The sequence below is a fragment of the Actinocatenispora rupis genome (genome assembly GCF_016861975.1).
GTDB lineage: Bacteria > Actinomycetota > Actinomycetes > Mycobacteriales > Micromonosporaceae > Actinocatenispora > Actinocatenispora rupis.
Genome location: NZ_BOMB01000024.1, coordinates 114,109 through 171,779, shown reverse-complemented (window position 1 = coordinate 171,779; position 57,671 = coordinate 114,109). Strand labels below are relative to the sequence as shown.

45 protein-coding genes and 1 pseudogene (2 of these 46 only partly in view) are annotated in these 57,671 nt (G+C 72.4%); 27 read left to right on the top strand and 19 right to left on the bottom strand.

The window, feature by feature from the left end; genetic code table 11:
• The 3 genes from Aru02nite_RS22015 to Aru02nite_RS22005 form a co-directional block, all read right to left on the bottom strand.
• Nucleotides 1-6,355, bottom strand: partial view of a DUF6528 family protein gene (locus tag Aru02nite_RS22015; RefSeq protein ID WP_203660675.1) — the 5' portion only. It extends 112,361 nt beyond the left edge of the window; the window shows 6,355 of its 118,716 coding nt (coding positions 1-6,355); it begins with the start codon at nt 6,353-6,355; the stop codon falls past the left edge of the window.
• 93 nt (nt 6,356-6,448) lie between these two features.
• Nucleotides 6,449-6,814, bottom strand: a complete 366-nt coding sequence (locus Aru02nite_RS22010; RefSeq protein WP_203660668.1) for a hypothetical protein — start codon at nt 6,812-6,814, stop codon at nt 6,449-6,451.
• A complete protein-coding gene (locus Aru02nite_RS22005) occupies nt 6,807-7,217 on the bottom strand; it encodes a YbaB/EbfC family nucleoid-associated protein (protein ID WP_203660666.1) in 411 nt (136 codons plus the stop codon). Before Aru02nite_RS22005 ends, Aru02nite_RS22010 begins: the two co-directional genes overlap by 8 nt.
• Nucleotides 7,218-7,482: 265 nt before the next feature.
• Here Aru02nite_RS22005 and Aru02nite_RS22000 point away from each other — a divergent pair, with 265 nt between their 5' ends.
• From Aru02nite_RS22000 to Aru02nite_RS21990, 3 genes are all read left to right on the top strand, one after another.
• Entirely contained in the window at nt 7,483-8,688 is a 1,206-nt protein-coding gene (locus Aru02nite_RS22000) for a S8 family serine peptidase (RefSeq protein WP_203660664.1), read from the top strand.
• A gap of 206 nt (nt 8,689-8,894) precedes the next feature.
• On the top strand, nt 8,895-10,052 hold the full coding sequence (locus Aru02nite_RS21995) for a type VII secretion protein EccE (protein WP_203660663.1): 1,158 nt from the start codon (nt 8,895-8,897) through the stop codon (nt 10,050-10,052).
• Nucleotides 10,049-11,077: a hypothetical protein gene (locus Aru02nite_RS21990; protein ID WP_203660662.1), complete on the top strand. Its 1,029-nt coding sequence runs from the start codon at nt 10,049-10,051 to the stop codon at nt 11,075-11,077. The genes Aru02nite_RS21995 and Aru02nite_RS21990 overlap by 4 nt, the downstream gene beginning before the upstream one ends.
• A 367-nt stretch (nt 11,078-11,444) precedes the next feature.
• On the opposite strand, the gene Aru02nite_RS21985 is transcribed toward Aru02nite_RS21990, so the two are convergent.
• From Aru02nite_RS21985 to eccCa, 3 genes are all read right to left on the bottom strand, one after another.
• Nucleotides 11,445-13,427: a hypothetical protein gene (locus tag Aru02nite_RS21985; RefSeq protein WP_203660661.1), complete on the bottom strand. Its 1,983-nt coding sequence runs from the start codon at nt 13,425-13,427 to the stop codon at nt 11,445-11,447.
• Between the two features lie 28 nt (nt 13,428-13,455).
• Nucleotides 13,456-14,517, bottom strand: coding sequence for a hypothetical protein (locus Aru02nite_RS21980; RefSeq protein ID WP_203660660.1), 1,062 nt, complete (start codon nt 14,515-14,517; stop codon nt 13,456-13,458).
• Nucleotides 14,518-14,621: 104 nt separating this feature from the next.
• Nucleotides 14,622-18,590, bottom strand: coding sequence for a type VII secretion protein EccCa (gene eccCa / locus Aru02nite_RS21975; RefSeq protein WP_203660659.1), 3,969 nt, complete (start codon nt 18,588-18,590; stop codon nt 14,622-14,624).
• Between the two features lie 260 nt (nt 18,591-18,850).
• On the opposite strand from eccCa, the gene eccD reads away from it, so the two are divergent.
• The 4 genes from eccD (at nt 18,851) to Aru02nite_RS21955 (ending at nt 22,556) form a co-directional block, all read left to right on the top strand.
• Nucleotides 18,851-20,251 carry a type VII secretion integral membrane protein EccD gene (gene eccD / locus Aru02nite_RS21970; protein ID WP_203660658.1) on the top strand — a complete coding sequence of 467 codons (1,401 nt, stop codon included), beginning with the start codon at nt 18,851-18,853 and terminating at the stop codon, nt 20,249-20,251.
• Nucleotides 20,251-21,657: a type VII secretion protein EccB gene (eccB, locus tag Aru02nite_RS21965; protein ID WP_203660656.1), complete on the top strand. Its 1,407-nt coding sequence runs from the start codon at nt 20,251-20,253 to the stop codon at nt 21,655-21,657. Before eccD ends, eccB begins: the two co-directional genes overlap by 1 nt.
• Nucleotides 21,658-21,838: 181 nt before the next feature.
• Nucleotides 21,839-22,201: a WXG100 family type VII secretion target gene (locus Aru02nite_RS21960; RefSeq protein ID WP_275408685.1), complete on the top strand. Its 363-nt coding sequence runs from the start codon at nt 21,839-21,841 to the stop codon at nt 22,199-22,201.
• Between the two features lie 37 nt (nt 22,202-22,238).
• The gene (locus tag Aru02nite_RS21955; protein WP_203660652.1) at nt 22,239-22,556 is read left to right on the top strand and encodes a WXG100 family type VII secretion target; all 318 of its coding nucleotides are present in this window, start codon (nt 22,239-22,241) and stop codon (nt 22,554-22,556) included.
• A gap of 129 nt (nt 22,557-22,685) precedes the next feature.
• Here Aru02nite_RS21955 and Aru02nite_RS21950 read toward each other — a convergent pair whose 3' ends face one another.
• From Aru02nite_RS21950 to dusB, 3 genes are all read right to left on the bottom strand, one after another.
• Nucleotides 22,686-23,894 carry a hypothetical protein gene (locus tag Aru02nite_RS21950; RefSeq protein ID WP_203660650.1) on the bottom strand — a complete coding sequence of 403 codons (1,209 nt, stop codon included), beginning with the start codon at nt 23,892-23,894 and terminating at the stop codon, nt 22,686-22,688.
• Between the two features lie 73 nt (nt 23,895-23,967).
• On the bottom strand, nt 23,968-25,215 hold the full coding sequence (locus tag Aru02nite_RS21945) for a type VII secretion protein EccE (RefSeq protein ID WP_203660648.1): 1,248 nt from the start codon (nt 25,213-25,215) through the stop codon (nt 23,968-23,970).
• Nucleotides 25,216-25,391: 176 nt separating this feature from the next.
• Nucleotides 25,392-26,561 carry a tRNA dihydrouridine synthase DusB gene (gene dusB, locus Aru02nite_RS21940; protein ID WP_373324943.1) on the bottom strand — a complete coding sequence of 390 codons (1,170 nt, stop codon included), beginning with the start codon at nt 26,559-26,561 and terminating at the stop codon, nt 25,392-25,394.
• A 572-nt stretch (nt 26,562-27,133) separates the two neighbouring features.
• Between dusB and Aru02nite_RS21935 the strand changes: the two genes are divergently transcribed.
• Nucleotides 27,134-27,958 (top strand): hypothetical protein, encoded by an 825-nt coding sequence (locus Aru02nite_RS21935; RefSeq protein WP_203660646.1) that lies wholly within the window; start codon nt 27,134-27,136, stop codon nt 27,956-27,958.
• 133 nt (nt 27,959-28,091) lie between these two features.
• Here Aru02nite_RS21935 and Aru02nite_RS21930 read toward each other — a convergent pair whose 3' ends face one another.
• The 3 genes from Aru02nite_RS21930 to Aru02nite_RS21920 all read right to left on the bottom strand — a co-directional run bounded on the left by Aru02nite_RS21930 (nt 28,092) and on the right by Aru02nite_RS21920 (nt 31,051).
• Complete coding sequence (locus Aru02nite_RS21930; RefSeq protein WP_203660644.1) at nt 28,092-29,459, bottom strand: glycine--tRNA ligase; 1,368 nt, start codon at nt 29,457-29,459, stop codon at nt 28,092-28,094.
• 276 nt (nt 29,460-29,735) lie between these two features.
• The gene (locus tag Aru02nite_RS21925; RefSeq protein ID WP_203660643.1) at nt 29,736-30,242 is read right to left on the bottom strand and encodes an Rv0361 family membrane protein; all 507 of its coding nucleotides are present in this window, start codon (nt 30,240-30,242) and stop codon (nt 29,736-29,738) included.
• 455 nt (nt 30,243-30,697) lie between these two features.
• The gene (locus tag Aru02nite_RS21920) at nt 30,698-31,051 is read right to left on the bottom strand and encodes an antibiotic biosynthesis monooxygenase (protein WP_203660642.1); all 354 of its coding nucleotides are present in this window, start codon (nt 31,049-31,051) and stop codon (nt 30,698-30,700) included.
• Nucleotides 31,052-31,133: 82 nt separating this feature from the next.
• Between Aru02nite_RS21920 and Aru02nite_RS21915 the strand changes: the two genes are divergently transcribed.
• From Aru02nite_RS21915 to Aru02nite_RS21905, 3 genes are all read left to right on the top strand, one after another.
• Nucleotides 31,134-31,412 carry a DUF6703 family protein gene (locus Aru02nite_RS21915; protein ID WP_203660641.1) on the top strand — a complete coding sequence of 93 codons (279 nt, stop codon included), beginning with the start codon at nt 31,134-31,136 and terminating at the stop codon, nt 31,410-31,412.
• 376 nt (nt 31,413-31,788) lie between these two features.
• Nucleotides 31,789-32,925 carry an FAD-dependent monooxygenase gene (locus Aru02nite_RS21910; protein ID WP_203660640.1) on the top strand — a complete coding sequence of 379 codons (1,137 nt, stop codon included), beginning with the start codon at nt 31,789-31,791 and terminating at the stop codon, nt 32,923-32,925.
• 45 nt (nt 32,926-32,970) lie between these two features.
• Nucleotides 32,971-33,309 carry an ArsR/SmtB family transcription factor gene (locus Aru02nite_RS21905; protein WP_203660639.1) on the top strand — a complete coding sequence of 113 codons (339 nt, stop codon included), beginning with the start codon at nt 32,971-32,973 and terminating at the stop codon, nt 33,307-33,309.
• A gap of 291 nt (nt 33,310-33,600) precedes the next feature.
• Here the strand turns inward: Aru02nite_RS21905 and Aru02nite_RS21900 are convergent, their stop codons facing one another.
• Nucleotides 33,601-35,529 (bottom strand): acyl-CoA dehydrogenase family protein, encoded by a 1,929-nt coding sequence (locus tag Aru02nite_RS21900; RefSeq protein ID WP_203660638.1) that lies wholly within the window; start codon nt 35,527-35,529, stop codon nt 33,601-33,603.
• 169 nt (nt 35,530-35,698) lie between these two features.
• On the opposite strand from Aru02nite_RS21900, the gene Aru02nite_RS21895 reads away from it, so the two are divergent.
• The gene (locus Aru02nite_RS21895) at nt 35,699-36,274 is read left to right on the top strand and encodes a hypothetical protein (RefSeq protein WP_203660637.1); all 576 of its coding nucleotides are present in this window, start codon (nt 35,699-35,701) and stop codon (nt 36,272-36,274) included.
• A gap of 190 nt (nt 36,275-36,464) precedes the next feature.
• Entirely contained in the window at nt 36,465-36,905 is a 441-nt protein-coding gene (locus Aru02nite_RS21890; RefSeq protein ID WP_203660636.1) for a hypothetical protein, read from the top strand.
• Nucleotides 36,906-37,077: 172 nt separating this feature from the next.
• Here the strand turns inward: Aru02nite_RS21890 and Aru02nite_RS21885 are convergent, their stop codons facing one another.
• The 3 genes and pseudogenes from Aru02nite_RS21885 to Aru02nite_RS21875 form a co-directional block, all read right to left on the bottom strand.
• Nucleotides 37,078-37,389: an EthD family reductase gene (locus Aru02nite_RS21885; protein ID WP_203660635.1), complete on the bottom strand. Its 312-nt coding sequence runs from the start codon at nt 37,387-37,389 to the stop codon at nt 37,078-37,080.
• A complete protein-coding gene (locus Aru02nite_RS21880; protein ID WP_203660633.1) occupies nt 37,386-37,940 on the bottom strand; it encodes a dihydrofolate reductase family protein in 555 nt (184 codons plus the stop codon). Before Aru02nite_RS21880 ends, Aru02nite_RS21885 begins: the two co-directional genes overlap by 4 nt.
• A 74-nt stretch (nt 37,941-38,014) precedes the next feature.
• Nucleotides 38,015-38,953 (bottom strand): annotated as a pseudogene (locus Aru02nite_RS21875) (sigma-70 family RNA polymerase sigma factor); the annotation flags it as partial.
• A gap of 226 nt (nt 38,954-39,179) precedes the next feature.
• Between Aru02nite_RS21875 and Aru02nite_RS21870 the strand changes: the two are divergent.
• On the top strand, nt 39,180-39,758 hold the full coding sequence (locus tag Aru02nite_RS21870; protein ID WP_203660630.1) for a type IV toxin-antitoxin system AbiEi family antitoxin domain-containing protein: 579 nt from the start codon (nt 39,180-39,182) through the stop codon (nt 39,756-39,758).
• A complete protein-coding gene (locus tag Aru02nite_RS21865; RefSeq protein WP_203660628.1) occupies nt 39,755-40,660 on the top strand; it encodes a nucleotidyl transferase AbiEii/AbiGii toxin family protein in 906 nt (301 codons plus the stop codon). The genes Aru02nite_RS21870 and Aru02nite_RS21865 overlap by 4 nt, the downstream gene beginning before the upstream one ends.
• A 93-nt stretch (nt 40,661-40,753) precedes the next feature.
• On the opposite strand, the gene Aru02nite_RS21860 is transcribed toward Aru02nite_RS21865, so the two are convergent.
• Both Aru02nite_RS21860 and Aru02nite_RS21855 read right to left on the bottom strand, forming a co-directional pair.
• Nucleotides 40,754-42,199, bottom strand: a complete 1,446-nt coding sequence (locus tag Aru02nite_RS21860; RefSeq protein WP_203660626.1) for a tetratricopeptide repeat protein — start codon at nt 42,197-42,199, stop codon at nt 40,754-40,756.
• A 1,134-nt stretch (nt 42,200-43,333) separates the two neighbouring features.
• Complete coding sequence (locus tag Aru02nite_RS21855) at nt 43,334-44,521, bottom strand: hypothetical protein (RefSeq protein ID WP_203660624.1); 1,188 nt, start codon at nt 44,519-44,521, stop codon at nt 43,334-43,336.
• 112 nt (nt 44,522-44,633) lie between these two features.
• Between Aru02nite_RS21855 and Aru02nite_RS21850 the strand changes: the two genes are divergently transcribed.
• The 5 genes from Aru02nite_RS21850 (at nt 44,634) to Aru02nite_RS21830 (ending at nt 48,975) form a co-directional block, all read left to right on the top strand.
• Complete coding sequence (locus Aru02nite_RS21850) at nt 44,634-45,524, top strand: hypothetical protein (RefSeq protein WP_203660622.1); 891 nt, start codon at nt 44,634-44,636, stop codon at nt 45,522-45,524.
• Nucleotides 45,525-45,663: 139 nt separating this feature from the next.
• Nucleotides 45,664-46,206: an RDD family protein gene (locus Aru02nite_RS21845; protein ID WP_203660620.1), complete on the top strand. Its 543-nt coding sequence runs from the start codon at nt 45,664-45,666 to the stop codon at nt 46,204-46,206.
• 108 nt (nt 46,207-46,314) lie between these two features.
• Nucleotides 46,315-47,490 carry a cation:proton antiporter gene (locus Aru02nite_RS21840; RefSeq protein WP_203660618.1) on the top strand — a complete coding sequence of 392 codons (1,176 nt, stop codon included), beginning with the start codon at nt 46,315-46,317 and terminating at the stop codon, nt 47,488-47,490.
• Between the two features lie 10 nt (nt 47,491-47,500).
• Nucleotides 47,501-48,127, top strand: a complete 627-nt coding sequence (locus Aru02nite_RS21835) for a ribosomal protein L7/L12 (RefSeq protein WP_203660616.1) — start codon at nt 47,501-47,503, stop codon at nt 48,125-48,127.
• Between the two features lie 95 nt (nt 48,128-48,222).
• Nucleotides 48,223-48,975 (top strand): S1 family peptidase, encoded by a 753-nt coding sequence (locus Aru02nite_RS21830; protein WP_275408688.1) that lies wholly within the window; start codon nt 48,223-48,225, stop codon nt 48,973-48,975.
• Nucleotides 48,976-49,070: 95 nt separating this feature from the next.
• Here Aru02nite_RS21830 and Aru02nite_RS21825 read toward each other — a convergent pair whose 3' ends face one another.
• The gene (locus Aru02nite_RS21825; RefSeq protein WP_203660614.1) at nt 49,071-50,813 is read right to left on the bottom strand and encodes a pyruvate dehydrogenase; all 1,743 of its coding nucleotides are present in this window, start codon (nt 50,811-50,813) and stop codon (nt 49,071-49,073) included.
• Nucleotides 50,814-50,958: 145 nt separating this feature from the next.
• On the opposite strand from Aru02nite_RS21825, the gene tdh reads away from it, so the two are divergent.
• The 7 genes from tdh to Aru02nite_RS21790 all read left to right on the top strand — a co-directional run.
• A complete protein-coding gene (tdh, locus tag Aru02nite_RS21820; RefSeq protein ID WP_203660612.1) occupies nt 50,959-52,008 on the top strand; it encodes an L-threonine 3-dehydrogenase in 1,050 nt (349 codons plus the stop codon).
• Between the two features lie 9 nt (nt 52,009-52,017).
• Nucleotides 52,018-53,208 carry a glycine C-acetyltransferase gene (locus Aru02nite_RS21815; protein ID WP_203660610.1) on the top strand — a complete coding sequence of 397 codons (1,191 nt, stop codon included), beginning with the start codon at nt 52,018-52,020 and terminating at the stop codon, nt 53,206-53,208.
• A 74-nt stretch (nt 53,209-53,282) separates the two neighbouring features.
• The gene (locus Aru02nite_RS21810; protein WP_203660608.1) at nt 53,283-54,269 is read left to right on the top strand and encodes a FecCD family ABC transporter permease; all 987 of its coding nucleotides are present in this window, start codon (nt 53,283-53,285) and stop codon (nt 54,267-54,269) included.
• A gap of 110 nt (nt 54,270-54,379) precedes the next feature.
• The gene (locus Aru02nite_RS21805; protein ID WP_239076859.1) at nt 54,380-55,384 is read left to right on the top strand and encodes a FecCD family ABC transporter permease; all 1,005 of its coding nucleotides are present in this window, start codon (nt 54,380-54,382) and stop codon (nt 55,382-55,384) included.
• Entirely contained in the window at nt 55,381-56,163 is a 783-nt protein-coding gene (locus Aru02nite_RS21800; RefSeq protein WP_203660603.1) for an ABC transporter ATP-binding protein, read from the top strand. Before Aru02nite_RS21805 ends, Aru02nite_RS21800 begins: the two co-directional genes overlap by 4 nt.
• Nucleotides 56,164-56,198: 35 nt before the next feature.
• On the top strand, nt 56,199-57,182 hold the full coding sequence (locus Aru02nite_RS21795; protein WP_203660601.1) for an ABC transporter substrate-binding protein: 984 nt from the start codon (nt 56,199-56,201) through the stop codon (nt 57,180-57,182).
• Nucleotides 57,183-57,440: 258 nt separating this feature from the next.
• Nucleotides 57,441-57,671, top strand: partial view of a hypothetical protein gene (locus Aru02nite_RS21790; RefSeq protein ID WP_203660599.1) — the start only. Its footprint extends 468 nt past the window's final position; the window shows 231 of its 699 coding nt (coding positions 1-231); its start codon is at nt 57,441-57,443; the stop codon falls past the right edge of the window.

Genomic DNA, 57,671 nt, shown 5'->3' with positions numbered 1-57,671 from the left:
GTCGGCGCTCCTCGGCCAGCCGTTCGAGCCGCTGCAGTTCCCGCTGTTCGGCGCGCTGACGGTCCCGCTCGGCCTGCTGCTCGTCGGCCTCGCGCTGGCGTTCTGCCTCGGCCTGCTGCCGCTGCAGGTCCTTGTCGAATCCGTACAACGACCAGAGCTGCGCCTGTACCAGGGACAGGACGAGGTCGTGCAACTCGGTGGGGTCGGTCCGGTTGAGCCCCCTGTTGACGGTGATGTCGAAGACCGGGCGGGGCACCCCGTCCGCATCGGTGATGATGCTGATCGTCGGCACGACCAGGACACCGTCGGGCAGCAGTTCCGATCCGATGCGCACCCGGACCGCGTGCCCGTTCGGCATGACGACCACCGTCGTACCGTCTGCGCCCTGCTGGACGCCGCGGATCGCGGTGTTCGGGTCGGTGGGCAGCTCGCCGTTGTGCAGTTCGTCGACGACCTGCCGGACCGCCGTGGCGACCCGCTGCTGCTGCCGCTGTCCGTGCCCGAACCCGCGGACCCCGGGGCGCCGCCCGGTCGGCGAGTCGGGATGGCCGTGGTTGGTGTCGACGACCGGGTTCGGGTCGGTCTGCGCGTACGCCCCGACGACGGCGCGGTAGAGCCGGGTCGCAAGGCTGCTCGGCGGCGTGTTCTGGCTGAACGTGTTGTCGACGTTGACCTGGATCGGCGTCGGCGTCTGACCGGCCTCGGCCTGCGCGGTCGTACGCGGCGGGACGGTGTAGGTGGTCGTTCCGTTCGTCGCGTCCGGCGTGAACTGGAACGTGTGCTGCGTGCCCCCGGCGAACGTGATGCGCCACAGCCCCGGTTCAAGCTCCTCAGCGTCCTGGATCAGCGGGAACGCGTTCGGGTTGACGAGGCGGCCGAGCGCCTGCCGGATCAGCGGCGGCATCTCGCCCTGCGGCACGTGGTACCGGCGGGAGCCGTCCGCGTCGGTGGGCGTGTCCGTGCCGAGGTCGCTGATGTGCGAACCACCGGGGCGCCGGTGCGGTGGGCTCACGCCGGCGGCTCGGAACAGCTTGTTCGTGGCCTCCTGGTCGGGGGTGAGGGGCTTCGGCGCGCCCGACGGGATGCTCTCGACCGTGCCGGTGCGCTCCGGCAGGGCGGTCTGCTCGGCGGCCGCCCCATCGGCCGGCGCCCCCGCGGACCCGACCTCGTCAGTACCCCTGACGACCAGCTCTCCGCCCGTCCTCGGACCGCCGCCCAACAGGTCGTCGAGCGACACCCCGGTCGTCGGCTCCGGCTCCTTGAACGCCAGGCCCGGCCCGTCCGCGCCGCGCTGACGCGGAGGCGCGGGCCGCGGCCCGTCGGTGCCACGCGGACTGCTCGGCCGAGGGGTGGTGGTCCTCGCAGGCGGCGGATCCTTGATCTCCGGACCCGCGTCGAACGTCCTCGCTTCTGCGGTCTCCGGCGGTCGCGGCGGCTCAAGGGAGGTCGCCGCCTGGTCCAACGCGTCGAACACCGCGCCCTCGGCCGCCCCGACCGGCAGGCGCGGATCGACCTCCACCTCGATCGGCTTGGACAGCATGACGCCGTCCTGATCGGCGGCGCGCGCCGGGACGGTGGCCCGGGCGCCCACGCCGTCGGGCTGCTCCTTCCAGGTGACCGTCACCTCGGCGACCTGCTCGCCCCCTTGCGGATCCCGGAACAGGCCGACCGCCCGTCCCTCGCCGCGGGGCAGCAGCCCGGCCACGCCACGGGTGGTCTGGGGCGGCCGGGTGGCCAGTCCGTGCGACACGTTGCCGATGACGTCGTCGGTACTGCGGTCGGTCGGTTCCGCCGTCCGCGTGCTGTCGTCCTTCGCCTCGACCGTCTGTGCGTCGACGCGTGGCCCCGTGGAGTTCGGGAACGCCTCGTACCGCTGGTGCAGCCAGCGCTCGGCCTGCCGTACGGCGACCTCGTGTTCGGTGGCGGGCGCCAGGTGGCCGCCGACCTCGTCGAGCGCCGCCCCGGCCTCCTGCGTGGGGTGCGCGCTGCGCGGGTCGAGCGTGACCTTCGTCGGGCCGGACGGCACCGCCTTGCCGTCGACGTACTTCATCGGTGGGTGTTCGACGAGTGCGCCGGCGCCGTCGACCTCGCCCCAGGTCACCGACAGCTCGGCGGTCGTGCCGTTCTTGAACTGCACCGCGACGACGCCGTCGCCCTCCGACTGGACGGTCTCCGCCGACTCGCTCGCCGAGAACCTCCCGGCGTCGGCGAACGCCTGACCGGCCGAGCGCTTCGGAAGATGAGTGATCGGGCTTTCGCGGGGCTGGAACCCTTCGCTGCTGACCGGCACGCTGCTGGCCGGCTCGGTGGTGCCCTCCAGTTCACCGAACCGCGCGTGGTCCGCCCGTACGTCGCCGAGGTCGACCGGCTCGGGGCCCTTGGCGCGCGGAGCCGGCCGCGGCGCCTCGGGGGCGGGTCGCGGCTCCGGTGGCGTCGTGCGCAGCTCCGCCGGACCGGTACGGTCCACCGCGCCAAGGGCCTCGGTCCACGCATCGTGTGCCTGACCGAGGACGCGCTCCGGCGGCACCGTCGTACCAGGGCGGTTGAGCAGGGCGTTCGCGAACTGCGTGCCGTGCGCCGCGTCGAAGACCTGGCGGCCCGCCTGCTCCAGGGCGGTGTCGCCGCGGCTCTGACCGAACCTGTTCAGCGCGTCGGACAGTTGGCGACCGCGGTTGGCCAGCTCGGTCAGCGCAGCGGGCCGCTCCCCCGGCGGCGTGTCCGGGCCGAACGCGCGGTCGACCAGCTCCGGCAGCCCCTCGACCAGCTGTGCCGGGGAACCGAGCGCTGGCGGCGGCGACGCCTGCGGCATCGCCCGACCGATCTCGTTGAGTGCGCCGCGCAGGTGGTCGCCGATCGCGCCGTCGCCCTCCCGCGGGTCGACGGTCACGTCGATCGTGCCGGTGGGCTGCCCGTCGACCTGTTCGGGCAGGTGCACCACCGCGCCGACGTCCCCGGTCAGCGGCGCGGTACGGACCTGTACCTCCACCGTGCCCGTCGGGTAGTCGACGACGATGCGCCCGCCGTCGCGCGGCTCCACGGCCGTGTACGAGTCGCCGGGCGTCGTGTCGGTGGCCGGCCGCGGCTGCAGGTCGGGCAGTACGCCGTCGAGCGGCCGGGTCACGTCGGTACGGGCACGCACCGGGTCGCCCGACACCTGGACGACCTGGGCCGGCCGGCTCGGGTTGCTGACGGTGTGGACGTCGCGCGGGCCGACCTCCAACTGCCCCGGCCCCTGCTCGCCCTGCCACGCGACCGGCTCGCCGCGGGCCGGCTCGACAGTCGGTCCGTCCGGCGCGTACTGACCGATGCGGGAGTTGTCGGCGACCTCTCGGATCGTGTCAGGCAACGTCGCATCCGGCGCCTCGAACCCGAGCTGCCGCATCAGCTCGCCGCCGCCGTCGACGTCCTTGCTCTCGGACAGCCTCGACAGGTCGTTGTGCAGGTCCTCCGGCTTCTTCAGGACCGTGTTGCCGTCCGAGTCCCGGTAGGTGAGGAGGTCGTTGACCGCCTTCGTCAGCGCCGGATCGGCATCCGGATCGCGGGTGACCTCCGTGTACAGGTCGCGGGCGGAGTTCTGCAGGTCGCCGCGGGCGGCACCGGACGCGTCGGTCCGCATGCCGTCGGCCGGCAGCCGGTCCAGCATCCGCCCGACCGCGTCGGTCTCCGGCGGCTGCAGGCGCGCTGCCTGGTCGGCGGCCTCCTGCCGGGCCGCGGCCTGGTGGATGTCGCTGCTCCACCGCCCGATCTCCGAGTCGGTCGGTCCGGTACGCATACCGTCCGGTCCCGGCGTCTGCGTGTACTGGAAGACGCCGTTCGCGTCCGGCACCGTGTACTGCAGCCGGACCGCGGTGACCAGGCCGGAGTCGTACTGCTCCGGGTGCTGCAAGATGTGGTCGACGCGCGAGCGGTCCAACGGCGGCGCGGTGTCGAGCGCACGTGCAACCTGCGGCGCGTACCGGTCCGGGATCGCGTTGGGCCGGTCGAACGCCGAGTCGCCGCGCGGCAGCTCCGGCCGGGAGAAGTCCGGCGCGGGTGGTGTGGCGGGGCCGTCCGGCCCGGGCGCGCCTGGCGCTTGGGGCGTGCCGTCGGGCCCGGGTCCACCAGGCGCTCCGCCAGCGCCGGGCTGATGGCCCGGTGCCGCACCGCCGTCGCCGGGCAGGGCCGGCTGACTGGAATCCCCACCACCCGGTACGACGGGGCCACCACTCGGGGTCGACGGGCCGCCACCCTGAACGGCGGGAGCCGGATTGCCGAGTCCCGACGGTGCGGCGGCCGTGGCCGCGTCGTGGGCGGCCGGAGCCGCTGGCGTGCCCGAGTCGCCACCGCCGGGCGGCTGGCTGTAGTCGGGCCCCTGCGGCCGACCGGTCCCGTACGGGTCGAGCGCCTGCTGCCCGCCCTCCTGCCGGACCGGTGGCGGCGGCGGGTTCTTCGGGTCGTACGGCACCGGTTGGTGCGCACCGTCGGATCCCTGCGTACCGGGCTCGACCCGGACGTATCGCGGGTCGCCGGGCTGGGGACGGCCCTGGTTGGGCTGCCCCTGGTTCGGCTGGTTCGGTTGGTTCGGCTGGTTGGGCGACCGCGTGTCGGGCGGCGGCTGGTCCGGCGGACGCTGGTCCGGCGGCGGCTGGTTCGGCGGCGGGTTACCCGGCGGCAGGCTGTTCGGCGGCTGGTTCGGCGGCTGCTGGTTGGGCGGCGGTTGCGGGAAGGGCATCGACTGCCCGGCCGCGTCGACCCGCCCCTGGCCAGCCGGCGAATCCCAGATCGCACCCTGGACGTCGCTGACAACGACGCGGATCGGGCCGTCCTTCGTGCCCAGCTCCGACAGAATGCCGGCGCTGCCGTCCTTGAACCGGACGACACCGTCTACCTGGCCGATCCGCGCGCTCCGATCGACCATGTGCACGCGCGTGCCCTGGTTGTCGAAGCTCATGCTCATGTTGGCGTGGTCGAACCGGAGCGTGTGCAGACCACCGAGTACTCCACCGAACAGCGCGCCGCTCGCCGCGCCGTGCGTGATGTCGTCGCCCCAGTTCTGCGGGTTGCCGGTCTTCATCCAGTCGAGGGCGTCGGTCAGGGCCGCACCGGCGCCACCGCCCACCGCGCCGCCCATCGCACCGAAGACCATGCCCTGTCCGGCCGCGCCGGCGGCCGCGCCCATGACCGCACCGCCCACGATCGCCTTGCCGACCTGCTCGAAGTGCATCTGCGACAACGGCACGGCACCGGTGGCCAGGGCGTCCACCCGGGCGATGATCGACGGGGCGGCCATGTAACCCGCGCCGAACGCCGCTCCCCACAGCATCCGGTGGCCAAGGTTCTCGGCCATTCCGTGGAACGTCGCGTCCACGAGCCCGCGAGCGCCGGTACGGATCCCCGACTCGTAGATGATGCGGGCGGCCATGTCCTCGGCGGTCTCGGCGGCGCCACTCCGGGCGACACTTGCCCCGCCGCGGACAGCGAGGGCGCGCCCACCTTCCTCGGTCAGGTGCCGGAAGAGCTGGCGCTCCATGATGGTCTGGAACTCGCGACGCATCGACATCGCGCCACGGCGGGCAACCCGGGCCACCACCTTGGGCGCGACGCGCTTGGCCATGAACGGGATGTTGCGGCGGGCGACCGCCTTGAAGGCGTCGCTCCCGAGGTACTTTCCGAACTCCTTCTGGGTCAGGGTCCGCGCGCCTCGGCGCGCCACCACCCGCACTGGCGCGGTCTTGATGGTCTTGACGAGGTTGCCGAGGATCCGGGGCAGGTTCCGGCCGAGAATCTCCATCGCTTCCCGCAGCCCGGCCCGGAACTGCAGCTTCGCGATGTTGGTGATCGCGGCGCGGAACGCGTTTCCGATGGTGGTGGAGAACTCGGCGATCGCGCCGCCGATGCCGGCGCCACCGAAGATCGAGCCGACAACGGTGCAGATGGCGATGACCGCCATGACCAGCTCGACGCCGAGCATGACGAGGCCCAGCATGACCGCGATCTCGTCGGTGACGAGTTCGAGGCCGAGCCCGGCGGTCGACTCCTCCAGCCCTGCGGCGAGTTCGGAGAGGGAGGCGGTCGCGTCGAGGTAGTCGCTGAAGTTCGACTCCCAGATACCGGACGACTCACTCGCCCAGGTCCCGGACAGGTCGGAGTACGCCTGGGCGACGACCTTGTTGTACGCGTCGATCGACGCGAGCAGCTCGCCCCACGCGTCGCTGAGTCGGTACGCGTCGGCCGAGTCCATCTTCGGGACCTTGCCGATCAGCTTCTCGCCGATCCAGCTGTGCGCACCGGGAATCCACGGCTCGACCTCGGTGTCGACCCAGGTCATGAACTCGTGCAGATAGTGGGCGAATGAGTAGCTGCCGTCGTCACTCATGCACGGCACCTCCCACTTCTCATCGCCCTTCCATCAGAGATCGGGGCGGTTCACACCGCCCCGATCGTGTACGACTGGTTGTTGCCTGGACTGTCAGGCGTTCTTGGTCTCGGTGTGCACGCTGTGGATCGCCCGACCGCCTTCGGTGTCCTGGTCCGCGTAGTTCATCATGGCGTTCGCGTACACCTCGAGCAGCGCGTCGGCGTTCTTCGCCATCATCGTCAGGGCGCCCTTGTCATGGCCGCTGCCGAAGAGCAGGTTGCGCGCGGCGTCGTAGCCCTTGTCCCCACCACGGAACGTCGTGGTGAACTCGTCGGGCTCTCCCCACTTCTCGTGGTCCATGACCTTCGCGACCTTGGACATGATGTCGCCGTGCAGACTCGTCAAGTGGTCGCGGTACCCGGTTGCCTTGAGGGACAGGCGCTCCGCGCCCCCGACGACGTCGACGTACTCACCCATCGTTCTTCTCCTCCCGCTCACGCAGGTCCGCGTCGGTGCTGGTGAGGAACTTCGAGATGTCCATGCCGCCGATCCGGCCGAGACGCAGGTCGCTGGGCAGTGCCTTGTCCATCAGCTCCTGACCCTTGGCCATGGCCTCCTCGGCCGCGGCCCTGGTGGTGGCGACGATCGCGGCGGCCAACCCCTTCGAGTCGGGCTTACGGAACAGTCGCGGGTCGAGCTCCAGTTCGAGGAGCTGTCCGCGCGGGCCGACCACGGCCTTGATGAGCCCATCGCCGGACCAGGCCACGCCGGTGATCTTCATCGACTCGCTGTGGATGTCCTCCACCCGGCTGGAGGCGCCCTTCAGGTCCGCCAGCATGCCGCCGATGGCTTCCCAGTCCGCGCTCTTACGTTCCGTCACTGCACACCTCCCCACACCGGCCATCGTGCATCAGGCGGTCAAGAACCACATTCCATGACGCACGCCCACGCTGAGAGTACCCAGTCCTGCAAGGATTGCAGAGCATGATCTTGGGCGCCAGGAGGGGTACGGGCGGCGGCGGACGACCACTACCCTGATCGATGCGGCAGCGAACTGGCAAGGGGACACGATGACAGACCGTCGGCAGGGCCGAGTTCTACGGCGAGTGATCGCCGCCACTCTCAGCGTGCTTGCGATCGGGTCGGTGGCAGTTACCTCAGCGAGACCTGCCGACGCCGAGGAGCGATGCGTCGCCCCCGGAAAGACGTACAAGCCGTTGCCGTGGGCGCAGATGACCCTCGACCCGCAGCGCGTGTGGCCGTTCGCCACCGGCCGCGGGCAGACCGTCGCGGTGGTGGACACCGGCATCGACGGCAACCAGCCGCAACTGTCCGGGCGGGTGCTCACCGGTACCAACGTCGGCGACGGCAAGAGCGCCGGAAACAAGGACTGCGCGGGCCACGGTACGCAGGTCGCCGGGGTGATCGCGGCGAAGTCCAGTGCCGGAGTCGGCTTCCGGGGGATCGCGCCGGACGCCCGACTGCTGCCGGTCGCACTCACCGCCGCCAACCAGGTCCCGGACTCGAACGTGGATCCGAAGCTCCTGGCCAAGGGCATCACCTGGGCGGTCGGCCACGGCGCCACCATCGTCACCGTGCCGTACGCCACATACACGGACGATGCCGGGCTGAAGTCGGCGGTGGCGGCGGCGCACCGGCACGGTGTACTCGTGGTCGCAGCGACCGGAGACCTCGGCACCGAACAAAACCCCGTCCCCTATCCCGCCGCGTACCCGGGAGTTCTCGCTGTGGGCACGCTCGCCGCGGACGGGACGGTGTCGGAGAACTCCGGCAGCGGCGAGTTCGTAGGGCTGGTCGCGCCGGGCGCGTCCGTGGTGACCACGCAGGCCGGGTCCGGGATGGTCCTGGTCGACGGGTCCGCGTTCGCCGCCGGCTTCGCCAGCGCCGTCGCCGCGCTGGCCTGGAGCCACAAGCCCGACCTCAGCGTCGACGAGCTGGTACACCGGCTGGAGGCCACGGCCGCGCCGGGCGGCGAGGCGGCCCCAGGCCGGCACTACGGGTGGGGCATCGCCGACCCGTACCAGGCGGTCGTCGGACGGACCGCCGACGGACCCGGCCGGGCGCTCCCCTCGGCGCCCGCCAAGCACATCGACAAGGCCGCCCAGATGCGCGCACACGCCTGGGCCACCAGCACCAACCTCGCGCTCATCGGCACCGGCTCCGGCATCGCCGCCGCGCTGCTGATCATCGCCGCGATGGTGTACCTGCCGCGTGGCCGGCGTCGCCGCTGGCGGGCCGGCCGGACAGCCGGGCCGTACGACGATCCCGAGGCCGACATGCCGTCCGTACCGGTGCACCTGTTCAAGGAACCGGAAGCCGACAGGTCCTGACGCCGGACAGCCGGCCGGACGCTCGTGCTGCGCCACGAGCGTCCGTCTTCCCTACCATGTGACGTGAGCGACGACGCCGGCATGCGGCGGCGTGGAGCCGAGAGGGGTGCGGCACGGCGATGGCCAGCAACCAGTCACCGCCGCCGGGTGTACGCGGGAGCGCACGCATCGGCGCCGATCCCGTGGCAGCCCGGCAACCACCGCTGATGCGCACGCGTCGCCGGTCCGGCCGGATCGGCGGCGTCAGCGTCCTCCAGCTGCTCTTGGCCGAGGGCGTACTCGTGGCCGTGGCGCTGGTCTTCGTGCGCCACCCGCTCGTCGGCGCGATCGCGATCGTGCTCGGCGTCCTGCTGCTCATCCTCGCGTTCGGGCGCAGCGGCGGCCGGTGGTGGACCGAGATCCTGGCGTTGCGCTGGCAGTTCCGGCGCCGCCGTTCGGCGCGCCGGGTGCCGGCCGAGGACATGCGACTGACCGCGCTGCGCGCGTTGGCACCCGACCTCGTCGTACGGGAGCGCGTGTTGCAGGGTGACCAGGACCGGATCGGCGTGGGGCAGGACGGCGCGGGCTGGTTCGCCGCCGCCGCCGTCCTTCCGCCCGCCGGGATCCGCGCCCAGGCCCCGGCGCCGTTGCCCGTGGACAAGCTGGTCGAGGTCCTGACGGAGGCCGGCCAGCCCGGCACCGTACTGCAGGTCGTGACGCACACCGTGCCGGCGCCGGGGATGCTCGTCGCCGGCCCCGCGTACGCGGACTCGTACCGGGAGCTGGTGTCCCTCGCCGGCGAGGCGCCGCCGCAGGAACAGGCGCTCTGGGTGGCGGTACGCGCGGACGCGCAGAGCCTGGCGCGCACCGTGGTGGACGGCGCGACCGCCGACGACGTACCGACGCTGGTCGCGACGCTCGCCCGGCGGGCCACCAAGCTGCTGCGGCGCGACGGCTTCCGCGCCTCGCTGCTCAGCCCGGACGAGCTGGTCGACGCGCTGGTCACCTCCGCAGGGCTCGACGAGTACGACCCACACCACTCCACCGCGCGGGAGGAGTGGACCGCCTGGCACGCCAACGGCCTGGCACACGCGACCTTCTGGGTACGATCCTGGCCCGGCCTGTCCGCGGCCAGTTCGATGCTGGAACGACTCGCGGCCACACCGGCGTCCTTCACCAGCGTCACGCTGATCCTGGAACCCCAGGGCCAGGAAACCACCCTGCGATGCCTCGTCCGGGTCGCCGCACCCGCGGAGGTACTCGCCATGTCGTGCCAGACGCTGGAGGCCGCTGCCCGGCAGTACGGGGCCGAGCTGTTCCGGCTCGACGGTGAGCAGGCACCCGCCGCGTACACGTCGGCACCGAGCGGCGGAGGCGCCCGATGACCACACCCGCCCCGGACAGCGGCTCCGCGCCGCAACAACCGCCGACCGCTCCCGTACTCGGGGCTCCCGCGCCCGCCACCGAGCAGCGGCCCGACCGGACCGCCCGGCCCGAGCAGCAGGCCGAGGAAGCCACCGACGGCCGCGGAACCGTCCTCGGCCAGCAGTCGGCCGACGCCGCGTCCGGTGCCCGCACCGCCGCGCAGGCCACCGCCGACCCGCTCGCCGCCGCGGCACCGCAGGCGCCGCCGCACCCGCCGACGTTCACCGAAACGCCGCAGGCCGGCAAGATCTACTCCGCCGGCACCCTGCCCCGGGACGGCAAGGAGCCGCCCGCCCCGAAGGCGCGACCGTTCTCGCCCCTGCACATCGGCGCGCACGTCGTGAACGACACGGCCGTCGCCGAGATCCGACCCACCGCCGCGCGCAGCGGCCTCGTCCTCGGCATCGACCAGCAGCGTCAGCCCGTCACCGTACGGCTGTTCCGGCCGGAACCGACCCGTGTCGTCCTCGTCGGCGGGCTCTGGGCGACCCACCTGCTCATCCTGCGCGCGCTGTCGGTCGGGGCGCGGGTCGCCGTGTTCACCTCCCGGCCCGAGGTCTGGCAGGGCTTCAGCCAGTGGGCCACCGGCGACTCACGCCAGGTCGCCGTACTGCCCCCCACCCAGTACCTCACCGTGCCGGCCGGCCGCCGGGCGCCCGCGCTCCTCGTGTACGACGAGGGCCCCACCGGCGCGACCCAACCACTGACACCCACCGGCTGGCAGACGCGGCTGACCGTGCTCCCCGAGCTCACCTCGTACGGGTTCGCCACCGTCCAAGAGGCCGACCTCGTCGCGGTGCAGCGGCTCACCCGGTCCGAGACCGACGCCGCCGGTTCGGTGATCGGTCTGCCCGCGGAGACCACGGGCCTGCTACCGACCTTGCGCGACGACATGCTCGCGCTGCTCGGCGGCGACGGCGCACAGTACGTCTGGCTGTGCCCCACCACGGTGGAACAGCAGCGACTCGGCGCCGCCCGCCGCTGACCGGGCTCGTTCGGCATCCTGGCCTGCGCCCGGCATCGGTGTCACGGGCTCGGAGGCGCCGAGACTGACGCGGCTGGATAAGGCGCTCGGCGCAGCGTGCGCGACCTCCCACCGGACCAGTTCGGGGAGCGGCGTTGCGCCCGCTCATATCACGCAGTCCGGAACGCCTACTCGGATCGCCCAGGTCGTCAGCTCGGCTGTCGACACGTGCAGCGGTCGGGATGGCCCCGTGGCAGGTCGCCAGCGCCGGACGGCCGCGCTGCGACTCGGAGTTGTCCGGTGCGACGCATCAGGCGGAACACCCGTGCGCCGCAGGGAAACGATGCTGGGTCGCGGTCGCGTTGCGGCGGACCACGACCCAGCCGTATCAGTGACCGCCGCCGAGCTTCGGCGCCGGCTCCGACCGGTACGCCGGCTCCTCCGACTGGGTCTCCCGGAGCACGGAGCCGCCTGGCGTCTCGACGCTGAACGCCTCCTCGTCGGTGACCACCCGCGCCGCTTCGTCCCGCCGCTCGGACTTGTCCTCGTTGCGTCGAGTCCTGCGCGCCGCGGCATCGGCCGAGACGCGAGGCGGGCCGCTGCGCTCGCTGACCGGCGAACCGGCCGTGGGTCGTCCAGTCGTGCCACGCAGCGACTCGGGCAACTCGGCGAGCCGGGATGCGGTCGGGTCGATGGGCAACTCGTTCGCGTCGAGCACCGGGTTCGTGGACGACTCCAGAGCCGACTGGGCACCCGCCCAATCCGTACCAGGAACCGGCGGCAGGCCGGAGCGCTTGTCCTTACGCTCGGGCTTGCGACCCGCCGCGGGCGGCTGCGCCCCACCGGCCGGCGGCACGTTGCTCCCCTTGTTGAGGACAGGCGGGGTCGCCCCGTTACGTGCACTGCGCGGTGGGCCTGCCGGCGTGCGCTCGGCGTCGGTACCCGCGATGCTCGGGCCGCGGTTGTTCAACACCGGTGCAGTCGCGCCCGGCGGCAGCGACTCACTCAGGTCCGAACCGGGCAGCGCGCCACGTGGCGGCTCGCCCGCGGCCGGGCGGCGGTTCTTGTTGCCGCCGAGCACCCCGGCGGGCGGCGTACGGCTCGCGTTGGGCCCCTCACCGCCCAGGCCGGGCGGCCGGGATCGGAGGCCGTTGGCGTTGCGGCCCATCGACGATGGCGACACCGGTGGCGTGCGGCCGACGCCGCCGCTGCCACCACCAAGACCGGGACTGTCCGGCGCGCTGCCGGGGCCCTTGCCGCCGAGTACGCCGTTGCGCATGCCGGGTGGATTGCTCACCGATGCGTTGCGTGCCGAGGTGGGGCTCGGTGGCGCGGCCGGGTTCGGTCGCTGACCGCCGAGCACACCACGGCCGCCGCCCGGTGCGGTCGGCGGTGGCGCCACGGTCGGTGCGGTCCTCGCGAAGGGCGTCGGTGCCGGCGCTGGCGCCGTGGGCGGCGGCGCTGGAGCGGGAGTCGGCGCGGGCGCCTGCCGGAACTCCTTGCTGAGCGGCGGCGGCTGCTTCGGGTTCGGAGCTGGGGCCGGGGCCGGCGCGGGTGCCGGAGCCGGCGCAGGAGCGGGGGCCGGCGCGGGTGCGGGGGCAGGAGCAGGAGCCGGCGCGGGAGCCGGACCGGCCCCGATCGTCGGGAAGGCCGGGTGGTTCGGCTGGTTGAGCACCGTGTCCGGCGGCAGGAACGCCGGACCGTACCCCGAGCTCATCTTGCTGATGGCGTCGAAGTAGTCGTTGCCCATGTTGTAGGCCAGCTGCTGGGCCTTGATCGTGTATTCCTTCTTCTTCTCGTTGATGGCGTCGATGTGGTCCTGCTTCTCGTCCGGCCCGAAGCCCAACGTGAACGCGCTGGCGTAGTCCTTCAGCGGGTCGGTCCACTTGAAGCCGGCAGCGTCCTTGACCGCGTTGTTGTAGTCGGTCCAGAGCTGCTTCATCTCGCCCTGGCGCTGCTTGATGACGTTGACCAGGTGCCGCAGTGCGGTCACGTTGTTGCCGATGGCCTCGTTCCACGCGTCGAGGTTGGCGAGGACCTTGCCGGGCCCGTACTTCATGAAGGCGTCGCGGGCCTTGCCCGCCTTCCACGCCTCGTTGTAGAGCTGGTTGGACTGCGCGTACAGCTCCCGATGGAAGTGACTGAGCAACTCCTGCGCGTTCTGCCACTGGTCGGCGAGCGCAGCCACGTGCGCCGGCTTCTCCCCCATGATCTGGAGGTAGAGCGCCTCGATCGACGTGCCGCTGCCGTCGGTGCTGGCCGGGCCGGTGAACTCCAGGTCGGACAGGTACTGCGAACTGTCCAGGTACGACCCGCCGCCCTGCGGTCCTCCTCCGATCGGGTCCGCAGAGGCGCCCCAGTAGTCACTCATCGCGCAAGCCTCCCCGCCGCCCTCACGCCTACTTGACCGACTTGATCGCCCCGGGTACTGGGGACTCGGGCCGCTCCGGCGTCGGCGCGTCGGCACCCACGTGCAGGGTCTCGCCGTCGTGCTTCTTGCCGTCACTGCTCCACGTGCTGTGCGTCGTCGAGGTGCTGCCGTCCGAGTTGGTGGTGACCGCGTTGGCGGAGACGGGCTTGCCGTCCTTGTCGTTCTCCGTCGTGGTCACCGTCTGGCTGCCGTCGGCGTTCTGCGTGTGCGTGACCGACTCGCTCCCGGTCACCGTCTCCTTCGGGTGGTCGCTGAAGGGATCCGTGACGGTGGTCGTGGTCGTCGTCGTGTCGTAGAGGTTGGTGAAGCGCCGGCTCTCCTTGGTCTGCGTGGCGTGGCCGTTCTTGTCGATGAGCGTGGTGACGATCGTCCCGTCGGGCTGCGTGGTCACCGTGCGGTGGTTGCCCATCTGGTCGGTGAAGTAGTGGTTGACAGTGCCGTCCGGGCTGGTGCTGCTGCCGGTCTCCGACCACTCGGACAGCTCGGGTGCCTTCTCCGCGTCGTTGGCCGCCGGGCTGTTGAGCTGCTCGACGTAGGCGTCCATCCAGCTCTTCACCTTGAAGCCCGCCGGAAGACCGTCGGGTCGGGCGGCACCAGGCTGGACGGTCGCGAAGTTGACCGCGTCGAGGGTGACGGCGCTGAAGTCGTCCTCGCCGCCGACGCTGTCCTTCATCGTCTGCAGCATCATCCGGATGTTCTCGACGGACGCCTCGAAGAACGCCGCGGCCTGGTTGAAGTTGGCCTCGTCGAACATGATCAACTTCATCGCGGCGACGCCGTCCTTGAAGCCCTTGGTACCGAGGCCCTGCCGGGGCAGGTCACGCAGGGGCGGAAGGACCTGGTTCTTGCCGTTGGTGAAGTTGTCCTTGACGATCCCGAGGTTCGAGATGACGTCGTGGACGCCGTCGGGATGGAGATCGACGTCCTTCTCGCCCGCATCGAACCCGTCGGACCGGATGCGGCCGTCCTCATCGCGCTTGACGATGAGGTTCTGGCTGGTCTCGGTCCCGTAAGGATTCGGCTCGCCCACGACCCCTCCAAGCGTCTCGACAGGTGCCTGTCAGGCCGCGCCTCCGGCCAGCCCTCTGTGTGATCGAGAGTAGTCGGAGGCGGCAAGAACGAAAACCCGATCTTCTACTGGTCCGGTGGCAGCCATGCGAGCTGGACCATCTGGGCACCGTGCCGGCGGGTCACGAACCAGCCCCGGCCAGGCGGGAGGATCTGCGGCCGGACGTTGCCCAACAGCGGCCCCTCGTCCCGCGGCCCGGACATCACGATGCCGGGCGAGGCCACGTCACGTATCCGGCTGATCACAGGATCGAACATCGCCCGGGACGCTCCACCCGCCCGCCGGGTCACGAGTACGTGCAGGCCGATGTCCCGGCCCTGCGCCAGGAACTCCAGCAGCGGCGCCACCGGGTTGGTCCCGCCGGTGGCCACTAGGTCGTAGTCGTCGATCAGGACGTACAGCTCGGGGCCGCGCCACCAGCTCCGGTTCCGTAGCTCCTCGGCTGTGATGTTCGGGCCGGGCAGGCGGTCCCGCATCGCGGCCACGACCTGCCGGATGAGGTCCGAAGTGGACTCGGCGGACGAGCCCAGGCCGATCAGGTGGTCGCCGCTCACCGAGCCGAGCAGGCTGCGGCGGTAGTCGACCATGATGATCCGCGCCTCGTCCGGCGTGTACCGCTGCGTGATGCCGCGCGCGACCGTACGCAGGAACGTGCTCTTGCCGGACTCGACGTCGCCGAACAGCAGGAAGTGCGGGTCGGCCGTCATGTCCAGGTAGACCGGCTGCAGGTCGGTCTCGGCGATACCGATCGGCACGCCCTGCCGGCCGTCGGAACCCGGCGCCGGCAGCGACGAGTACGGCAGCTCGTCGGGCAGCAGACGCACCTGCGGCGCGGGCGGAGCCTGCCAGTCGTTACGCATCTGTTGGACGAACTTCATCACGCCGTCGGACAGGTTCGTCGCGTCCTGCTGGCCGTCGATGCGCGGCAGGCCGACCAGGAAGTGCATCGCGTCCGGTGTCAGACCGCGGCCGGGCGTCTGCTCCGGCACGTTCAGCGCGGCCCGGCGGTTGATGGCCGAGTCGCTCGGGTCGCCGAGCCGCAGCTCCAGCTTGGTGCCGAAGCTGTCCCGTACCGCGGGGCGCAGCTCCATCCACCGGTTGCACGTGACGATGACGTGCACGCCGTACCCGAGGCCCTGGTTGACGATCTCGGTGACCGTCGGCATCAGCGACTCGAACTCGGTGTTGAGCGTGGCCCACCCGTCGATCACGAGGAACACGTCGCCGAACGGGTCGTTGCCGAACCGGCCCTGCCGCTTGGCCTCGCGGTACGCGGCCATTCCCTCGACGCTGTTGTCGGCGAAGAGCTGTTCGCGCTCGGACATCAGCCCGCGGACCTCGGCGATGGTGCGGCGGACCTGGTCCAGGTCGCGGCGGTTGGCCACGCCGCCGACGTGCGGCAGCGAACGCAACGCGGCGAGCGTGCCGCCACCGAAGTCGAGGCAGTAGAACTGGGCCTCGCGCGGGGTGTGGGTGAGCGCCACGCTGCCGAGCAGGGTACGGATCGCGGTGCTCTTACCGCTCTGCGGACCGCCGGTGACCGCCACGTTTCCGCCGGCGCCGGCGAGATCCAGCCACAGCAGGTCACGGCGCTGCTCAAACGGCTTGTCGACGATACCGACGACGCCGGCGAGCCCGCCCTGCAGCTCCGGGTTGCTCGTACCGAGGCCGCGCTGCGGGCTGCTGACGATCGGCGAGAGCATCTGGTCCAGCGTCGGCGGCTCGTCCAGCGGCGGCAGCCAGACCTGGTGCGCCGGGACGCCCTGGCCCTCCATCCGGGCCACCATCACGTCGAGCAGGGTCTCGCCGACCTCCTCGTCGTCCGGCTTCACGGCCTTGGCCGCCGCGTCGGGATCCTCCCGAACCTGCGGCGCGTGGTAGAAGCTCGAGTACGCCTGGACGGGGTCGACGGGGCGGCCCTCGGTGTCGCGCCGGGTCCGGATCCCCTTGTGGTACACGCCGGACACGTACGCGGCCTTGAACCGCACCATGCCCTCGGTACCCATCTTCAGGTAGCCGTGGCCGGGTGAGCGGGGCAGCTCGTACGCGTCGGGGGTGCCGAGCACGACGCGGCTCTCCATCGCCGAGAACGTCCGCAACCCGATCCGGTACGACAGGTGGGTCTCCAGGCCGCGCAGCCGGCCCTCCTCCAGCCGTTGGGACGCCAGCAGCAGGTGTACGCCCAGCGACCGGCCGACCCGGCCGATCTGCACGAACATGTCGATGAAGTCGGGCTTCGCGGTCAGCAGCTCGGAGAACTCGTCACAGATGATCAGCAGGCTCGGCAACGGCGACAGCGGCACGCCGGCCGCCCGCGCCCGCTCGTAGTCCCGCTGCGAGGCGTAGTTTCCGGCCTTCCGCAGCAGCTCCTGCCGGCGGATCAGCTCACCCTGGATCGCGTCGAGCATCCGGTCGACCAGGGAGAGCTCGTCGGCGAGGTTGGTGATGACCGCGCTGGTGTGCGGAAGCCGGTCCAGCGTGGTGAACGTGGCGCCACCCTTGAAGTCCACCAGTACGAAGTTGAGCACCTCGGAGCTGTGCGTCACCGCGAGCGCGAGTACCAGCGTCCGGAGCAGCTCGGACTTGCCGGAACCGGTCGCGCCGACCAGCAGGCCGTGCGGGCCCATGCCGTCCTGCGCCGACTCCTTCAGGTCCAGATCCACCGGCCGGCCGTCCGGTCCGACACCGATCGAGACCCGCAGCCGGTCGCGGGTCGGCCGCGGCACCCACGTGTTGGCCAGATCCAGCTCGTACGGGTCGCCCAGCTCCAACAGCTCGGCGAGACCCAGCTCGTTGCTCAGCGGCTGGTCGCTGCGCGAGGCCACGGACAGCCGCAGCGCGGAGAGCTGGCGCGCCAGGCCCTCCGACTCGGGCAGCCCGAGGGTGTCCGCGTGCCCGATCGTGTCGTGCCCGTCGATCGTCGTACTGGACAGGGTGCCGTCCGGCGCGAGGTCCAGCACCAGCGTCGACTGGTCGAGTACGCGAGGCGGCGGGTCGGTCAGGTTGAGGATGGTGACACCCTCCATGCCACCCTCGGTCATCAGGTGGTCCGAGCCCGCCACGTCACCGCCGTCGATGATGGCGAACAGGTGCGGGCCACCGACCAGGGATCCGTTGGGGTCGAAGCGACTCCGGGACGACAGCACGTCACCGAGCATCGCTTCGAGCGCGGTCACCGACGGCGTCACGAGGCGGAGCTGGCCGACCGCGTCGGTCTTCTCCGGGTGCAGCGCGTGCGGCAGCCACTTGACCCACTCCCACTCGCGCCGGCGGTCGTCGCCGGTGCAGCAGGCCAGCAGCGCGTCGTCCGGCGCGTGGAACGTCACGTACTGCGCGATCATCGCCCGGACCAGACCGCGCACGTCGTGCTCGGCGCCGCGCAGGTAGATGCGCGAGAAACCCTTGAGCGCCACGGCGACCGGCAGGTCCGGCACGATCGAGTACGTGGTGACGAAGCGGCGCAGCGCGGCGGCGCACAGCGGCTCCAGCTCGTCCACCGGACGGGTCTGCGGGGGGACGAGCGGGGTCGCGATCTCCTGCGGCCCCACGCCGATCCGGATGATGGCGAAGTCCCAGTCGCGGACCCGCCGCTCCCACAACCTGGTACTCCCGATCGCCGACCACAGCGTGTCGGGCGTCGGATGCCGGTAGTGCATGGCCTCCTGCTGCTGCCGGATCGTCTGGCGCACCTGCGCCCGGATCTGGCTCAGCTGCCGCATGTACTGCCGGCGGGCCTCGATCATTTCCTTCTTGCTCTTGCCGCCACCCTGGCTGACCAGCATCATGCCGAGCATGCCGAGCACGGACACGCCGTACATGCCGCCGGCGAGGTAGCGCAGCGGACCGCCACTGCCAGCACCGATGAGCAGACCCATGGCCGCCGTACCGGCGAACATGGGCAGGATCATCAGCATCCTGGTCCAGTTCTTGCCGGTGGGCTGCGGTGCCTCCGGCGGCGGTTCGAGAATCACCTCGCCGGCCGGCAGTTCGGGCGCGGGGCGGCGGGCCGGGCGCTTGATGATCGTCGTGCCCACGTTTCCTCTACTTCCTCGCTCGGCCTTCCGCGGTGGAATGACCGCGCGCAGGATCGTCGGACTCACGCTCCGCGCATCCTGCGCGCGCAGCGAAGAACGGCATGCTTCGTCACCCTAGGCACGGGCGCCCGGCGGCACACAGCCCGGGTCACGGGCGCTGACTATCGTAGGCGCGTGCTTGCTAAGTTGAGGCCCGCGGGCGCGCCTGGCGGGCGGGTTCGGCTCCTCTCAGACTTCCTCGCGACCGAAGGCGGCGCTGCATGACGTCCCCAGTCGACGCGCTGGTCCGGATCACCGTCGCCGCGCCGCACCGGCGCATCGACGTGGCCCTGCCAGAAAACGTACCGCTCGCCGAGCTGCTGCCCCACATCCTGCGGCACGCCGGCGAGAACGCCGCGGACGACGGCCAGCGGCACGGCGGCTGGGCGCTCTACCGGGCGACCGGTGGCGCGCTGGAGCCGGGCCGCGCGTTCAACGTCCAGGGCGTACGCGACGGTGACGTGCTGCACCTGCGCTCACACCGTACGCAGTGGCCGGAGTTGGAGTACGACGACGTCGTCGAGGCGATCGCCAGCGGCGCCCGGCGGTACGGGCGGTCCTGGGGCAACGTCGCCACCCGGCGCGCCGCCCTCGCCGCGCTGTGCACCGTGCTGTTCCTCGGCCTGCCGACTCTCGCGCTCAGCTCGCCGCCGTGGGCACTGCCCGGCGGGGTCGGCATCGCCGTCGCCGTGGTACTGCTCGGCGCCGGCATCACGCTCTCCCGGGCCATGTCCGACGCCTCGGCCGGCGCCGTCGTCGCCGGCTGCGGCCTGCCGTACGCGTTGCTCGGCGGGCTGCTCGTGGCGGCGCCGGCACACACCGGGCTACTGGGGCTGGGCGCGCCGCACGTGATGCTGGGCTCCGCGACACTGCTCACCGCCGCGGTGATCGGCTATGTGGGCGTAGCCGGGCTCGCCCGTATCTTCACCGCCGGCATCTTCGTCGGCATCTTCGGCATCATCTCCGGCCTGCTCGGGCTCGCCTCGATGAGCCCGGCCGGCGTGGCGGGCGTCGCCCTGACCGTGGCCATCGCGCTGCTGCCGGGATATCCCCTGCTGTCGATCCGGCTCGGCAAGCTGCCGATGCCCGAGCTGCCACAGAAGCCGGAGGACCTGCTCAAGGACCAGCCGATGCCCGAGCGCAACGCGGTCTACGACGCGGTCGCCCGGTCCGACGAGATTCTCACCGGACTACTGCTCGGGGTCAGCATCGTGTCGATCGCGGCCACCGTACGGATGATCATCGATGGCGGCTCGGCGCCGGTCGTACTCGCCGTCGAGGCCATCGTGGCCCTGCTGCTGCGTTCCCGGCTGTTCCCGACGCCTCGCCAGCGGGTCCCGCTCATCGTGGGCGCACTCGCCGGTGTCGCCCTGCTCACCGTGGCGTACGCGGCGGGCAGCGGCAACATCGGCCGCATGGTCGCGATCGTCATCCTGGTGCTCGGAGCCGGGTTCGTGCTGGCCGCAGGCATGATCTACAGCCGCCGGCCACCGTCGCCGTACATGGGGCGGATCGCCGACATCCTCGACGTCGTCGCGATCATCTCCCTGATCCCGACCGTCTGCGTGATCACGGGCTTCTACAGCTACGTGCAGGCGATCCTCGCCGGGGTGGGCGGCTGATGGCTACCAGGCAGGATCAGCTCCACTCGTACCAGTTCATGATCCAGCGTGTGATCTCCGCGCTGGTCATGCGCGAGACCGACCCGGCCCAGGCCCCGCTGCGGCGTGGGGTCGGCGCGGTCTTCGCCGGCGTCATGATCGCGATCCTGGTCGGCGCCGGCTTCGGGGTCTACGGCATCTTCACCGGCATCGGCAGCCTCAAGTGGAAGACCGACGGCTCGGTCGTGGTGGAGAAGGAGACCGGCGCGACCTTCGTCTACCGGGGCCGCGTCCTGCATCCGATGCTCAACTACGCCTCGGCGCTGCTCGCCAGCGGTGGCGGCGGCAAGACGTACCGGGTCAACGCCGAGGAGTTGCAGGCCGTGCCGCGCGGCGTACCGGCGGGGATCCCTGGTGCGCCCAACTCGCTGCCCCCGGGGACCGCGCACGTCGGCGCGCCGTGGACGTTGTGTTCGGTGCCCGGGCAGGACGTGACCGGGGCCCGCGCCACCAGTACCGCGCTGACGGTCGGCCGTGGCCCCAAGGGGGGCACCCGCCTGGGCAGCAAGGGTCTGCTCGTCCGTGACACCAGCGACGATCTCATCTACCTGATCTGGAACAGTCACCGGTACCGCATCAACGATCCGGAGAAGATCGTGCCGGCGCTGTTCGGCGCCCAGGTTGACGCGACCGCGGTCGGTACGGCGATGGTCAACGGCGTACCGGCGGGCCTCGACATCGGCCCGATCGACGTCCCGCAGCACGGCTCGGCGTCGGCGGCGGTGAGTGGGCACTCCAACGGAGACCTGCTGGCCGCGCAGACCGGCTCCGGCACCCAGTACTACCTGGTCTTCTCCGACGGCGTGGCGCCGATCACCGCGCTGCAGAAGGACATCGTCCAGGCCCAGTACTCCAGCCAGCCGCAGCGCGTGTCGGTCTCCGACGCGACCGCCATGAAGCACAGCGGCCACCTGGTCACCACGTCCGACGAGAACGTCCGGCCGCCCGCGACCGTGCCGGCGTTGCAGCACGCGCAGGCGGACCAGTCGGTGTGCGCCGAGGTCGTCAACGCGTCCGGCGACGAGCAGATCGTGGTCGGCAGCAGCGTGGCGGCGATGAGCACCGGGGTGCAGAGCCCGTCGCGTTCCGGGGCGGGAACCGCGCTGGTGGACCGGATCCTGGTACCGCCGGGCCGGGTGGCGATCGTCCGTTCGCTGCCCGCCGACGGTGGCGGCGCCGGCACCTTCGACGTGGTGACCGACATCGGCCAGCGGTTCCCGGTGCCGTCGCTGGATGCCCTGGGGATGCTCGGATACTCCGCCTCGTACGCGGTGTCCATGCCGGCCGGGCTGGTCCACACGATCCCCGCCGGGCCCACGCTGGATCCCTCCGCGGCGCTGGCACCGGCCACGCCGTCGGGTCGCTGACACGTCACGTGGCGTGTACGACCGGGTGAAGCTTCGGTAGCGACACCCGCCCAGTGCGAGCGTGGTCTGGTCACCCCTTGACGGTTGCCGATACTCTCGGGAAACGGCCGGGGCGTGATCAACGCTCGGCGTGAGTAGGCCCCCGCCCGGGGGATGACATACAGATCGGGGTGAGACCACCGTGACAGCAACTCCAGGCGTCGGCAACGTTCATCTCACGCCAGCCCAGCTCCAGAGGATGGCGCGGCGTTGTGAGGAGACCGGAGCCAGCCTCGCGCAGGGCATGTCCCAGCTCGTCCAGCAGATCGAGGGGATGCCGGGCGCCGGCAAGGCGCACACCGCCATCCAGTCCCAGAGCGTGAACCTGAGCGACGGCCTCAAGCGGATCCTGTCCGCGCTCGACGAACTGGCCGGCAAGATCGACCGCGGCGCCGCGCACTACGGCGCTCGCGACGAGGACGACGCCGCCGACATCAACCGCGCGGCCCAGGCGGCATCCCAGGGTCAGGGCGGGGTCTACGGGATCCTCCACCCCACCTCCTGACACGCATCGGCTCGGGAAAGCAGAAAGGGACACGGCCATGGGCTACGGATACGACGACGGCAGCGGGCACATCAGCTACAGCTTCGGTGACATCCACTCGGTAGCGGAGGCCATCGGCACCTTCGAGGGCACCATGGATGGCGCCCTCGAGGATCTGTACCAGGACTTCAAGCGGCTGTTCGGCAACGACTGGGCCGGCGCGGCGCAGCAGGCCTGCGACGAGGCCCAGAACAAGTGGAACCAGGGCGCCAGCGAGATCAAGCTGGCGCTGGGCGAGGTCGGCAAGGCGCTCGGCGCCTCGGGCGACCGCATGGCGGCCCTGGACAAGTCCATCGCGGCCCAGATGCAGGGCTGAGCTGCCGTCAGCAACGACGCGGGGCCGGGTTCCGATCGGAACCCGGCCCCGCGTCGTTTCGGTGTCGTACAGCGGATCTGAGCCCGGTCGCGGCAGCAGAGCCGCAACCTGGCCGGCTACCGGCGGCGCTCAGCGGTGCGGGGCACCGAACCGCTGCTGCTCGATCGCGGTGGGGTTGGTCCACACGTACCGGTCGGCGGAGGCGCCGACGAGCGCGAGCATGTCGTCCCGCAACGCCGTCAACAGCCGCGTGGCCTCGTCGGTGAGGCGCAGTACGGAGCCGACGGAGAGCGCCTCCGTCGTGTGCAGCCGCTGCATCATCACCAGGTTCGCCTCCTGCACCGCAGGGAACCCGTACGCGGTGAGCTGGTGGAGCACGGTGAGCTGGGTCTGCCACGGGCCGAGGACGGGGCGGTTCGCCGCGCCGAGCAGGCCCACGTCGTAGATGAGCAGCGCCGGCGTACGCGGGGTGGCGGACAGGGCGACCGGGCGTTCCGCGGGGAGTACGGCGACGCGGTCGGAACGACCGGTGGCCCACTGCCCGAATCCGTCCCACTGATCGGGACGGCTGGTGAAGACGACGACCCGGGCGCCGAGCCCGAGGGCCCGGAACGCGAGCAGCCGGGACGCCCACAGCCCGCCGAGCAGCGTCACCCGCGTCGCTTCCGGCCGGAACAGGCGTACCTGAACGGGCTTGGAGTCGCGGTCGTGGCCGAGTAGCAGGCCGCTGCCGGCCGCGCTGACGCGAATCTCGTCGAGCGCGGCGCTGGACGCCATGTGCGAGCCGACCCGCAGCGCGGCCAACGACCGGACCCGCCGCGGGGTACGGCCGTTGGAATCGGTGCGCGGGCCGTTGCCGCCGCCATAGATCGTGCCCTGGTCGGTGGCGCTCGGCGGCTGTCCGGCCGCCGCTGCCGCCGCACCCTGCGTTTTCGGTACCGCGACGGCCTGGCTCCTGGCGGTGGTCTGCCCGGAACTGCCGAGCAGGATCGTCGCGCCCGCCTCCCACTGCCGCGGCGCCTCCTCGACCACGGCGGTGTCCGCCGGCAGCCGGTCCGTGTTGAGTCGGGTGGTGGCCGCGGTCGGCGCCGCGGTCGGCCCCTGCTGCGGCGCGCCCGGTCGTGGCGCGGCGTGGCGCGGATCCGCGGTCTGTGCGGGCGCCTGGCCGGCCGCGGGGTCGGCCGGCGGCGTGATCGCCGGTGGCGGTGCGCCGAGTACCGGCATGGCCGGGTCGCCACCGTTCTGCCGTGCGGGCCACATCGGCGCCGCGGGCCCGCCGGAGCCGTCGGCCGGACGGGGCGGCTCGGGGCGCGGGTTCGGCGTGTCGGGTGCGTTCACGCGGACACCGTGCCCGGGCACCGTCGCGGTACGACACGTCGCGTGCAGGCCATGGCCGTACCTTCCCGTGCTGTCATCGGGCGCCACCGCCCGTGGGCGCCGTCGCGTACACCGCGGGGGCCTGTTCGCCGTCGAGCCGGAACACGCTGCCGCCAGACCGGGAGACGGCCTGGCGGGCCGCCGAGCAGGTCTGGTCGAGCAGCGACGGTTCGGACGCCACGCGCAGCAGGCACCGCAGTTCGATCAGGTCGCCGAGCGGCGCGAGGATCAGCGCGACGCTGGTCAGTGCGGCCTGCGTGCGGCTCATCTCGTCGAGGAACGCGCCACTGTTCCGCAGGTCTGGCCAGCCGCTCACCCAGAAGCACGCGTGCAGCAGACTGGCGGAACGCCACCCGGTCCAGCTCTCAGCGTTCCGCGGTTGCGGGCCTGGAGGGGGCTGTTCGAGTTCGCACGAGCGGGTCAGCGCCTCGATCAGCCCGTCGGCGCTGAGCACCTGGTACTCCAGGCCGGACCGGCGCAGCACCTTGCCGACGCGGCGGACCAGGACGGACAGCATGAGCGGGATCTCGGCCGAGTCGTCGGGCGCGCCCACCGACGCCTCCGCCACGGTCCGCGCGTCGAACCGGATCGCCACCCAGGTCGCCTGGTCGGCGGCCATGCCCACGCCGTACCGCGAGGCGAGCTCACGGTACGAGTCGGCGGCCGGCTGGCCACCCGGCCCGGCTCCGGTCGCCGGAACCGAGTGCCGTACGACCTGCAGGACCGCACCGGGCTGCTCCGCGTCCTGGACGAGGCCGGCCAGCTTGCTGAGGGGGATGTCGCCGAGCGGATCGCCGTTCAGGCCCGCCTGCGGCGCGATCGCCACGACGGCGAACGATCCGGCGCCGTCACGCCCGATGCCGACTTCGGTGCCGCCCGGCCCTTCGACGGTGCGGATCGTCAGGTCCGGCACCAGGCGGTGCAGGGACACCAGGCGCGAGTCGTCGGCGGGCAGGTGGCTGCTGCCCTTGCGCCGACGGTACTGACGGCGCAGCAGCATGCGCTCCAGCCACCAGCGGCCGCCGCTGCGGGCGAAGGTGAGGACCAGGACGGTCGCTGCCAGCAGGCAGCCGACGATCAGCAGGACAAGGGAGTGCCGGAACAGCACGAGGACGCCCACGATGAGGGCCTCGATCAGCACCAGTTGCAGCACGCTGACCGGGCCGAGGTAGCCGTGCCGGCGGCGGCGCAGGAAGGTCGCCGGGCCGCGCCCGGTGGGTGCCGGATCGGCGCCGACCCGCGCCACCGCACGAACGCGCGACGGCGCCTGGTTCATCGTCATCCGTCGACCCTTCCCGCCTGGACGTCGCGCAGTAGCTTGCCCGCCATCCTAAGGATCGTCCGCCCGCTCGTGCCAGACGCGGGGCACCGGACGACACCCGGTCGTATCCAAGATCAACCAACGTCACCCGAACCGGACACCCAGCGTGTCCCCGGAGCAAAGAACGGGTGACACCATCAGCCGCCGGAGGTGTCGAGTTCGGCGCCGACCGGTACGACCGGCGAGTCGCGGTCGGCGAGCCAGCCCGCCGGCAGCGCGACCCGACCCGGCGAGGAGGTACGCCCGCGCGGGCGGCCCAGTTCGCTCGCCGGGAACGGTTCGGCCGGGTCGAGCCGGGCCAGGTGATCGTCCAGTTCGGACAGTCCGGAGACCATCGCGAGGGCGCGCCGCAGGTCGCTGCCGACCGGGAATCCCTTGAGGTACCAGGCGACGTGCTTGCGGAAGTCGACGCAGCCGTCGCGTTCGGAACCCAGCCACTCGCCCAGGAGTACGGCGTGGCGGCGCATGGTGGCGGCGACCTGGCCGAGCGTCGGCATGACCCGCTCGGTACTCCCGGCGAAGGCGGCGGCGAGGTCGGCGAACAGCCACGGACGCCCGAGGCAGCCGCGGCCGATGACGACGCCGTCGCAGCCGGTCTCGGCGACCATCCGGAGCGCGTCGTCCGCCTCCCAGATGTCGCCGTTTCCCAGTACCGGAACGGAAAGCGCGCGTTTGAGCGCGGCGATCGAGGACCAGTCGGCGGTCCCGGAGTAGCGCTGGGCGGCGGTGCGGCCGTGCAGGGCGACGGCGGCGACCCCGGCGTCCTCGGCGATGCGGCCGGCGTCCAGGTAGGTGAGGTGCTCGTCGTCGATGCCGCGGCGCAGCTTCACCGTCACCGGTACGCCGGCCGGTGCGGCGGCCTCGACCGCGCCCCGCACGATCGCCTCGAACAGCGTGCGGCGCCAGGGAAGCGCGGCCCCGCCACCCTTCCGCGTCACCTTCGGTACGGGGCAGCCGAAGTTGAGGTCGACGTGGTCGGCCAGGTCCTCCTCCACCACCATCCGTACGGCGCGGGCGGTGATCTCCGGGTCCACCCCGTACAGCTGGAGGCTGCGGGGACGCTCGGCGGCGCCGAACCGGACCATCCGGAGGGTCTTCGGGTTGCGCTCGACGAGGGCGCGGGTGGTGACCATCTCGCACACGTACAGCCCGGCGCCGTGCTCGGCGCACAGCGCCCGGAACGCCACGTTCGTGATGCCGGCCATCGGCGCCAGCACCACGGGCGGAGCCACCTGGTACGGCCCGAGGGCCAGGGCGGGTGCCTGGGGTGCGGTCCCGTGGTCCGGCGCGCCGCCCGGACGCGACACGGGTGCTGCGGTGATCGTCACCCGTCGAGGATGCCATGCGGGCGACGGGTACGGTCCGACGGCGGCTTCCCCGGTACGCACCCCGGTGACCGTAGGCGGGATGTCCGGAAGGCACCAGGGCCCACCACACGATCGAGATCATGTGACTACGCAGAGTCGCACAGCCGGTGCGACGATGCGAAACTGCTTCATCTGTCGTTCACCGCACGGGCGCCACCGTCTCGAACGACTCGATGTGCCTGCGTCGTAACGCCACGCGGATCGGAATTGTCCGGTCAGCATTTTCATGATCACTGTGGGTTACGCCATGAAAGCAATGATCAACGTAGCCAAGCGCGATTGCGGAGTGTTACCCACGTAGAGGCGCCGCGAACCACCGCGGGTAGGCCACCCGCAAGGGACAGCGTCGCGCCAGCTGCCCGGCAGTGAGACGGAGACGAAGCAGGGTCTCCAGTCGGGTCCAGGCCGATCGGAACTCCCCCGTTCCGATCTGCCCCGGCGTCGGAGGCGTCGGGGCGGTGTGCCGAGGTTTGCACACCAGTCCCCCCAACCCCCTATACCGAAGGACTGCCATGAGTCGCGCGCGGATGCGCGTGGTGCTGGCTGCCGTCATCGCGTGCTCCCCTGCGCTGTTCGGTGCATCTCTTGCCAGCGCCGCCTCCCCCACATCTGATTCGAACGCAAGCAAGCCCGTCGCGGTGGAGACCGCGGCGAGCCGCCCGGCCCAGTCGAACGAGAAGGTGACCGCCTCCGGTCAGCAGCTCTCCGCCGACGTCGTCCAGGCGAAGCAGGCGGCGGCCCAGCAGGCCGCGGCGGACAAGGCCCAGAAGGCCAAGGACGCCAAGGCCGCCGCCGACGCAGCGGCCAAGAAGAAGGCGGACGAGGACCGGAAGAAGCAGGCAGCCGCCCAGGCGTCGCGTAACAAGAACCGGTGCACCCCGCCGGCCACCGTCGTCGACCTGTCGGGCATCCAGACGCAGAACGCCCGGGCGATCATCCGCGCCGGCCAGAAGCTCCACATCGACAAGAAGGGGCAGATCATCGCCCTGTCGACGGCGCTGCAGGAGAGCGGGCTGCGCAACTACGCCAACGGCAACATCCCCGACTCGATGGGCATCGCCCACCAGGCCGTCGGGTACGACCACGACTCGGTGGGGCTGTTCCAGCAGCGCCCCGTCGCGCCGTGGGGCGCCGGCAGCTGGGGCACGCTGTCCGAGCTGATGAACCCGGAGACCTCGGCCACGAAGTTCTACCAGGCCCTGCTCCGCGTACCCGGCTGGGAGGGCATGCCCGTCACCGTGGCGGCGCAGACGGTCCAGGTGTCCGCGTTCCCCGACGCGTACGCCGACGACGCGGTGCACGCGCAGGCGATCGTCAACGCACTGCCCTGCGTGTAGCCCCCGAGAAACCCCCCAACCCCCCGCTGACGGAGCCCGGCGCCACCCTGACGGTGCCGGGCTCCGTCATGCTCGGCGGCCCTCGCCGTACCAGCCGGAGTCCGGGGCGTCCTGGAGCGGCCGCCGCCGCGGGTCAGCAGCCCGGGAGGCGCTCGACCAGGTAGTTCTCCACGTGGTCGAGGCTGACGCGTTCCTGCTTCATCGTGTCCCGGTCCCGTACGGTGACGGCGTTGTCGGACAGCGTGTCGAAGTCGACGGTGACGCAGAACGGCGTGCCGACCTCGTCCTGCCGCCGGTACCGCCGGCCGATCGCGCCCGCGTCGTCGAACTCGACCGTCCACCGCTTGCGCAGCGCCGCAGCCAGCCCGCGCGCCTTCGGCGACAGTTCCGGGTTGCGGGACAGCGGCAGCACCGCCGCCTTCACCGGCGCCAGCCGCGGATCGAACCGCAGCACCGTGCGCGAGTCCATGCCGCCCTTGGTGTTGGGCGCCTGGTCGATGTCGTACGCCTCCAGCAGGAACGCCAGCACGCCGCGCGTCAGCCCCGCCGACGGCTCGATCACGTACGGGAACCAGCGCTCGCCGGACTCCTGGTCGAAGTACGACAGGTCGGTGCCGGACGCCTTCGAGTGCGTGGTCAGGTCGAAGTCGGTCCGGTTGGCGATGCCCTCCAGCTCGTCGAACTCCTTGCCACCCAGATCGAACCGGTACTCGATGTCCACGGTGCGCTTCGCGTAGTGCGACAGCTTGTCGGCCGGATGCTCGTGCCGCCGCAGGTTGCGCTCCGACAGCCCGAGGTCGGTGTACCAGCGCCACCGCTCACCCAGCCAGTACTCGTGCCAGGTCTCGTCCTCGCCCGGCCGGACGAAGAACTCCAGTTCCATCTGCTCGAACTCGCGCGTCCGGAAGATGAAGTTGCCGGGAGTGATCTCGTTCCGGAACGACTTGCCCACCTGCGCGATCCCGAACGGCGGCCGGCGCCGCGACGACTGCAACACGTTCAGGAAGTTGACGAAGATGCCCTGCGCGGTCTCCGGCCGCAGGAAGTGCTCGGCCGACTCGTCCTCCACCGCCCCCAGGTACGTGCGCATCAGGCCGTTGAAGTTGCGCGGCGCGGTGAACGTGCCCCGGTTGCCGCAGCTCGGGCAGCTCAGTTCGGCCAGCGCCGTCGACCCGTCGCCGTGCTCCTCCGTCAGGTGGTCCGCCCGGAACCGCCGGTGGCAGGACTGGCACTCCGTCAACGGATCCACGAACTCGGTGAGGTGCCCCGACGCCGCCCAGACGTCACGCGCCAGTACCACCGCCGAATCCAGGCCGACCACGTCGTCCCGGCCGGTCACCATGCTCCGCCACCACTGGCGCCGCAGGTTCTCCTTCAGTTCGACGCCGAGCGGGCCGTAGTCCCACGCCGAGCGGCTCCCGCCGTACACCTCGCTGGAGGGGTAGACGAAGCCACGGCGCTTGGCCAGGCTCACGATCGCGTCGATCCGGTCGACAGGCACAACTCCTCCATCCGGTGGCGGACGGGTCCGGATCCTCGGTCGGGGGCGCCGGACCGAGGGTGGGGACCCCGGCAAGGGTGGGGACGACACCGGGGTCAACGGATCCCGGCGCGACTGGTTACCGTCCGTTGGAGCTGTTCAGAGTACCCGTCGCCACAGGTGTCCTCGACCGGTGTCCGTGTCGGGTATCCCGCCCCGCCCGGCCGTTTCCGGCCCGATCACGGCACTCCCGCCCGCGCACCGGGACGTACGCCGGGCGTGTCGTGGCGGGACGGCTCAGGCGACGCCGCAGACCTTCAGCGAACCGCCGCTCGCCGCCGCCTCCGACACCACGACGATCCGCTCCGTCTTGTCCTGGCCGTCCGCGAACCGCAGCTGCGCCGGCACCACGTACGCCGAGCTGCCGCTCTGCAACGCCTCCGGCGCGTCCAGCGTGTGGCTGTCCAGCTTCGGCTCCCGGGACAGCTCGTCCACGAACTCCTGCTGCGTCTGCTCCGCCCGCGCCTGCCGGCACTGCATCTGGTACGCCGCCGCGAAACGCTGATCCTGCAACGCGGTGAGGAACCTGTCGGCCGTGTCCGACACCTGGTTCGTCTCGTACACGGTGAAGCCGATGAAACCGGCGATCCCGCCGCCACCGCACAGCAGCACGACCGCGCACAGCACGATCACACCGATCCAGATCCGCGGATTACGCTCCCGCGGCGGCGCCGCGAACGGCACCACCACCCCGGGACCGCGCGGCGTCGGCGGCTCCGGTACGGCCGGCGCCTGCGGCGGCACCGCGGGCCCTCCGTACCCCGGCGGCACGGCACCGGCCATCCCCGGCATCCCGTACGTACCGGGCGGCCCGGGTTGCCCCGGCTGACCCGCCGACCCGGGCGGGCCCGAGGGAACGGCGGAGCCGGGCGGGCCCGACGGCCCCGGCGGACCCGGATGCGGACCGGATGGGACGGCCGGACCGGGCGGCCCCGAGTGCGCGGGCGGACCCGACGGCACGGACGAGCCGGGCGGCGGCGGGGGTGTGGGCGGGGTCGGCGCGCCCGGGGAACGGGGCTCGGGCAGGTCGCCATCAGGCCGGGTCATGCCCGCCCACCAGCTCGACGCGATGTCATGTCCGCCCGCTCCCGTTCGACTGGGAATGATCGTAACCGCGGCGGCCCAGCGGGACGGGGCTCGCCGGGCGGTAACGCCGGAACGGCCGGTACCGGGGCCGGACCACGGACCATATGTACTGGTCAGCGAGTGTCGTCGGGTGTGTCGTACGTCGGGGAGCGGTCGCTGGTGCCGACGGTGACGACGCCGTCGGCGGCGCTCGCGAGCACCTCGTACGCGGAGGGTTCCTCGACGGACTCGGCGAGCAGCGGGGTGGCCGCGACCTTGACCTGGTACGAGCCGAGCGCCCGGCGGTACGCCCCGACGGACTGCCAGCGGGTGACGAGGCACCAGCGGGTCGGGTCGTCGGCGGCGCGGCCGAGCTGGCCGTCGGTGAAGCCGGTGCACGCGGCGAACGCGGCCAGTGCCTCCCGTGCCCGGTCGGCGAATCCGTCGGCGGCCGCGGCGTCCACCGCGAACCGGTTGACCACGAGCATTGACCCTCCCCTGTGCTGTCGGGATGTGACGCTACCCGGCGGGCGAGGCACAATGAGCGGACGTACCCGAGGGGAGCGGTCGGTGTCGACGAACACGTCAGCGGTCGGGCGGTGGCTCGCCGTCCTGCTGGTCTTCCTGTCGCGGGTGCCGCGCACCGGGCTGTTCCTGGTGTCGCTGGCGATCGTACTGGCGGGGCTGTTCCTGCCGGGCGCGGTCGGCGGCGCATTGTTGCTGGTGGTGGCCGTACTGGCGGGGCTGATCTGCGCCGCGACGTGGCCGCTGCTGACCTGGGCGCGCCGGTTGCCGCAGTTGCTCGCCCTGGGCCTCACGGTGGCGATCGCCGTCGCCAAGTTCTTCTGACGGTTTCGCTGTCGCGTTCCGGTGTTCCGCGGCGCTGACATCTGGGCTCTCCGCCCGTCGGCGTGAATCGTCCCGCCGCGGCGGTCTGGCGGCGCGACGTGTTCCCGCCCTCCACGACCCGCCGGATCCGGTACGGCACGCGTGCGTGTCGGTGGTGCGCCGCGGGTGCCCGGTGCACTGGAGCTGACCGCACCCGGCCAGTGAATCCGGACGGCGGGTGGGAGCGGATCGATGCCGTGACCGGGCTGCCCATCGCCGCCGTGCGCACCGACCACCTCTGCGGCAGGTGAACCCACAGGCTCCGCGCGGGGCCTTGCCCCGGCCTGTAATTTCAGTGGAGACTGAACTGACTATAACTCGGTGAAAGAAGGCTGCGATGGCTCAGCAGAGCCGTACGGCGGTGGTCGTGGGCGGGGGCATCGGCGGGCTGGCCGCGGCGATCGGGCTGCGGCGCGCCGGCTGGTCGGTGACCGTGCTCGAACGCGCGGCCGTACCCCGCGAGGTCGGTGCCGGCTGGTCGTTCGCGCCGAACGCGCTGCGGGCGGCCGACGCGCTGGGCGTGGGCGACGCGTTCCGGGCCGTGTCCGTACCGACGGAGGCGGGGGCGACGCTGCGGGCGCCGGACGGCCGGCACCTGATGCGGTTCCGGCCCGGGCGGGACACGCCGCTGCTCGCCAACCACCGCGCCGAGGTGCACCGCGCGCTGCTCGACCGGCTCCCCGACGACGTGGTACGCCACGGCGCGGAGGTGACGGGTGTCGAGCGGACCGGGCGCGGCGTGACCGCCGTGTACGGCGACCGGCGGGTCACCGCGGACGTGCTGATCGGCGCGGACGGCATCCGGTCGGCGGTGCGCGGCGCGCTGTGGTCGGGCCCGCCATCGCCGGTGTACCAACGGATCCGGTGCTGGCGCGGGGTGACCGGGCCGGACGCGGTGTGGCCGGTGGCCGGGTTCCAGACGTGGGGGCGCGGCGCGCGGTTCGGCGCGCATCCGCTGCCCGGGCACCGTGTCTTCTGGTTCCTCACGGTCCGCGCGGAGCACCCCGGCGTCCGGTACGACGACGATCTCGCCGAAGTACGGCGGCACGTCGGTGACTGGCACGACCCGATCCCCGCGCTCGTCACCGCCACCCCGCCGGGATCGGTGCTGTGCCACGACATCCACGACCTCGACCCGCTCGGCTCGTACGTCGACGGAAGGGTGGCGTTGCTGGGCGACGCGGCGCACCCGATGACCCCGTTCCTGGCGCAGGGCGCGTGCCAGGCGTTGGAGGACGCCGCCACCCTCGCCGCCGTACTCGACGGCGCCGGTGACGTGCCCGCGGCCCTCGCCAGCTACGACCGGGCCCGCCGGCCGCGCAGCCAGCGGGTACAGCGGATGGCGCGGCAGGACCCGCGGACCAGCCTGTCCACCGGCGCCGTGGCGTACGGGGTGCTGACGCGGGTCACCCGGCTCGCCGGTACCCGGGTCGCGGCACGGAAGGCGGCGCGGCTCTGGAGCTGGGTTCCGTGAGCGCCACGCGGGCGTACGGGCCGGCGCGGAGGATACGGTGGGTCCATGAGCCTGTCCGGCGGGTACGAGAGCTATCAGGCGGCCGGTGAGCTGCTGCGGGCGCTGGCCGCGCCGCTGCGGATCGCCGTGGTGACCGAGCTCGCCGCCGGACCCCGGTGCGTGCACGAGCTGGTCGACGCGACCGGCGCGCCGCAACCGTTGGTGTCCCAGCATCTGCGGGTACTCAAGGGTGCCGGGGTGGTGCGCGGTGAGCGGCGTGGCCGGGAGATCGCCTATTCGCTGACGGACGAGCACATCGCGCACATCGTGGCCGACGCGGTCAGCCACGCGCGCGAGCCCGACCACCTGGCCCACCCCGTCCCGCTGTACGCCGAGGGCGGCTGACCGCTCAGCCGGTGGGTACCCGGCGCGACGAGGGTGTCGCGGATGCCGGCGTGCCCGTCGCCGTACCGCGTGCGGGCCGGTTCGCCGACGGCGGCCCGGTCGCCCAGCCCGCCTCCGTCCGGCATCGAACCACGGTCGGCCGGCTCTGCGGGAGCCGTACCGTTTGCGTGTGTCGTACCGAAGAGGGCATCGACCCGGGCATCCCGGCCACGGTGGGCGACGGCTCGTCGGTGGTGTTTGTCCGGCGGTGACCCCGGGCGGCCGTACGCGGCGCGTCGGCCACGGTACGGGTCAGTCCACGTGCCGGCGGACGTTCGGGACCGTCGCCGGCCCCGCCGGGTACTCCGCGACCCACGGCGCGTCCGGCGGCGCGTGCTGCACCCCGTCCTCCAGGAACGCGTACCGACCGGCGAGGACGCGCTCGGCGGCGCGCCGGTCGAGCCCGTCGCCGTTGTCCCACAGCTCGTCGAACAGCGCGTCGGCGCGGGCAGCGGCCTGCGTGCAGAACAGGTCGGCCAGCTCGGCGACCGCGTCGGCCTCCGCCGTCCCCGCGTACCGGCGGGCGCGGACGCACGCGGCGGTCATGGCGAACAGTTCCGCGCCGATGTCCACGATCCGACCGAGGAACCGCTCCCGGCGCTCCAGTCCGCCCTGCCAGCGGGCCATCGCGTAGAAGGTACTGCGGGCGAGGCGGCGGCTGGCGCGCTCGACGTACCGCAGGTGCCGCGCCAGCGGCCCGAACTCGTGGTACGAGCCGGGGTTCTGGCCGCGGCCGACGGTGAGGCCGGGCAGCCAGCGGGCGTAGAACGCGCCGGCCCGCGCGCCCGCCTTCGCCTTGCCGCCCAACGCGACGTGCGGGTCGATCAGCTCGCCGGCCACCGACAGGTGCGTGTCGACCGCCTCGCGCGCGATGAACAGCCGCATGATCTCGCTGGAGCCCTCGAAGATCCGGTTGATGCGCACGTCCCGCAACAGCTGCTCGACCGGTACGGCGCGCTCGCCGCGGGCCGCCAGCGACTCGGACGTCTCGTACCCGCGGCCACCGCGGATCTGTACCGTCTCGTCGACGACGCGCCAGGCCAGTTCGGTGGCGTACAGCTTGGCGATGGCGGCCTCGATGCGGATGTCGTTGCGGTCGTCGTCGGCGAGCAGGTCGCACAGGTCGAGCACGGACTCCATCCCGTACGTGCTGGCGGCGAGGAACGCGAGCTTGGCGGCGATCGCCTCGTGTTCGCCGATCGCCCTGCCCCACTGCACCCGCGCCGCCGCCCACTCCCGCGCCACCCGCAGGCAGTACTTGCCGGCGCCGACGCAGGTGGCGGGCAGCGCGAGCCGGCCGGTGTTCAGGGTGGTCAGGGCGATCTTGAGGCCGAGTCCCTCGCGGCCGATCCGGTCCTCGGCCGGCACGTACACCTGGTGGAAGCGGGTGACGCTGTTCTCCAGTCCGCGCAGGCCCATGAACGCGTTGCGCCGCTCCACGGTCACGCCGGGCGCGTCCGCCCGTACGACGAAGGCGGTGATGCCGCGGTCCGGCACCCGGGCCATCACCACGAGCAGGTCGGCGAGGACCCCGTTGGTGGCCCACAGTTTCACGCCGTCGAGCAGGTACCCGCCGTCGGTGGGGGTGGCGGTGGCGGCCAGCCGCGCCGGGTCCGACCCGACGTCCGGCTCGGTCAGCAGGAACGCGGAGATCTCGCCGGCCGCCAACCGCGGCAGGTACTTGCGCTTCTGCTCGTCGCTGCCGAACAGGGCGAGCGGCTGCGGCGCGCCGATCGACTGGTGCGCGGACAGCAGCGCGCCGACCGCGGGGCTCGCCGACGACGCCAGCATCAGCGCGCGACCGTAGTGGTAGTGGGACAGGCCGAGCCCCCCGTACTCCCGGGAGATCTTCAGGCCGAACGCGCCGATCTCGCGCAGCCCGCGGATCGTCTCGTCGGGGATCCGGTCGTCGCGCTCGATCGCCTCGCCGTCGATCCGCGTCGCGGCGAACTCCTTGAGTACGGCAAGGAACTCCTCGCCGCGGCTGTCGGCCTCGGCCGTCGGTTCGGGATGCGGATGGACCAGGTCCAACCGCAGGTGACCGAGGAACAGTTCGCGCCCGAAGCTGGGCTTGCGCCACTCGGTCTCGCGGGCCTGCTCGGCAGCCTGCCGGGCGGCGGTCTCGTCGACGGTCACCGGCTCGGGCCGCTCCGGCCCGCCCTCGCGTACGGTCGCGGTCATCTCGGCACCCCCTGCGTCACGGGTCCTCGATCCGAGGCTACTCGTCGGTGTTACCCAGCGGTAGGCACTTCACACACATCGCATCGCGGACATCCACTACCCAGGTGGTACGCGGGAATGGCTCCGTGGCGGGATGCCCCGCGCCCGGCCGGGACGCGACCGTACGGGCATGGGCGTACTGAGGATCTGGACGACGGCGTACCGCGCGGGCACCTGGCGGCGGTTCGGATACGTGCTGCTCGGCCTGCCGCTGGGGGTGGCAGGGCTGGTGCTGGCGCTCGCCGGGCGCTGGCGTACCGCGGCGCGGTGGCAGGAGCGGGCCGCGCGCTGGGCCGACCTGCCCGACCCGGACCCCGCGACCCCCGGCCGTACCCTCGGCGCGGCGGTGCTGTCGGTGCTCACCGGGGCGGTGGGCTGGGCGGTCACGCAGTACCTGGGGTTCCTGGTGCTCTACAGCGTCGGGTACCCGCTGCGGAACTACGTCGGCGCCGGCGACGGGGAGACCGCCCCGCTCGTACCGTGGCTGCACCTGTCGTTCCACCAGGCGCCGCCGGGCGCGTGGGCCAGCACGTACCACTCGGCCTGGGGCGGGCCGACGCTCGCCGGGGCCTGGGCCGTACACGCCGGGCTCGTGCTGCTGACACTGTTTCCGTTGCTGGCGTGGACGATCCGCGGCCTCGCCCGGCTCCAGCGCGCGCCGCTGCGGCACCGTCCCGCGACCCGTGCCGTACGGCTGGCGTCCTGAGCACGTTTGCTCAACCCCTCCTCAAAACCTTCCGGTAACGGCGGCTCCGGGGTGACTGACGGATTAGTGTCCGACAGCGACGGAACGCATCGATCGTCGCGGATCGCCCGTTCCGTCGCCCAGTCCCCCGCAGCACGCCGCGGTACGACACGCCCGCGGCGCGGCTGCTCCTGCCCTGAGAGGGGTCGCGATGCGTTTTCGTACTGCGCTGGCAGCGGGTGCCGTGACGGTGGCGTCGGCGGCACTGGCGCTCGTACCGGCGACCGGACCGGCCGCGGCGACCACCACCGTCTGCGGCACCGGATACTCCTATGTGGACAGTTACCCGCTGCTCGATCCCAACAGCACCGGGCCCAGCGCCGGCACACTCTACCTGTACTACAACGCCGGCAACGGCCAGAACTGCGCGTACACCGAGGCGACCGAGTGGGTCGGCACCGCCAAGTGGATGGGCGTGCGCGTCTCGACCGACACCGACGACGGGCAGGACGACACCGGCAACTACAAGTACTACGCCGGCCCGGTGTACGTGCACGCCCGCCACACCTGCGTCAACCTGTGGGGCACGGTCGACTCCCCCGACGGCCGGTCCGCGTACCACACCGACCAGAACGGCGTGCACTGCGGCTGACCTGTCGCGGCGCGGAAACCCTTGCGGCGCACCGGGATCCCGGTGCGCCGCCCGCCGTACGACGGCAGCCGCGCGGCCCCGCCGTGGCCGGACCCGCTGGCCGGGCCAGCCGGACGGGACGGCCCGACCGGGCACCACCGGCGCACACGGAAACCCTTGCGTACCAAGGGGTTCAGTCGGGGTCGGTGAGGGTGAGCACCATGCTGCGGACCGGGGCCAGCTCCGCGAGCCGGCCCGCGTCGGCCGCCGTCGCCCGCCCCTCCGGCGACTCGAACGCGGCGCGCAGCTCGGCCATGCTGTCCCAGTCCAGCTCGGCGACGAGATGGTACGGCTCGCCCCGGACCGCGGCGGCGCCCTGGCCGAGGGTGTACCGGCGCAGCCCGGGCAGCCGGCGCGCCAGCGGTACGTGCACCTCGCGGTAGTGCCGGTCGAACGCGGCCGGATCGGCGGGCGTCTCGTACACGGCGACGAAGCGGACGGTCACCGGGTCCGCCGGTGGCAGGTGAGGACGGCGGCGCCGACCGGCTCGACCGACGTGCACTCCAGGTACGCCGGCGCGCCGTCGGCCGGGAACAGCCGCTCGCCGCTGCCCAGCAGCGTCGGGAACGTCAGCAGCCGGTACTCGTCGACCAGGTCGGCGGCCATCAGCGCGTGCACCACGCTGCGGCTGCCGGCCACGACGACGTCCCGGTCGGACCGGCGTACCGCGTCGAGGAGGTCGCCGGTCAGCGGCCGCGAGTTCGACCAGCCCGACACGTCGCTCCGGGTACGGGTCGCGACCAGCTTGGCCATGGCGTTCATCCGGTCGGAGAACGGGTCGGACCGCGGCGCCCAGATCCGGGCGAACTGCTCCCACGTCGCGCGGCCCAGCAGCATCACCCCGTCCTCCATCAGGCGGCCGAGCCGGAACTTGTCCCCCGCGACGGTCTCCGGGCCGTGCCGGAACGCCCAGCCGCCGCCCGGCGTACCGGCGGATCCGTCGGGGTCGGACATGACCCCGTCCAGGGTGACGAACTCGATGACGGTGACGCTCATGATCGTGTCCCTTCGCTTCGACTCTCACCGGTACCTACCGGCGGGGTCGGCGGAACTCATCGCGCCCGACGGATTCAGTTCGCGGGAATGCGCTCCGGCAGGTCGAACGCGGCGCACACGGCCGGGTCGGCGAACACCACGGTGTGCGCGACCCGCTCGCCGAGCACCGTGACCACCTGGAGCGTGTGCAGCCGGTGGCCACCCTCCGGATCCGGCGCGTACGCGGCGAACGCGGGCTGGCCGTTCGCCGACACCACCCGGGTACGCCAGCCCGTGCCGCGCATCGTGAACACCCGCGTCATGAAGCGGCCGTAGTCGTCGCGCCCCCGGTACCAGAGCGGCACCGGCGGCATCTCCAGTACCGCGTCGTCGGTCAGCAGCCGCACCAGCGCCGGCACGTCCGCCGCCTCGAACGCCCGCAGGTACCGCTGGAGCACGGCCCGGACGGCCGGGTCGTCCGGCTCCGCGAGCGCGCCCGGGTCGTCCACCCGCGCCAGCGCCGTACGGGCCCGCTGCAGCGCGCTGTTGACCGCCGGTACCGTCGTCGCCAGCTGGTCGGCGACCTCCGCCGCGCTGAACTGGAGCACCTCGCGCAGCAGCAGGACCGCGCGCTGCCGGGGCTGGAGTACCTGCATCGCGGCCACCAGCGCCAACCGCAGATCCGTCCGCGCGGCCAGGTCGAACCGCGCGTCCGGGAACGGCTGCAGCCACGGCACGTCGTACGCCGGGGTGAGCGGCGCGGCCGGATCGTCGCTCGGCGCGCCCAACCCGGACGGCAGCGGCCGCCGCGCCCGACCCTCCAACGCCGTCAGGCACACGTTCGTCGCGATCCGGTACAGCCAGGTGCGCAGCGAGGCGCGGGCCGCGTCGTACCGGTCGCGGGAACGCCAGGCACGCAGCATCGTCTCCTGTACCAGGTCCTCGGCCTCGTGGAACGAACCGAGCATGCGGTAGCAGTACGCCACCAGCTCACCCCGGTACGGCTCGACGTCCATCGGACCATCGTGCCGTACCGGAGTGCTCGTTTCCGGCCCCGACGCACGCCGGACACCACCCGGACGTACCCCCTCGACCGGCTGATCGGCGTCGGTGTCGTGGCCGCGTTGCCCTCGGGACGCGTCCTCCCGGCCCTAGGCTCGGTGCCGGGCTCAGGCCACGGCAGGTCCGGGCACGCGTGGATCTTGAGTTCCTCACTGTATACAGATACCGTGGATGTGTAGACGGTTAGGAGGTGCGGTCGTGTCCCTGCCGGCACTGGCTCCCGCGTTCACGCTCGACGCCGCCCGCGCCGCCGGCCTCCGCAAGGACCAGGTCTACGGGCTGCTCCACACCGGCCAGATCGAACGACTCGGCCACGCCGTGTACGTGCGCACCGGGTCGATCGACCCCGCCCTCGCGCCGCTCGCCGCCGCCACCGCGCTCCGGCCCGCCGCCACCCTGTGCCTGACCAGCGCGCTGCTGCACCACGACCTCACCGACCAGATCCCGTTCGGCACCGACATCGCGCTACCGCGCGGGCAGCGCCACCCCGCCGGGTTCGAGCACGTCACCTGGCGCAGCTTCGACCCGAGCACGTTCGACATCGGCCGCGACGAGTTCACCGCCGCCGAAGATCTGCGACTCGCCGTGTACTCCCCAGAACGCACCATCGTCGACTGCTTCCGCCTCGCCCACCAGGAAGGCGCGGACGTCGCGTACACGGCGCTCCGCCGCTGGATCCGGCGGCGCGGCAGCTCCCCCGCGGCGCTGCTACGGGTGGCGGCATCGTTCCCGAAGGCGCTTCCCCGGATCAGGCAGGCACTGGAGGCGTTGCTGTGACATCGGCCCCGACCCGCGCCACCCCCGCCGGCCGCGCGTACCTCGATCTCCGGAACCTCGCGAAGACCCGCGGCCGCGACCCGATGGAGTACTTCACGCTGTACGCGCTGGAAGGGTTCCTCACCCGCCTCGCCGCCTCGCCACACGCCGAGGACTTCGCGCTCAAGGGCGGCGTACTGATGGCCGCGTTCGCCGCGCGGCGCCCCACCCGCGACATCGACCTGGCCGCGTCCGGGTTCCCCAACGACATCCCCGACGTCGAACGGCGGATCCGCGCCGTCGTCGAACGGGACGCCGACGACGGCCTCCGGTTCGACCCCAGCACGGTCACCGGTACGCAGATCCGCGACGAGGCCGCGTACACCGGCGTGCGGGTCCAGATGGTCGCGAGCCTCGCCAAGGCCCGGATCCCGCTGCACGCCGACGTCAACTTCGGCGACCCGATCTGGCCCGCACCCACCGTCGCCGAGCTGCCGCTCCTGCTCGGCGGGCACCTCCAGCTGCGCGGGTACCCCGACCACATGGTCCTCGCCGAGAAGATCGTCACCGCCATCGACCGCGGCGAGCAGACCACCAGGTGGCGCGACTTCGTGGACATCGCCGCGATCACCGCCGCGCGCCGCGTCCCGGGCGCCGAGATGCGCCGCGCCATCGACATCGTCGCCGCACACCGGGCCGTCACCCTCAGACCCCTCACCGAGGTACTCGACGGGTTCGCCGTACTCGCCCAGCCGCGCTGGCGTACCTGGCGGCGCAAGCAGCGCCTCGAAGCCGCCACCCCGGACCGTTTCGCCGACCTGCTCGACACCTGCGCGGCGTTCGCCGACCCGGTACTCGCCGGCACCACCGACGGCCACGTCTGGGAGCCGGCCCAGCAGTACTGGCGCGCCCTGCCGACGTGACACCGGCGCGCTTTCCCTGCTGCGGCAGGGAAAGCGCGTCCGTCCCGGCGGCTGGCCGGTCGGCGAGGCGGCCCCGGCCGACCGGCCGCCGGCTCAGCGCACCACCAGCGAACGGAACGCCGAGCGGACGTCCGACGTCGACGGATCCACGTACTGCGACGGCGGGCCGATGTCGTAGCCGTAGCTGGTGTAGTGGATGGTCTGCGGGCAGCTCGATCCACTGATCTGCACCTTCCGGTTCACGACCAGCCGACCGGTCCGCAGCTCGTACGCCTTCACCGGGATCGCGATCTTGTGGAAGGTCACGTCGACCGGGAAGTCCGGATGCGACGCGCTGGTGTACGGGCAGGTCCGCACGGCCGAACCGAACGTCGTCGTGCCGGCGCAGACGATCAGCACCGCCTTCGCCGGATCGTCCACCTTCCACGACCGCGGCAGCCGGTCCGTGTACTCGTCGTTGCCGAAGAACATCGCGCGGTTCGTGCCCCGCCGGTACGGCGCCGCACCCGAGTACTTCGCCGGACTGGAACAGTACTGCGGCTGGGTTCCGGTGCCACCCGACAGCAGGCTCCGCACGTTCGCCAGCTCGATCGCCAGCGTCGCCTTCGTGATCCCCTTCCTCGCCCGGTCCACCCGCGCATCATCCGGGTACTGATCGGCGAACTGCCGGTACCGGCTCCGCGCCCGCGCCCAGTCCTCCGTCGACATCAGCCCGTCGGCGCACCCGAGCAGCGCCGACGGCGCAACCCTTGGTACGACAGCGGAAGCGCGGTCCAGCGCGGTGTGGTCCGGGCGCCGCGCCCGCAGCCAGTCGGTGATGGCCGCGGTGTGGCAGGCGTTGTCGGTCGGCAGGCCGGCGAGGAACCCGTCCAGCACCCTGCCCACCATCCGGCCGTGCCCCGGCAGGTCCGCGAGCACCCCGCCCAGCCCCGCGAACCCGGACCGCAGCGCGGCCGTGTCACCGCTCGCGAGCGTCCGGTCCAGCTGCGCGCCCGCGGCCGACAACCGTTGGCACGCAAGGGCAGTACGGTCACCGCGTACCGTCATCGGCGCGTCCGCCACCCGGTCGCCGAACCAGATCCGGGACAGCGCGGCGCGCGCCTGCGCACAGCTGCCCGCCTGCCGCGCGTCGGCCAGCGCACCGTCGATCGTCGTCGCGTCGAACCGCAGGAACGCCGCCGTCAACAGCACCGGCACCAGGAAGTACAGCGCGGTCAGGCGCTGCCGGCGCACCGCGAACCGCAGCGTACGACCACCCGCCAGGTACCAGCCGTGCGCGACCAGCGCCGCCCACCACACCCCGACCAGCACCTCGAACCACACCGTACGGAACGCGGTCACGAGCAGGATCACCAGCAGGACCGTCACCAGATCCGTCAGTACGGCCAGGCCACGTCGCCGCAGCAGCACGTACCCGGCGCCCAGCAGCGACGCGTTCGCCAGCGCGACCGCCAACGGATCGTGGTACCGCGCCCAGTCCTTCGCCTTCGGCCACGGTTTCCGTACCGGCTTCGGTTGCGGCGCCGGCCATCCAGGCACCGTCCCGGCCCCGGGCGCCTGCTCGCCGGGTGGCTGCGCGCCGGGGAGTTGCTGGCCATCCGGTTGCTGGCCAAGGGGGTACCGGCCGGGTGAATGCGCGCCGGGTGGTTGTGCTGGGGGTTGTGCTGCCCACGTCGACTCCGGTGCACCGTACTGCGGTGACCCGCCGTACGGGGGCGGGGCGCCGAACTGGGTCGTACCAAGGGATTGCGGCGACCAGCCGGGGCTTTCGGGCGCGGCCGGCCGTACCGTCGGGCCCGGATCGCTGACCGGCTGACCCGGCACGGAACTCAGGGGCGCGGCCTGCCCCGGCACGGCCCACGGAACGGCCGTTCCGTCGCCCGACCCGACCGGACCTGCGGCCGCCTCTCCCGGCTCGATCTGGCTCGGCACGACCTGACCCGGCACGGCCCGCGGAACGGCCGCGGCCGGCTGGGGCGCTGCCGATGGCCCTGCGGGCGCCTGGTCCGGCACGGCCCACGGAACGTCGGGTTCCTCGCCCGGTACGACAGAATCGCGGGTTGCGTCGCCGGCCCCGGACGCATCAGGTACTGCACCGCCGGACGCGGCCGGCTCGGGGACTGGCCGATCCGGCACGGTCGAGGGATCGGGAGTGGCCGCGGATTCCGGTACGTCAGGGGCCGGCTCTCCCGACGCGGTCAGGGAATGCGGTGCACCGGCCACCACGGGCGGCAGTGCCGAGAGCGGCGAGTCGGCCGCCGTGGGTGTCGACTCCCCGGACCGCGGAGCGTCAGCCGCCATCGGAGTCGGCACTCCGGGGTGCGCAGGGTCGGCCGCTGTCGACTCGCCGGGCCGCGGAGCGTCGGCCGCCGTCGGGCTCGGACGGTCGACGGGCTGGCCGGCGGCCGACCCGGGTACGTCCGGGCTCGGTGGAACGGAGTCGCGCGGGGGTCGGGGATCGGGGTCAGGATCGGGGGGCGTCCAGTCCTGCATCGTGCGTCCTCTTCGTCACGGAACGGGCGTGCCTCGGGCATTCTCTCCTGTTCGCTCGGGACTCCTCCCGACCCGACAAACAAGCCACGCGCTGCGGCGTCCCGGCGACCACCGACTCGCCGACCACACGCGGCACGGCCACGAGCGTCCGGATCCGCCGCCGCGGGGGCGCGGCCGGGGTCAGCAGGACCTCCAGGCGATCGGATCCCTGTCGAGGTGTTCGGTGCCGTCCCGGCCGCCCTCCGGGTACACGCGGAACGTGCCGGACGGCGTGATGTCCAGGCGCAGCACCGTGTTGCGGGTGGGGCAGGTCATCGACGCGGTGCCGGTGTAGCCGGAGTCCTCGTCGGTGCCGGTGACGGTCAGCTTCAGCAGGCCGGGCCGCCGGTCGACCACCACGAACTCGTCGCCCTGGGGCTGGACGGTGACGACGGCGTGCCGCCGTACGGACCACGTCACGGACTTCAGCTCGTCGTCCATGAGGATGTAGTCGGGATGGCCCGGCTCCGGAACGTACTCCGCGCCGAACGGGCAGCCCGGCGTCACCAGCGCTCGGTGCTTGGCGCAGCCGTCGAGGTACGTGTCCACGGCGGTCTGCGCGTGCCGCTGCCCCGTCGGGGTCAGGGTCAGGGGCGGCACCGTGAGGTTCTGCCCGTCGGCCTCGGCCCGGTCGCCCGGCGCCACGATGTACGTCCCGGGCATCAGCGGGAACGCCGTCGTGGAACCGGTGACCCCGGCGGGCAGCGCGTCGAAGAACCGGTACACGCCGGGGAAGAGCAGGTAGCCGCGCGCGTCGTGGGGGTCCGCGTGCTGGTTGCGCTGACCGTTGACCACCACGTACGACAGGGGGAACGCGCCGAATCCCAGGTGTACGAAGGGATCCGTGATGGTCCAGGGGAATCCGTCGCCGGCCCGCTCCAGCTCGAACGGCCACGACACCCGGTGCCCGCCGGGAATCTCGATGGTGGCGACGACGGTGACGTCGGTCGTGTAGTCGTTCATCGCGTCGGCCAGCCGTACCGACGCGACGTGCCACCGCTGGCCGCGCAGGGTGGGGCGGAGCAGCGCCGGGTCGTCCGCGCGGATTCCGGAGCCGGCGGCGGACCCGTCGGTGACCATCGCCGTGGCGCGGGTGACGTCGCCGCGCAGTACGGCCGCCAGGAAGTCGAGGACGCGCTGCTCGGCCGGATCGGGCTGGTTGGGCCAGATCAGCAGGGTCGCGAGCACCAGGACGACGACGCCCGCCGACCCGTACCAGACGAGCCAGCGGATGCGTCGCGCGCGCGGTCGCACGCCTCCGTCGGCGCCGGGCGGCACGGGGTACGGCGGGCTGCCGGGAGCCGCGTCGTACGAGGGTGGTCCGTCCATGCGTGTTCTCCCGCGTTCGTCGGCGATGCGGGGGATCTTAGGACGGGCCGTCAAACGGTTGGCATTGCACGGATCCGCTAGCGTTCCACCGAACGACGACCAGGAGCCGCGCATGACCGACACTCCGTCCGCACCCGCCGCGCGCATCCGGCACCTCGTGGCCTCCGGGCTGCTGGTGGCGACGATCCTCACGTTGACCGTGCTGCTGGTGGTCAAGCACGCGTCGGCGGATCCGGGGTCGGCCACGCCGGCGCCGACCCCGTCGAGGCCGCTCTTCTCGGCGGCGCCGTCGCCGCTGCCGACGGCTCCCGACCGCGGCACCGTGCGGGTCACCGAGTCCGGGTACGAGAACGTCCGGGACGTGGCCGGCGAACCGCAGGCCGACTGGGGTGTCGTCGTGACGAACACGAGCCGTACGGCGACCGCGGCGGTGACGCTCGCGCTGAGTTTCCTGGACCGCAACGGAAAGGAGATCTCGGCGGAGGGCTTCTACCGCACGGCGACACTGACGGCGGTCCCGCCGGGCCAGCGCGCCGGCACCGGCGACGCCGCGTACCTCACGGCGTCCACGGTCGCACGGTTCAGGGTGCGGGTCGCGGCGGTGCGCTGGTGGCCGGCGTCGACGAGGTACCCGACGCGTGCTCCGTTGACGGTCGACCACGTCTCCACCGCCTGGACCGGCAAGGGCGAATCCGTGCCGTACTGGGGATCCCGCGGGGTCGGCTCGTACCGGAACGACCGCGGGGACCTGACGGTGTCGTTCCGCGTGACGTCGACGTACCCGACGCTGTTGACGAAGCCGGCCGCCACGATGGTCTTCCGCGACAAGAAAGGACGCATCGTCGGCGGCGGCTCCGACGTCGCGCTCGTCGGCGAGTTGACGTACCCGCCGGGCTGGTCGGAGCAGAGCGTGCGGGTCAAATACGGGCCGCCGCACGACGTCGACGTGGCCAGGACCGAGGTGTACGCGTACCCGGCGACGAAGTGGAGCGTCGGCTGGTGACCGCAGCGCGTTGCGGCACAAGGGAATCGGCCACGTCACGGCGGCCGGCACACCCGCCGGTCCGGTCGGCACCGGCACCGGTTCGTCCCTGCCGGGGCGCGCGACGCGACACCCTTCGGGCTCGCGCGAGGATGGTGCGGTGAAACGCCGCCTGCTCGCCGCGCTCCTCGACTACTGCGTCATGCTGGGCTGGCTCGCCGTCCTCGCCGCCGTGTTCGTTCCGCTGTCGCTCGCCGGCGTACGGCTGTGGGGCGGCCGTGCGGACCTCGTCGCGTTCGCGGCGTCCGTCCTGCCGGTCTGGCTCTACCTGACGGTCACGGAGTCCCGCGCCGGCGCCACGTGGGGGAAGCGGCGGGCGGGTCTGCACGTCGTCGGCCCCGGCGGGCGCCGGGCCGGCGCGGCACGCATCGCGGTCCGCAACGCGGTGAAGCTCGCGCCCTGGCAGCTCGCGCACCTCGGCGTCGTCCCCCTGCTCACCAACGGCGGCGCGGACACGCTGGTGTCTCCGGCGCTGGCCTGGCTACCGCTCAGCGCCACGTACGCGCTGGTCGGGCTGACCGTCGTCGTGACGCTCGTACGCAGGGACCGTGCGGCGTTGCACGACCTGGTCACCGGAACCCGGGTCGTCCCGTCCCGACCACGGGTACGCCACGACGATCCGCAGCTCGCACCGACCACCTGACGGGCAGCCCCACCACCGGCGCGCCCGGGTCGTGCGGCCGCCGGGTGATCCGCCCGTTTCGCCGCGGTACCCCCGAACGGGTGCCTAGGCTCCGCCCAGGGAGGGCGGATGAACCTGACGAACCTGCTGGTGGCGGCGGCCGTGGCGGTGGCGGCACCGCTCGTCGCCGCGGCGATACCGCGGATCGTGGTACCGGTCGCCGTGCTGGAGGTACTGCTGGGCATCGTGGTCGGTCCGCAGGTGCTGCACCTGCTGGCGGTGGACCGGTTGGTGAGCGGGTTCAGTCAGTTCGGTGTGGCGTTCCTGTTCTTCATGGCGGGGCTGGAGGTGGACCTGGGGCGGATCAAGGGTCCGCCGTTGCGGGCCGCGGGGTTCGGTTGGCTGATCGGCATGGCCGGCGCGCTGCTCGTGGGGTTCGGTGCCGCGGCGGCCGGCCTGCACACCGCCCCGCTGTACCTGGCGCTGGCGTTGTCGACGACGGCGCTGGGCGCGCTGCTGCCGGTGTTGCAGGACGCGGGGCACATGGACAGCGCGCTGGGGCGGGTGACGATGGCGTGCGGCGCGGTCGGCGAGTTCGTGCCGATCGTGGTGATCGCGCTGGCGTTGAACACCACGCACCGCCGGCTGACGACAGTGTTGCTGCTCAACGTCTTCGTCCTCGTGGTACTCGCCGCGATCGTCCTCGTACGCCGCTGGCAGCCGGCACTCGTCATCCGGGTCACGCGCGCGACGATGGCCTCCAGCGGGCAGCTCGCCGTACGGATGTCGTTGTTGCTGCTGCTCGCGCTCGTCGCGCTGGCCAACGCGTTCGGGCTGGACGTGCTGCTCGGCGCGTTCGCCGCGGGCATGATCGTCTCGCAGGTGGTCGGCGCGCACGACGTGCCGGACGAGCATCTCGAACGGCTGATCGGCCGGTACCAGGGGATCGGGTTCGGGTTCGCCATCCCGATCTTCTTCGTCGCGACCGGCGCGCGGTTCGACCTGCACGCGCTGTTCGCCGGCATCGGGCCGCCGTTGCTGATGCTGCTGTTCGTCGGCCTGTTCCTGGTACTGCGCGGCCTGCCCAGCACGATCCTGGTACGCCGCGCGGGCCTGGACGTACCGGCGGTGCCGGTGACGCTGTTGTGCGCCACCGCGCTTCCGCTGGTCGTCACCATCACCGACGACGGCGTTGCCACGCACCACATGCCGGTACCGGTGGCCAGCGCGCTGGTGGGTGCCGCGGTGCTGTCGGTGCTGGTGTTCCCCGCGAGCGCGCTCGCCCTCATGGAACGGCGTCGTTAGGCTCGCGGCCATGACGTTCACCATGATCGCCGCCGCCGTCGTGGTCGTGCTCCTCGTCGTACTGGCGCTGAGCGTCGCGGCCCGCCGCCGGGAGAACGCGTCGCCCCAGTCGATCCGGCCGGCGCCGCCCGCGGAGAGAGCACCGGTCGTGGACACGTCGGGCGACGGCATGGCGGAGGTGGTACGGCTGGCCCGGACCGACCGCAAGATCCAGGCCATCAAGCTCTACCGCGACCTGACCCACGTCGGCCTCAAGGAGGCCAAGGATTCCGTCGAACGCCTCATGGTCGGGCTCCCGCCGGTCGAGGCGCCGCGACCCGAACCCTCGGGCGACGGCATGGCGGAAGTGGTGCGGCTCGCCCGGACCGACCGCAAGATCCAGGCCATCAAGCTCTACCGCGACCTGACCCACGTCGGCCTCAAGGAAGCCAAGGATTCGGTGGAACGCCTCATGGTCGGGCTGCCGCCGGGCCCGGCGGCGGTGGCCGACGAGCGGCTCGCCGAGGTGGACGCGTTGATCGCCCAGGACAGGCTGATCCAGGCCATCAAGGTGTACCGGGAGATGACCGGCGCCAGCCTGAAGCAGGCCAAGTACGCCGTCGAGGCCCGCCGGGACGCGGGTACGCATCTGCTATGAAGTGAGCGTTATCCGTACAGCCCAGACGACTCGAAGGGAATGTCTTGGGGAAGGCACGAAAGAGGACGGGTCGTGCACTGGCGCTCGCCGCGGGTGTGCTCGCGGCCGGGGTTGCCGCGGCTCCCGCGGTTGCCCAGCCGGCATCGCTGTCCGGGACGGTCACGCCGAACGTCGCGCACGGCAACCCGGCTCCGGCCGGGGCGTACCCGTTCGCGGTGAAGTTCACGATGACCGGGATCCCGAAGCCGGACGGCACCACCTACGACAGCGCGTGTTCCGGTGCGCTGGTGAGCAGGCAGTGGGTGGTGACCGCGGCGCACTGCTTCCACGACGTGAACAAGAAGCCGGTGAGCGGCCCGCCGCAGTACAAGAAGACGACGGCGACGCTGGGGAAGGTGGACCTCGCCGACAAGGGCGGCCACGTCCTCGACGTGGTGGACGTCCGGCAGTACCCGAACAGTGACGTCGCTTTAGCGAAACTGGCGTCCCCGGTCACGGACATCACGCCGATCCGGTTGGCCCGCACGGCACCGGTGACCGGTGCGACGCTGCGGCTGGCGGGGTGGGGCGCGACGTCCGCGGACGGCGCCCCGGCCACGCACATGCAGTACGGCGACGTCACGGTGACCAAGCGCACGCAGTACACCGTGCTGGTCGAGGGTGCGAAGCCGTCGTCGGACACCAGCGCCTGCTCGTACGACTCGGGCGCGCCGTACTTCCGGCGTACCGCAACGGGTCCGGTGCTGGTGAGTGTCGAGAGTGACGGGCCGGGCTGCCCGCACACCGGGGCGGAGACCACGTCGCGGATCGACACGATCGCGAGCTGGATCGACCGGAACGACCGCTGACGGAGCACCGACTCCGGAGGCCCGTCGCGTTCGTCGCGGCGGGCCTCCGCCGTGTCCGCCCCACTGCCTGCGATCCGGCGGGAACCGTTGCGGCGTCAGGGTTTGGGGATGTTGCGGAGGTTGCTGCGGGCCATCTTCAGGGCCTTGCCGACGCCGCCGGTGAGTACGGTGCGGGACATCGACAGGGCGAAGCCGCTGACCTGCTCGCCGGTGATCTTCGGTGGCAGTGACAGCGCGTTCGGGTCGGTGACGACGTCGACGAGCGCGGGGCCGGGCGTGTCGAGCGCCTCGCGCAGCGCGTCGCGTACGTCGGCCGGTTCGGTGACGCGGACGCCGTACGCGCCGGCCGCGCGGGCGATCGCGGCGAAGTCGGGGTTGTGGTTGGCGGTACCGTGCGCGGGGAGGCCGGAGACCATCATCTCCAGTTCCACCATGCCGAGCGACGAATTGTCGAACAGCACCACCTTCACCGGCAGCTCGTACTGGAGGAGGGTCAGGAAGTCGCCCATCAGCATGGCGAAGCCGCCGTCGCCGGACATCGACACGACCTGCCGCCCCCGGTCGAGCAGCTGTACTCCGATCGCCTGCGGCAGCGCGTTGGCCATGGAGCCGTGCGAGAACGAGCCGATGATGCGGCGCTTTCCGTTCGGTGTCAGGTACCGCGCGGCCCACACGTTGCACATCCCGGTGTCCACGGTGAACACCGCGTCGTCGGCGGCCACGTCGTCGAGCTGGTCCGCCACGTACTCGGGGTGGATGGGCCGGTGCGTCGCCACGTTCGTGGTGTACGAACCGACCACTGTGGACAGCAGGTCGGCGTGCCGGCGCAGCATCCGGTTGAGGAAGGTCCGGTCGGACCTGCGTGCCAGCCTCGGCAGCAGCGCGCGGATCGTCTCGCCGACGTCGCCCCAGACTCCCAGGTCCAATGTGGACCGTCGGCCGAGGTGTTCGGCGGCGACGTCGACCTGCACGATCCGCACGCCCGTCGGCATGAACGCGTCGTACGGGAAGTCGGTGCCCAGCAGGACGAGCAGGTCGCAGCCGTGCATCGCGTCGTAGCAGGCGCCGTAGCCGAGCAGCCCGGACATGCCCACGTCGTACGGGTTGCCCCACTGGATCCATTCCTTGCCGCGCAACGCGTGCCCGACCGGCGCGGCCACCGCCTCCGCGAGCGCGAGTACCTCCTCGTGGGCGTCGGCGCAGCCGCTGCCGCAGAACAGCGTCACCCGGCGCGCCCCGTTCAGCAGCGCCGCGAACGCGTCGAGATCGGCGTCCGACGGCCGGACGTGCGGCCGCTCGGTGACCAGCGCGTGCTGGTACGTGCCGGTCGGCGCCTCCTGGGCGGCCACGTCCCCGGGCAGCGACACGACCGCGACGCCGCGGCGGCCGACCGCGTGCTGGATGGCGATCTGGAGCGTGCGCGGCATCTGCGCCGGATGCGAGATCATCTCGCAGTAGTGGCTGCACCCGATGAACAGCCGGTCCGGGTGCGTCTCCTGGAAGTACCCGGTGCCGATCTGGCTGGACGGGATGTGCGAGGCCAGCGCCAGTACCGGGGCGTGGCTGCGGTGCGCGTCGTACAGGCCGTTGATGAGGTGCAGGTTGCCGGGGCCGCAGCTGCCGGCGCACGCGGCGAGCCGCCCGGACACCTGCGCCTCCGCCCCCGCGGCGAACGCGCCGGCCTCCTCGTTGCGTACCTGCGCCCAGTCGATCCCCGCCGTACGCCGGATCGCGTCGACGACCGGGTTGAGGCTGTCGCCGACCACACCGAACACCCGCTGTACGCCGGCCCGCGCGAGGATCTGCACGAACTGGTCCGCCACCGTACGCTTCGCCATCGCGGCACCCCCGTCCCGCACGGTAACGGGCGAAGCGCCCACCGGTCCGTGAAACGTCCGGACCGGGCCGCTGTGCAGGTCTCCTTACAAACGAATTCAGGAAACTTCGATGGACAGCGCGTCCGCGACGACGCACCCTGTGGTGGTGAAAGCGCTGGTCAAAGCCGGGTCCGAGGCGGGGCTGCGGCTCACCGAGGTGGACCTCCCGACGGTCGGGCCGACCGATGTCCTGATCCGTGTCCTGCGTACCGGGCTGTGCGGGACCGACCTGCACATCGAGGCCTGGGACGACTGGGCGAAGAAGTCGATCACGCCGCCGCTGACGGTGGGGCACGAGTTCGTCGGCGAGGTCGTCGATGTCGGCCCGTCGGTGAGCACGGTCGCGGTCGGTGACCTGGTGTCCGGCGAGGGCCACCTGGTCTGCGGCCGCTGCCGGAACTGCCGCGCCGGCCGCCGCCACCTCTGCATCCGTACGGTCGGGCTGGGCGTGCAGCGCGACGGCGCGTTCGCCGAGTACCTGGCGCTGCCGGAGAGCAACGTGTGGGTGCACGGCCGGGCCGCCGACCAGCCGGTCGACCTGGACGTGGCGGCGATCTTCGACCCGTTCGGCAACGCGGTGCACACGGCGATGGCGTTCGAGGTGTTCGGCGAGGACGTGCTCATCACGGGTGCCGGCCCGATCGGCATCATGGCCGCCGCCGTCGTACGGCACGCCGGCGCGCGGCACGTCGTGATCACCGACGTGAGCGAGTACCGGCTGCGGTTGGCGGAGAAGGTCGGCGTGAGCCTGGCCGTGAACGTCTCGACGATGCCGGTCGCCGACGCCCAGGACGTACTCGGCATGCGGGAGGGCTTCGACGTCGGGCTGGAGATGTCCGGTCAGCCGTCCGCGCTGCGCGACATGATCACGAACATGAACCACGGCGGCCGGATCGCCATGCTGGGCCTGCCGTCCACCGACATCGCGGTCGACTGGAACAAGGTCGTCACGCACATGCTCACCATCAAGGGCATCTACGGCCGGGAGATGTTCGAGACCTGGTACCAGATGTCCGTACTGCTCGAACAGGGCCTCGACCTGACACCGGTGATCACCGGCCGCTACGGGTACACGCAGTACGCGGAGGCGTTCGCCGAGGCCAGGCAGGGCAACTGCGGCAAGATCGTGTTGGACTGGACCCGCGAGACGCGCTGAGAGGTGCCGATGTACGACAGGATGGCGGAGGGCCTGCGGGCGACGCTGGCGCAGATCCGGGCGGACGGGCTGTACAAGGACGAGCGGGTGATCACCAGCCCGCAGGACGCGGGGATCACCGTCGCCGACGGCTCGCACGTGGTGAACTTCTGCGCGAACAACTACCTGGGCCTGGCCGACCATCCGGCGCTGGTCGCCGCGGCCAAGCAGGCGCTGGACGAGCGCGGCTTCGGCATGGCGTCGGTCCGGTTCATCTGCGGTACGCAGGACCTGCACAAGCGGTTGGAGGCGCGGCTGTCGGAGTTCCTCGGCACCGCCGACACGATCCTGTACAGCTCGTGCTTCGACGCGAACGGCGGCGTGTTCGAGACGCTGCTGTCCGATCAGGACGCGGTCATCTCCGACGAGCTGAACCACGCGAGCATCATCGACGGCGTACGGCTGTGCAAGGCGCGGCGGCTGCGGTACAGGAACCGCGACATGGCGGACCTGGAGCAGCAGCTCAAGGACTCCGCCGACGCGCGGTACCGGCTGATCGTCACCGACGGCGTCTTCTCCATGGACGGCTACGTCGCGCCGCTCGCCGACATCTGCGACCTGGCCGACGCGTACGACGCGCTCGTGATGGTGGACGACTCGCACGCGGTCGGCTTCGTCGGCCCGCGCGGTCGGGGTACGCCGGAGCTGCACGGGGTCACCGACCGGGTCGACATCGTCACCGGCACGCTCGGCAAGGCGCTCGGCGGCGCCTCCGGTGGGTACGTGTCGGCCCGCGCCGAGATCGTGGAGCTGCTGCGCCAGCGGTCCCGGCCGTACCTGTTCTCGAACTCGGTGGCGCCGTCGATCGTGGCCGCGTCGCTGGCCGTGCTCGACCTGCTGGAGTCGTCGGGCGACCTGCGGGATCGCTTGCGCGCCAACACGTCCCTGTTCCGTACCGAGATGGCGGCGGCCGGGTTCGACATCCTGCCGGGCGACCATCCGATCGTGCCGGTGATGATCGGCGACGCGGCGCGCGCCGCCCGGCTGGCCGATCTGCTGCTGGCGCGCGGCATCTACGTCATCGGCTTCTCGTTCCCGGTGGTACCGCGCGGGAAGGCGCGGATCCGGGTGCAGCTGTCCGCGGCGCACAGTACGGACGACGTGAAGCGGGCGGTGGCGGCGTTCGTCGACGCGCGCAGCGAGCTGGACACGGCGGGCTGAGGGCGCCGCGGAGGATCACACATCGAGGTGACCCGATGGAGGTCTCATAGTAGGTTAGGCTAACCTTCGTCGCCATGGGGAGTGGGCGGCGCTGGACCGTGCTGGCCGTACTCGTCGGCGCGCTCGTCGTGCTGGCGGCGGTCAGCCTCGCCGTCGGCAGCGCGTACCTGGCGCCCGACGTGGTGTGGCACGCGTTGCGTACCGGGGGCGGGGGCGACGCGGCCACGATCGTCCGCGGTGTCCGGATCCCGCGTACCGCCGCCGGACTCGTGGTCGGGCTGGCGCTCGGCGCGGCCGGCGCGGTGATGCAGGGCCACACCCGCAACCCGCTCGCCGATCCCGGTCTGTTCGGCGTCACCGCCGGCGCCTGCCTCGCCGTCGTCCTCGCCATGGTCGTCCTCGGCGTACGCGACCCCGCCGGCCAGGTCTGGTACGCGCTCGCCGGCTCCGCGCTCGCCACCGCCCTCGTCCTCGCCGTCGCCGGCCGCGGCACCGGCAACCCGGTACCGCTGGCGCTGGCCGGCGTCGCCGTCTCCGCGCTGCTCGCCACGGTCACGTCGTTCCTGGTGCTGTCCGACCAGCCGACGCTCGACACGTACCGGCGGTGGGTGGTGGGTTCACTTGCCGGGCGGGACCTGTCGGTGACGCTGCGGGTCGCGCCGTTCGTCGCCGCGGGCCTGGTACTGGCACTGCTCGACGCGCGGTCGATGGACCTGCTCGGGCTCGGCACCGACACCGCCCGCGGGCTCGGCCAGCGGTCGGCACTCTCCCGCTGCGCCGGGCTGGCCGCGGTCACCCTGCTGACCGGCGCCGCGACCGCCGCGGCCGGCCCGATCGGGTTCCTGGGCCTGGTCGTCCCGCACCTCGCCCGCCGCCTCGTCGGCATCCCGTACCGGTGGGTGGTGCCGGTGTCCGCGCTGCTCGGCGCCTGCCTGCTGGTGGCCGCCGACGTCGCCGGCCGGCTGGTACCCGGCGAGCTCCAGGTCGGGGTCGGCGTCGCGATCGTCGGCGCCCCCGTCTTCGTCACCGTGGTACGCCGCCGCCGGACGGTGGCCCTGTGACCCCGCGGCCTGGTGGCGCCACGGGGTGGGGCGCCGCGCCGGACGGTGGCGGTGTGAGCCCGCGGCCTGGTGGTGCCACGGGGCCCGGCGTCGCGCCGGGCGGTGGCGCTGTGGACGCGCGCGCCGTGGCGGTGACGGTCACGGTACTCGTGGCGGCGCTCGTGGTGGGCGTGCTGGCGCTGTCCGTCGGCGACTTCCCGCTCGCCCCGACGGACGTCCTGCGCGCGCTGGTCGGCGGCGGCGACGCCGGTACCCGCCTGGTGGTGCTCGAACTGCGCGCGCCGCGGGTGGTGGTCGGGCTGCTGGCCGGTGCCGCGCTGGCGCTGGCCGGCGCCCTCACCCAGACCGTCGTGCGCAACCCGCTCGCCTCCCCCGACGTACTCGGGGTCACGTCGGGCGCGGCGCTCGGCGCGGTGGCCGCGATCGTGCTCGGCGGCGGCACGTACGAGGTGAGCGCCGGGCTGCTGCGCCTGGGCGTACCGGCGGCGGCGACGATCGGCGGGCTCGCCGCGGCGGCGCTGGTCGTCGGGCTGTCCTGGCGCGGCGGCCTCGCCCCCGGCCGGCTGGTACTCGTCGGCGTCGGGCTGGCGACCGCGGTGACCGCGCTGACGAGCTGGCTGCTGGTCGTGGCGAAGGTGAACGACGCGGCGCGCGCCTCGGTGTGGCTGGCCGGCTCGGTGTCGTCCCGCGGCTGGGACCAGGCCGTACCGCTGGCCGTCTCGTTCGCCGTACTGGCGCCGACCGCGCTGCTGCTCGGCCGACCACTGTCCATTGTGGAGCTGGGCGACGACGTGGCCGCCACGCTCGGCGTACGGGTGCGCGCCACGGCGCTGGCCACCGCGGCGGTCGCGGTCGGGCTGACCGCGGCGGCGGTGGCGGCGGCCGGCGCGATCGGCTTCGTCGGCCTGGTGGTACCGCAGGTCCTGCGCCGCCTCGCCGGCACGACCCGACCCCCGCTCGCCGCGTCCGCGTGCGGTGGGGCGCTGCTCGTCGGCGGCGCGGACCTCGTCGGCCGGCTGCTCTGGACCTGGGAGGTACCGGTGGGCCTGGGCACCGCCGCGATCGGCGCACCGTACCTGATCTGGTTGCTGCTCAGGGAAAGGAGAGTGGGATGAGCCTGGCCGCGGAACACCTGACCGTCTCGTACGGCGAGCGCGCCGTGCTGCACGACCTCGATCTGTCCATTGTGGACAACCAGGTCACCGCGGTGGTCGGCCCCAACGGGTGCGGCAAGTCCACCCTGCTGCGTACGCTCGGGCGGCTGCTGCGGCCCGACCACGGCCGCGTCGTGCTCGACGGCCGGCGCATCGACCACACCCCCACCCGGCAGGTCGCCCGCCGGCTCGGCCTGCTGCCCCAGACCCCCACCGCACCCGGCGGAATGACCGTCCGCGACCTCGTCGCCCGCGGCCGCAACCCGCACCTGTCGTGGCTGCGCCAGTTCGGCAGCGAGGACGCCGCCGCGGTCGCGCACGCGCTCGACGCCGTCGGCCTCACCGACTCCGCCGACCGCGCCGTCGACGAACTGTCCGGCGGGCAGCGCCAACGCGCCTGGATCGCCATGGTACTGGCGCAACAGACCGACCTGCTGCTGCTCGACGAGCCCACCACCTACCTCGACCTGGCACACCAGATCGAGGTACTCGACCTCGTCGCCGCGCTGCACGCCGAGCACGGCCGCACCGTCGTCATGGTGCTGCACGACCTGAACCTCGCCGCCCGGTACGCCGGGCACCTGGTGCTCGTCCGCGACGGGCGCATCCACCACCAGGGCCCACCCGCGGAAGTACTGACACCGCAACGGATCGAGGAGGTGTTCGGGCTGCGCGCCACCGTACTCGCCGACCCGCACACCGGCGGACCGCTCGTCGTGCCGCGCCCCACGGGTTCCTGACCCGGCCCCGAAACCCCTGTCCCGCAAGGAGAGTCATGACCAGTCGCCGAACCGTACTCGCCGGTGCCGTCGGAGCCGGCGCCGCCGCACTGCTCGCCGCCTGCGGCGGTACCACCGCGTCGTCCGGCGGCGGGAAGTGGTCGTTCACCGACGATCTCGGCACGACGGTGACGCTCCCGAAGCGCCCGACGCGCATCGCCGGCCTCACCGACGTCGTCTCCTCCCTGTGGGCGTACGGGATCGCGCCCGCCGCGGCCTTCGGGTACATGGCGATGAAGGACGACTCGTCGTTCGCCGGGCGGGACCTGAGCACGGTCAAGGAGGTCGGCCGCACGTACGGCGAGATCGACCTGGAGGCGCTCGCCGCCGCCCGCCCCGAACTCGTCGTCACCAACGCGTATCCGGTGGACCGCAAGGGAACCGTCGACACCAAGCAGGCCCTGTACGGCTTCGCCGACAAGACCCAGGAGGACAAGGTACGCAGGATCGCGCCCATCGTCGCGATCACCATGTGGGGCACCGCCGACACCGTCGCCGGCCGCGTCAACGACCTCGCCCTCGCGCTCGGCGTACCGCGGGCGCGGCTCGACGGGTACAAGAAGGAGTTCGACGCGGCCGGGCGGAAGCTCGCCGCCGCCGGTCGCTCCGGGCTGCGCGTCATGGCCGAGGCCGCCTACGCCGACAAGGGCCTCTACCTGGTACGCCCCGCCGACGACCCCGCCCTCTCCTACTACGCCAAGCTCGGCGTCACCCTCCCCGACCCCGGCGGCTCCGCGTACTACTGGCAGACGGCCACCTGGGAGCAGGTCGACCGGTACCGGAACGTCGACGTGTGGCTCAACTCCGCCCGCGCGATGGGCTCCGACGACCTGCTCAAGCAGCCCACGTTCGCCGCGCTGCCCGCCGCGAAGGCCGGCCAGATCCACCCCTGGAACTCCCAGAACATGGACTACGTGCACCTCGCCGCCACCATGACCCAGCTCGCCGGCTGGCTCGACAAGTCCCACAAAACCACCTGAGCCGGCGGTCGTCGCGCCCGGCGCTCCGCCCTCCGTCCGAGGGCGGCGGGAGAGTTCGGCGCCGCCCGCCGACCGATCGGTCCACCCCGCACCCTCCGGTACCGGCGGCGGACGAACCAACGCCGACGTACGTGGCCCGCCCGTGGCGTCGCGGCACCGATCGGCCCGGCAGAGAACCCCGACAACGGATGGAGGATCCGGCTCCCCCGCCGGACGCTGCTGGCGTAGGTGCCAGTGCCGGCAGAGGAGGGGATCCCCATGGCCCAACCGCCTCCCAGCACGCCGTACGGCGGCCCGCCCCCGGTGCCACCGCCGCGACGTCACCGGGTCCGCAACGTCGTCCTGATCGTCCTCGGCTCGCTGGTGGGGTTCCTCGTCCTCATCATCGTGCTGGCCAGCGTCTTCGGCGGTGGTACCCAGCCGCACCAGGTCGCCGGGGTCGCGTCCCCCGCGACCTCGTCCGGGCACACCACCGGCGGCGAGTCGCAC

Coding starts and splice junctions, on each gene's coding strand:
- Aru02nite_RS22010 (WP_203660668.1), bottom strand. CDS start 6,814: ATGGGTGAGTACGTCGACGTCGTCGGGGGCGCGGAGCGCCTGTCCCTC.
- Aru02nite_RS21995 (WP_203660663.1), top strand. CDS start 8,895: ATGCGCACGCGTCGCCGGTCCGGCCGGATCGGCGGCGTCAGCGTCCTC.
- Aru02nite_RS21990 (WP_203660662.1), top strand. CDS start 10,049: ATGACCACACCCGCCCCGGACAGCGGCTCCGCGCCGCAACAACCGCCG.
- Aru02nite_RS21985 (WP_203660661.1), bottom strand. CDS start 13,427: ATGAGTGACTACTGGGGCGCCTCTGCGGACCCGATCGGAGGAGGACCG.
- eccD (WP_203660658.1), top strand. CDS start 18,851: ATGACGTCCCCAGTCGACGCGCTGGTCCGGATCACCGTCGCCGCGCCG.
- eccB (WP_203660656.1), top strand. CDS start 20,251: ATGGCTACCAGGCAGGATCAGCTCCACTCGTACCAGTTCATGATCCAG.
- Aru02nite_RS21955 (WP_203660652.1), top strand. CDS start 22,239: ATGGGCTACGGATACGACGACGGCAGCGGGCACATCAGCTACAGCTTC.
- Aru02nite_RS21945 (WP_203660648.1), bottom strand. CDS start 25,215: ATGACGATGAACCAGGCGCCGTCGCGCGTTCGTGCGGTGGCGCGGGTC.
- Aru02nite_RS21935 (WP_203660646.1), top strand. CDS start 27,134: ATGAGTCGCGCGCGGATGCGCGTGGTGCTGGCTGCCGTCATCGCGTGC.
- Aru02nite_RS21920 (WP_203660642.1), bottom strand. CDS start 31,051: ATGCTCGTGGTCAACCGGTTCGCGGTGGACGCCGCGGCCGCCGACGGA.
- Aru02nite_RS21910 (WP_203660640.1), top strand. CDS start 31,789: ATGGCTCAGCAGAGCCGTACGGCGGTGGTCGTGGGCGGGGGCATCGGC.
- Aru02nite_RS21905 (WP_203660639.1), top strand. CDS start 32,971: ATGAGCCTGTCCGGCGGGTACGAGAGCTATCAGGCGGCCGGTGAGCTG.
- Aru02nite_RS21900 (WP_203660638.1), bottom strand. CDS start 35,529: ATGACCGCGACCGTACGCGAGGGCGGGCCGGAGCGGCCCGAGCCGGTG.
- Aru02nite_RS21895 (WP_203660637.1), top strand. CDS start 35,699: ATGGGCGTACTGAGGATCTGGACGACGGCGTACCGCGCGGGCACCTGG.
- Aru02nite_RS21890 (WP_203660636.1), top strand. CDS start 36,465: ATGCGTTTTCGTACTGCGCTGGCAGCGGGTGCCGTGACGGTGGCGTCG.
- Aru02nite_RS21880 (WP_203660633.1), bottom strand. CDS start 37,940: ATGAGCGTCACCGTCATCGAGTTCGTCACCCTGGACGGGGTCATGTCC.
- Aru02nite_RS21855 (WP_203660624.1), bottom strand. CDS start 44,521: ATGGACGGACCACCCTCGTACGACGCGGCTCCCGGCAGCCCGCCGTAC.
- Aru02nite_RS21850 (WP_203660622.1), top strand. CDS start 44,634: ATGACCGACACTCCGTCCGCACCCGCCGCGCGCATCCGGCACCTCGTG.
- Aru02nite_RS21840 (WP_203660618.1), top strand. CDS start 46,315: ATGAACCTGACGAACCTGCTGGTGGCGGCGGCCGTGGCGGTGGCGGCA.
- Aru02nite_RS21835 (WP_203660616.1), top strand. CDS start 47,501: ATGACGTTCACCATGATCGCCGCCGCCGTCGTGGTCGTGCTCCTCGTC.
- Aru02nite_RS21825 (WP_203660614.1), bottom strand. CDS start 50,813: ATGGCGAAGCGTACGGTGGCGGACCAGTTCGTGCAGATCCTCGCGCGG.
- Aru02nite_RS21815 (WP_203660610.1), top strand. CDS start 52,018: ATGTACGACAGGATGGCGGAGGGCCTGCGGGCGACGCTGGCGCAGATC.
- Aru02nite_RS21810 (WP_203660608.1), top strand. CDS start 53,283: ATGGGGAGTGGGCGGCGCTGGACCGTGCTGGCCGTACTCGTCGGCGCG.
- Aru02nite_RS21800 (WP_203660603.1), top strand. CDS start 55,381: ATGAGCCTGGCCGCGGAACACCTGACCGTCTCGTACGGCGAGCGCGCC.
- Aru02nite_RS21795 (WP_203660601.1), top strand. CDS start 56,199: ATGACCAGTCGCCGAACCGTACTCGCCGGTGCCGTCGGAGCCGGCGCC.